General features: G+C 68.8%; 49 protein-coding genes and 2 tRNA genes (2 of these 51 running past the window's edge). 23 read left to right on the top strand and 28 right to left on the bottom strand.

Annotated elements, in window-relative coordinates; genetic code table 11:
• Positions 1–3,120, top strand: partial view of a maltose alpha-D-glucosyltransferase gene (treS, locus tag Q5H91_RS14040; RefSeq protein WP_305174057.1) — the 3' portion only. 99 nt of this gene lie to the left of the window's left edge; only the last 3,120 of its 3,219 coding nucleotides appear in the window; the start codon falls outside the window, past its left edge; its stop codon occupies positions 3,118–3,120.
• A 141-nt stretch (positions 3,121–3,261) separates the two neighbouring features.
• Here treS and ligD read toward each other — a convergent pair whose 3' ends face one another.
• Positions 3,262–5,757 (bottom strand): DNA ligase D, encoded by a 2,496-nt coding sequence (ligD, locus tag Q5H91_RS14035; protein WP_305174056.1) that lies wholly within the window; start codon positions 5,755–5,757, stop codon positions 3,262–3,264.
• Positions 5,758–5,856: 99 nt separating this feature from the next.
• Positions 5,857–6,714, bottom strand: a complete 858-nt coding sequence (gene ku / locus Q5H91_RS14030) for a non-homologous end joining protein Ku (protein ID WP_305174055.1) — start codon at positions 6,712–6,714, stop codon at positions 5,857–5,859.
• Between the two features lie 85 nt (positions 6,715–6,799).
• Here ku and pdxH point away from each other — a divergent pair, with 85 nt between their 5' ends.
• From pdxH to Q5H91_RS14015, 3 genes are read left to right on the top strand one after another with little or no spacing between them, the layout of a single operon-like run.
• Complete coding sequence (gene pdxH / locus Q5H91_RS14025; protein WP_305174054.1) at positions 6,800–7,372, top strand: pyridoxamine 5'-phosphate oxidase; 573 nt, start codon at positions 6,800–6,802, stop codon at positions 7,370–7,372.
• Complete coding sequence (locus tag Q5H91_RS14020) at positions 7,369–8,316, top strand: cation diffusion facilitator family transporter (RefSeq protein WP_305174052.1); 948 nt, start codon at positions 7,369–7,371, stop codon at positions 8,314–8,316. The genes pdxH and Q5H91_RS14020 overlap by 4 nt, the downstream gene beginning before the upstream one ends.
• On the top strand, positions 8,295–9,116 hold the full coding sequence (locus Q5H91_RS14015; protein ID WP_370655269.1) for a PhzF family phenazine biosynthesis protein: 822 nt from the start codon (positions 8,295–8,297) through the stop codon (positions 9,114–9,116). Before Q5H91_RS14020 ends, Q5H91_RS14015 begins: the two co-directional genes overlap by 22 nt.
• Before the next feature lie 302 nt (positions 9,117–9,418).
• Here Q5H91_RS14015 and mnmA read toward each other — a convergent pair whose 3' ends face one another.
• Positions 9,419–10,519 carry a tRNA 2-thiouridine(34) synthase MnmA gene (gene mnmA / locus Q5H91_RS14010; protein WP_305174095.1) on the bottom strand — a complete coding sequence of 367 codons (1,101 nt, stop codon included), beginning with the start codon at positions 10,517–10,519 and terminating at the stop codon, positions 9,419–9,421.
• A 403-nt stretch (positions 10,520–10,922) separates the two neighbouring features.
• On the opposite strand from mnmA, the gene sciP reads away from it, so the two are divergent.
• Positions 10,923–11,222 (top strand): CtrA inhibitor SciP, encoded by a 300-nt coding sequence (gene sciP / locus Q5H91_RS14005; protein ID WP_305174051.1) that lies wholly within the window; start codon positions 10,923–10,925, stop codon positions 11,220–11,222.
• A 97-nt stretch (positions 11,223–11,319) separates the two neighbouring features.
• Complete coding sequence (locus Q5H91_RS14000; protein ID WP_305174050.1) at positions 11,320–11,577, top strand: GlsB/YeaQ/YmgE family stress response membrane protein; 258 nt, start codon at positions 11,320–11,322, stop codon at positions 11,575–11,577.
• Between the two features lie 69 nt (positions 11,578–11,646).
• On the opposite strand, the gene Q5H91_RS13995 is transcribed toward Q5H91_RS14000, so the two are convergent.
• Positions 11,647–12,381 carry an SIMPL domain-containing protein gene (locus Q5H91_RS13995; protein WP_305174049.1) on the bottom strand — a complete coding sequence of 245 codons (735 nt, stop codon included), beginning with the start codon at positions 12,379–12,381 and terminating at the stop codon, positions 11,647–11,649.
• 219 nt (positions 12,382–12,600) lie between these two features.
• Between Q5H91_RS13995 and Q5H91_RS13990 the strand changes: the two genes are divergently transcribed.
• The 8 genes from Q5H91_RS13990 (at position 12,601) to Q5H91_RS13955 (ending at position 22,508) form a co-directional block, all read left to right on the top strand.
• Positions 12,601–13,770, top strand: coding sequence for an efflux RND transporter periplasmic adaptor subunit (locus Q5H91_RS13990; RefSeq protein WP_305174048.1), 1,170 nt, complete (start codon positions 12,601–12,603; stop codon positions 13,768–13,770).
• 5 nt (positions 13,771–13,775) lie between these two features.
• Positions 13,776–16,916 (top strand): efflux RND transporter permease subunit, encoded by a 3,141-nt coding sequence (locus tag Q5H91_RS13985; protein ID WP_305174047.1) that lies wholly within the window; start codon positions 13,776–13,778, stop codon positions 16,914–16,916.
• A gap of 51 nt (positions 16,917–16,967) precedes the next feature.
• Complete coding sequence (locus Q5H91_RS13980; protein WP_305174046.1) at positions 16,968–18,227, top strand: DUF445 domain-containing protein; 1,260 nt, start codon at positions 16,968–16,970, stop codon at positions 18,225–18,227.
• A 93-nt stretch (positions 18,228–18,320) separates the two neighbouring features.
• Entirely contained in the window at positions 18,321–19,418 is a 1,098-nt protein-coding gene (locus tag Q5H91_RS13975; RefSeq protein WP_305174045.1) for an ABC transporter permease, read from the top strand.
• On the top strand, positions 19,418–20,341 hold the full coding sequence (locus tag Q5H91_RS13970; RefSeq protein ID WP_305174044.1) for an ABC transporter ATP-binding protein: 924 nt from the start codon (positions 19,418–19,420) through the stop codon (positions 20,339–20,341). The genes Q5H91_RS13975 and Q5H91_RS13970 overlap by 1 nt, the downstream gene beginning before the upstream one ends.
• Positions 20,341–21,303 (top strand): MlaD family protein, encoded by a 963-nt coding sequence (locus tag Q5H91_RS13965; protein ID WP_305174043.1) that lies wholly within the window; start codon positions 20,341–20,343, stop codon positions 21,301–21,303. Before Q5H91_RS13970 ends, Q5H91_RS13965 begins: the two co-directional genes overlap by 1 nt.
• Before the next feature lie 8 nt (positions 21,304–21,311).
• Positions 21,312–21,908, top strand: coding sequence for an ABC-type transport auxiliary lipoprotein family protein (locus Q5H91_RS13960; RefSeq protein ID WP_305174042.1), 597 nt, complete (start codon positions 21,312–21,314; stop codon positions 21,906–21,908).
• 111 nt (positions 21,909–22,019) lie between these two features.
• The gene (locus Q5H91_RS13955; RefSeq protein WP_305174041.1) at positions 22,020–22,508 is read left to right on the top strand and encodes a DUF4142 domain-containing protein; all 489 of its coding nucleotides are present in this window, start codon (positions 22,020–22,022) and stop codon (positions 22,506–22,508) included.
• Between the two features lie 422 nt (positions 22,509–22,930).
• Here the strand turns inward: Q5H91_RS13955 and Q5H91_RS13950 are convergent, their stop codons facing one another.
• Complete coding sequence (locus Q5H91_RS13950; RefSeq protein ID WP_305174040.1) at positions 22,931–23,803, bottom strand: HpcH/HpaI aldolase/citrate lyase family protein; 873 nt, start codon at positions 23,801–23,803, stop codon at positions 22,931–22,933.
• A 99-nt stretch (positions 23,804–23,902) separates the two neighbouring features.
• Between Q5H91_RS13950 and cyoA the strand changes: the two genes are divergently transcribed.
• The 4 genes from cyoA to cyoD are packed head-to-tail and all read left to right on the top strand — an operon-like array spanning position 23,903 to position 27,823.
• Entirely contained in the window at positions 23,903–24,775 is an 873-nt protein-coding gene (gene cyoA, locus Q5H91_RS13945; protein ID WP_305174039.1) for a ubiquinol oxidase subunit II, read from the top strand.
• A complete protein-coding gene (gene cyoB, locus Q5H91_RS13940) occupies positions 24,775–26,781 on the top strand; it encodes a cytochrome o ubiquinol oxidase subunit I (protein ID WP_305174037.1) in 2,007 nt (668 codons plus the stop codon). Before cyoA ends, cyoB begins: the two co-directional genes overlap by 1 nt.
• Positions 26,778–27,431 carry a cytochrome o ubiquinol oxidase subunit III gene (cyoC, locus tag Q5H91_RS13935; protein WP_305174036.1) on the top strand — a complete coding sequence of 218 codons (654 nt, stop codon included), beginning with the start codon at positions 26,778–26,780 and terminating at the stop codon, positions 27,429–27,431. The genes cyoB and cyoC overlap by 4 nt, the downstream gene beginning before the upstream one ends.
• The gene (cyoD, locus tag Q5H91_RS13930; protein WP_305174035.1) at positions 27,428–27,823 is read left to right on the top strand and encodes a cytochrome o ubiquinol oxidase subunit IV; all 396 of its coding nucleotides are present in this window, start codon (positions 27,428–27,430) and stop codon (positions 27,821–27,823) included. The genes cyoC and cyoD overlap by 4 nt, the downstream gene beginning before the upstream one ends.
• Before the next feature lie 41 nt (positions 27,824–27,864).
• Here cyoD and treF read toward each other — a convergent pair whose 3' ends face one another.
• The 9 genes from treF to Q5H91_RS13885 all read right to left on the bottom strand — a co-directional run bounded on the left by treF (position 27,865) and on the right by Q5H91_RS13885 (position 42,654).
• Complete coding sequence (gene treF / locus Q5H91_RS13925; protein ID WP_305174034.1) at positions 27,865–29,388, bottom strand: alpha,alpha-trehalase TreF; 1,524 nt, start codon at positions 29,386–29,388, stop codon at positions 27,865–27,867.
• Positions 29,385–31,175, bottom strand: a complete 1,791-nt coding sequence (glgX, locus tag Q5H91_RS13920; RefSeq protein ID WP_305174094.1) for a glycogen debranching protein GlgX — start codon at positions 31,173–31,175, stop codon at positions 29,385–29,387. Before glgX ends, treF begins: the two co-directional genes overlap by 4 nt.
• 68 nt (positions 31,176–31,243) lie before the next feature.
• Positions 31,244–32,857 (bottom strand): alpha-D-glucose phosphate-specific phosphoglucomutase, encoded by a 1,614-nt coding sequence (locus tag Q5H91_RS13915; protein ID WP_305174033.1) that lies wholly within the window; start codon positions 32,855–32,857, stop codon positions 31,244–31,246.
• Complete coding sequence (gene glgA / locus Q5H91_RS13910; RefSeq protein ID WP_305174032.1) at positions 32,854–34,293, bottom strand: glycogen synthase GlgA; 1,440 nt, start codon at positions 34,291–34,293, stop codon at positions 32,854–32,856. The genes Q5H91_RS13915 and glgA overlap by 4 nt, the downstream gene beginning before the upstream one ends.
• Positions 34,294–34,438: 145 nt before the next feature.
• Complete coding sequence (glgC, locus tag Q5H91_RS13905) at positions 34,439–35,704, bottom strand: glucose-1-phosphate adenylyltransferase (protein ID WP_305174031.1); 1,266 nt, start codon at positions 35,702–35,704, stop codon at positions 34,439–34,441.
• Positions 35,705–35,821: 117 nt separating this feature from the next.
• Complete coding sequence (glgB, locus tag Q5H91_RS13900; RefSeq protein ID WP_305174030.1) at positions 35,822–37,987, bottom strand: 1,4-alpha-glucan branching protein GlgB; 2,166 nt, start codon at positions 37,985–37,987, stop codon at positions 35,822–35,824.
• Positions 37,984–40,410 carry a glycogen/starch/alpha-glucan phosphorylase gene (locus Q5H91_RS13895; protein WP_305174029.1) on the bottom strand — a complete coding sequence of 809 codons (2,427 nt, stop codon included), beginning with the start codon at positions 40,408–40,410 and terminating at the stop codon, positions 37,984–37,986. Before Q5H91_RS13895 ends, glgB begins: the two co-directional genes overlap by 4 nt.
• Before the next feature lie 81 nt (positions 40,411–40,491).
• Positions 40,492–41,787, bottom strand: coding sequence for an Nramp family divalent metal transporter (locus Q5H91_RS13890; protein ID WP_305174028.1), 1,296 nt, complete (start codon positions 41,785–41,787; stop codon positions 40,492–40,494).
• Positions 41,788–41,868: 81 nt separating this feature from the next.
• Complete coding sequence (locus tag Q5H91_RS13885) at positions 41,869–42,654, bottom strand: hypothetical protein (protein ID WP_305174027.1); 786 nt, start codon at positions 42,652–42,654, stop codon at positions 41,869–41,871.
• A 243-nt stretch (positions 42,655–42,897) separates the two neighbouring features.
• On the opposite strand from Q5H91_RS13885, the gene Q5H91_RS13880 reads away from it, so the two are divergent.
• Complete coding sequence (locus Q5H91_RS13880; RefSeq protein ID WP_305174026.1) at positions 42,898–43,116, top strand: hypothetical protein; 219 nt, start codon at positions 42,898–42,900, stop codon at positions 43,114–43,116.
• Between the two features lie 39 nt (positions 43,117–43,155).
• On the opposite strand, the gene Q5H91_RS13875 is transcribed toward Q5H91_RS13880, so the two are convergent.
• Positions 43,156–43,785 carry a DNA-3-methyladenine glycosylase family protein gene (locus tag Q5H91_RS13875; protein ID WP_305174024.1) on the bottom strand — a complete coding sequence of 210 codons (630 nt, stop codon included), beginning with the start codon at positions 43,783–43,785 and terminating at the stop codon, positions 43,156–43,158.
• Between the two features lie 60 nt (positions 43,786–43,845).
• Here Q5H91_RS13875 and Q5H91_RS13870 point away from each other — a divergent pair, with 60 nt between their 5' ends.
• Positions 43,846–44,163, top strand: coding sequence for a 2Fe-2S iron-sulfur cluster-binding protein (locus tag Q5H91_RS13870; RefSeq protein ID WP_305174023.1), 318 nt, complete (start codon positions 43,846–43,848; stop codon positions 44,161–44,163).
• A gap of 249 nt (positions 44,164–44,412) precedes the next feature.
• Here the strand turns inward: Q5H91_RS13870 and rlmB are convergent, their stop codons facing one another.
• Entirely contained in the window at positions 44,413–45,159 is a 747-nt protein-coding gene (gene rlmB / locus Q5H91_RS13865) for a 23S rRNA (guanosine(2251)-2'-O)-methyltransferase RlmB (RefSeq protein ID WP_305174022.1), read from the bottom strand.
• Positions 45,160–45,311: 152 nt separating this feature from the next.
• Here rlmB and Q5H91_RS13860 point away from each other — a divergent pair.
• A tRNA-Tyr gene (locus Q5H91_RS13860) sits at positions 45,312–45,397 on the top strand.
• A gap of 131 nt (positions 45,398–45,528) precedes the next feature.
• Positions 45,529–46,170, top strand: a complete 642-nt coding sequence (locus tag Q5H91_RS13855) for a PEPxxWA-CTERM sorting domain-containing protein (protein ID WP_305174021.1) — start codon at positions 45,529–45,531, stop codon at positions 46,168–46,170.
• A gap of 40 nt (positions 46,171–46,210) precedes the next feature.
• Here the strand turns inward: Q5H91_RS13855 and Q5H91_RS13850 are convergent, their stop codons facing one another.
• From Q5H91_RS13850 to Q5H91_RS13815, 8 genes are all read right to left on the bottom strand, one after another.
• Entirely contained in the window at positions 46,211–47,062 is an 852-nt protein-coding gene (locus Q5H91_RS13850) for a DUF4394 domain-containing protein (protein ID WP_305174020.1), read from the bottom strand.
• 131 nt (positions 47,063–47,193) lie between these two features.
• Positions 47,194–47,267, bottom strand: a tRNA-Gly gene (locus Q5H91_RS13845).
• A gap of 65 nt (positions 47,268–47,332) precedes the next feature.
• A complete protein-coding gene (locus Q5H91_RS13840; protein WP_305174019.1) occupies positions 47,333–48,277 on the bottom strand; it encodes a PEPxxWA-CTERM sorting domain-containing protein in 945 nt (314 codons plus the stop codon).
• A 124-nt stretch (positions 48,278–48,401) separates the two neighbouring features.
• On the bottom strand, positions 48,402–49,775 hold the full coding sequence (locus Q5H91_RS13835) for a glutamate--cysteine ligase (RefSeq protein ID WP_305174018.1): 1,374 nt from the start codon (positions 49,773–49,775) through the stop codon (positions 48,402–48,404).
• Between the two features lie 67 nt (positions 49,776–49,842).
• The gene (locus tag Q5H91_RS13830) at positions 49,843–50,583 is read right to left on the bottom strand and encodes a 16S rRNA (uracil(1498)-N(3))-methyltransferase (protein ID WP_305174017.1); all 741 of its coding nucleotides are present in this window, start codon (positions 50,581–50,583) and stop codon (positions 49,843–49,845) included.
• Positions 50,580–50,744 carry a hypothetical protein gene (locus Q5H91_RS13825; protein ID WP_305174016.1) on the bottom strand — a complete coding sequence of 55 codons (165 nt, stop codon included), beginning with the start codon at positions 50,742–50,744 and terminating at the stop codon, positions 50,580–50,582. The genes Q5H91_RS13830 and Q5H91_RS13825 overlap by 4 nt, the downstream gene beginning before the upstream one ends.
• Positions 50,745–50,796: 52 nt before the next feature.
• Complete coding sequence (locus tag Q5H91_RS13820) at positions 50,797–51,249, bottom strand: DUF983 domain-containing protein (RefSeq protein WP_305174015.1); 453 nt, start codon at positions 51,247–51,249, stop codon at positions 50,797–50,799.
• 59 nt (positions 51,250–51,308) lie between these two features.
• The gene (locus tag Q5H91_RS13815; RefSeq protein ID WP_305174014.1) at positions 51,309–53,273 is read right to left on the bottom strand and encodes an OPT family oligopeptide transporter; all 1,965 of its coding nucleotides are present in this window, start codon (positions 53,271–53,273) and stop codon (positions 51,309–51,311) included.
• Positions 53,274–53,443: 170 nt separating this feature from the next.
• On the opposite strand from Q5H91_RS13815, the gene Q5H91_RS13810 reads away from it, so the two are divergent.
• Positions 53,444–54,733, top strand: a complete 1,290-nt coding sequence (locus tag Q5H91_RS13810; RefSeq protein WP_305174013.1) for a homoserine dehydrogenase — start codon at positions 53,444–53,446, stop codon at positions 54,731–54,733.
• Here Q5H91_RS13810 and Q5H91_RS13805 read toward each other — a convergent pair.
• The 4 genes in view from Q5H91_RS13805 to Q5H91_RS13790 are tightly spaced (at most 60 nt apart) and all read right to left on the bottom strand, a layout consistent with a single transcriptional unit that may run on beyond the window.
• Positions 54,725–55,216 carry a hypothetical protein gene (locus tag Q5H91_RS13805; protein ID WP_305174012.1) on the bottom strand — a complete coding sequence of 164 codons (492 nt, stop codon included), beginning with the start codon at positions 55,214–55,216 and terminating at the stop codon, positions 54,725–54,727. The genes Q5H91_RS13810 and Q5H91_RS13805 overlap by 9 nt on opposite strands.
• Entirely contained in the window at positions 55,213–55,557 is a 345-nt protein-coding gene (locus Q5H91_RS13800) for a hypothetical protein (protein WP_305174011.1), read from the bottom strand. Before Q5H91_RS13800 ends, Q5H91_RS13805 begins: the two co-directional genes overlap by 4 nt.
• Before the next feature lie 60 nt (positions 55,558–55,617).
• Positions 55,618–56,049: a CoA-binding protein gene (locus tag Q5H91_RS13795; RefSeq protein WP_305174010.1), complete on the bottom strand. Its 432-nt coding sequence runs from the start codon at positions 56,047–56,049 to the stop codon at positions 55,618–55,620.
• A 58-nt stretch (positions 56,050–56,107) separates the two neighbouring features.
• Positions 56,108–56,662: the 3' portion of an Mrp/NBP35 family ATP-binding protein gene (locus Q5H91_RS13790; protein WP_305174009.1), read on the bottom strand. Its footprint extends 381 nt past the window's final position; only the last 555 of its 936 coding nucleotides appear in the window; the start codon falls outside the window, past its right edge; the stop codon is at positions 56,108–56,110.

Genomic DNA, 56,662 nt, shown 5'->3' with positions numbered 1-56,662 from the left:
AAGTCCTTCTACGATTCGAACAATGACGGGATCGGCGACTTCAAGGGGCTGATCCAGAAGCTGGACTACATCGCCGACTTGGGCGTCACCTGTATCTGGCTGCTGCCCTTCTATCCCAGTCCGCGGCGCGACGACGGGTACGACATCGCTGAATATCGCGAGGTGTCGCCCGATTACGGCACGATGGAGGACGCCACCGCCTTCATCGCCGCCGCGCACGCGCGCGGCATCCGCGTGGTGTTCGAGCTGGTTATCAACCACACCTCGGACCAGCATCCCTGGTTCCAGGCCGCGCGCCGCGCGCCGCCGGGTAGTCCGGAGCGGAACTTCTACGTCTGGTCGGACGACGACAAGCTCTACTCGGGCACGCGCATCATCTTCCTCGACACCGAGAAGTCGAACTGGACCTGGGACGAGGAGGCGGGCGCCTATTTCTGGCACCGCTTCTACAGCCACCAGCCCGACCTGAACTTCGACAATCCGGCGGTGCTGGAAGAGGTGCTGCAGGTCATGCGCTTCTGGCTCGACATGGGGGTCGACGGGCTGCGGCTCGACGCGATCCCCTATCTGATCGAGCGGGACGGGACGTCGAACGAGAACCTGTCCGAAACGCACGATGTGCTGAAGAAGATACGCGCCGCGCTCGACGCGGAATATCCCGACCGGATGCTGCTGGCCGAGGCGAATATGTGGCCGGAGGACACGCAGCAATATTTCGGCGATGGCGCCGACGGGCGCGGCGACGAGTGCCACATGGCGTTCCACTTCCCGCTGATGCCGCGCATGTACATGGCGGTGGCTCAGGAGGATCGCTTCCCGATCACCGACATCATGCGCCAGACGCCGGACATTCCGGAGAATTGCCAATGGGCGATCTTCCTGCGCAACCATGACGAGCTGACGCTCGAAATGGTGACCGACGCCGAGCGGGACTATCTGTGGAACACCTATGCCGCCGACCGGCGCGCGCGGATCAATCTGGGCATCCGCCGGCGGCTGGCGCCGCTGATGGAGCGGGACCGGCGGCGGGTCGAGCTGATGAACGCGCTGCTCCTGACGATGCCGGGCACCCCGGTGCTCTATTATGGCGACGAGATCGGGATGGGGGACAATATCCATCTCGGCGACCGCGACGGTGTCCGCACCCCCATGCAATGGTCGCCCGACCGCAACGGCGGGTTCAGCCGCTGCGACCCGCCGAGCCTGACGCTGCCGGTGATCCAGGACCCGCTCTACGGGTACGAGGCGGTGAATGTCGAGGCGCAGGAGCGCGACCGCCATTCGATGCTGAACGCCGTCAAGCGGATGCTGGCGGTTCGGCGCGAGCATCCCGCCTTCGGCCGTGGCACCCAGACCTTCCTGCGGCCCGCCAATCGCAAGATCCTGGCCTATGTCCGCGAGCATGAGGGCGACACGATCCTGTGCGTCTTCAATCTCGGCCGCACCGCGCAGGCGGTCGAGCTGGACCTGCCCGACCATGTCGGCCGCACCCCGATCGAACTGACCGGCGGCACGCCGTTTCCGCCGATCGGGATCAATCCCTATGTGCTGACGCTGCCGCCCTATGGCTTCCTGTGGTTCGCGCTGTCGACCGAAGCCGACGCGCCGAGCTGGGCCTCCGCACCGACACCGCTTGAGGCGGAGCGCTTCACCTTCGTGCTGCGACCCGGCTTCGGCGACATCGCGGTCGGATCGAACCGGTCCGTGCTGGAGCGGGACGTGCTGCCCGCCTATGTCGCGCAGCGCCGCTGGTTCGGTGCGAAGGACGAGAGCATCGCGGCGGTGCGGATCGTACGGCTCGACGCGCTGCCGGACATCGACGACCTGCTGCTCGCCGAGATCGAGGTCGAGACGGACAAGGCCACCCACCGTTACGCCCTGCCACTGGGTATCGTGTGGGAGGGAGAGGCGCAGAGCCGCTTCGCCGGCGCCCTTGCGCTGGCGCGGGTGCGGCGCGGGCGGCAGGTCGGGCTGCTGACCGATGGCTTCACCGTCGCCGAGTTCGCCCGCTCGGTGATCGCGGCAATGCAGGGTGGCGCGACGCTGGGCGAGGGGGAAGAGGCGATCGCCTGTTCCGCCGACGGCCTCGATGTCGAGCCGGATGCCGAGATCGACTGGCTGACCGCCGAACAGTCGAACAGCTCGCTGGTGATCGGCCAGTCGGTGGTGCTGAAGCTGCTCCGCCGCCTGGAGAGTGGCGTCCACCCCGATGCCGAGATGGTGCGTCATCTGGTCGCGGGCGGGTTCGAGGCGGTGCCGCCGGTCCTGGGCGAGGTGCGGCGCACGGCCGACGACACACTGCTGATGCTGGCGCAGCGCTTCGTCCATAATCAGGGCGATGCGTGGAACTGGACGCTGGGCGTGCTGGAGCGGCTGGCGACCGAGGATAACACGACCTTCGCCAACTACCGCAATTTCGCCGAAACGCTGGGCCGGCGGTTGGCCGAGATGCACGGCGTGCTGGCACGGCCTACCGACGATGCGGCCTTCGCGCCGGAGCCGATGGACGCAGCCGGTACGGAGCGGCTTGCCGGGCAGGTGCTGGCGGACGTCGACAATGCGCTGGCGCAGATCGATGCGGCCGGGCTGGCCGGCGAGGCGGCCGAGTGGCTGGCGACGAACGGCGACGCGTTGCGCGCGAAGGTGCGCGACGTGGCGGCGGCGACGGTCGGTCAGCAGCGCACCCGCATTCACGGCGACCTGCATCTGGGGCAGGTGTTGGTGACCGGCGGCGACGTGATGCTGATCGATTTCGAGGGGCAGCCCGCGCAGCCGCTGGCCGAGCGCCGGGCCAAGGACCTGCCGCTGCGCGACGTGGCGGGCATATTGCGCTCGTTCGATTACGCGACGGCGGTCGCCGATCGCTCGCGCCCGCCCGGGCCGGAGACGGAGGCGCTGCGCGCCGAGCATCGCTACGCCCGGTTCTGCCACGGCGCGCGCGAGGCTTTTCTCGACGCGTACACCGCCGCCAGTGATGCCAAGCCGGATGCCGCGCTGCTCGACCTGCTGCTGGTGGCGAAGGCGGCATATGAGGTGGGGTATGAGGCGGCGAACCGGCCCGACTGGCTGGAGGTGCCGGTGGATGGCCTGTTCCGGGCGGGGCGGCGGTTGGTGGGGTGAGGGAGCTCACTTCCATACTCGTCATCCCCGCGCAGGCGGGGATCCAGAACCGCTGACGTCGGTGGCCTACGCGATGGTTGCGCGTCTGGATTCTCGCCTTCGCGAGAATGACGACTGAAGCGGTTGGGGGGCGGACTTCCCCTAGAGGTCCGGCAGTACCTGGTCGGCCACGCCCCAACCGGCAAGCGACCGGCCGTTCGCGCGGTTCAGCAGTTCGCCCACGTCTCGCACGCCCCACCGTGCGGCGGTGTCGAGGTCGCGCAGCTCGGTCCATAATACCGGCGCGGCCACCGGTGCGCCGGCGCGGGCGCGGGCGGAATAGGGCATGATCGCGGTGCTTCCGCGCTGGTTGCGCAGCCAGTCGATGAAGATCCGGCCCTTGCGCTTCGCCTTGGCCATGGTCGCGACGAAGCGGTCGGGCTCTGCTTGGGCCAGCGCCTGGGCGAAGCGGCTGGCGAAGTCCTTGACCGCGGGCCATTCCGCCTGCGGAGTCAGCGGCACGACGACGTGGACGCCCTTGCCGCCCGACAGCAGCGGGAAGCTGGTCAGCCCCAGTTCGGCGAGCTGTTCCTTCAGATGCTCGGCCGCCTTTTTCGTCTCGGCGAAGCCCAGTCCCTCGTCGGGGTCGAGATCGAAGACGAGGCGGTCGGGCCGTTCCAGCGTCTCGACGCGCGAGCCCCAGCCGTGGAACTCGATCGAGCCCATCTGGACGCAGGCGACCAGCCCGTCGGCATCGTCGACCCACAGGTAATTCTCGGTCGATCCGTCCTTCTCGCGCACGGGCACCTGATGCACGGCCGTGCCGAAGCTGCCGGCATCGTGCTTCTGGAAGAAACAGGCGCGGGCGCGACCTTGGGGACAGCGGACCAGGCTGACCGGGCGGTGGCCGGTGACCGGCAGCATGATGCCGGCGACCGCGGCGTAATAGTCGGCCAGTTCTCCCTTGGTGACGTCCGACTCCGGGAAGATCACCCGGTCGCGGCTGCTGACCTTGATCGTGACGGCGGGAGCGGGCGTGTCGGCGGTGCGCTCGTCGACCACCTCGTCTGCCGGCTTGTCGCCACGCAGGCCGATGAAGCTGGCGTGGCGCAGCATCCCGTCGGGCGTGATCTCGGCATAGGCGATCTCGGCGACCAGCTTCGGCGTGACCCAACGGGCGCCGCGAACCGCCGCGCGGGGGGCCTCGACCGGCGCCGTCTTGCGGGCGAGCCGGTCGAGCCGGGGCGTCAGGTCGTCGAAGATCGCCTGGGTGAAGCCGGTGCCGACCTTGCCGCGATAGACATAAGTGCCGCCCTCCCGAACGCCGACCAGCAGCGAGGCGAAGCCGCGGCGCTTGGTTGAGGGTTGCCAGCCGAGGATGACGAACTCCTGCCGGGCGATGCACTTGGCCTTGAGCCACGCCTTGCTGCGCCCGCTGCGATAGGGCGCGTCCGCGCGCTTCGAGACGATGCCCTCCAGCCCCTCGGCGCACATCTGCTCGAAGAGCGCCTCGCCCGAGCCGGTGACGTGCTCGGAGAAGCGAACGGCGTCGCGATCATCGCCGAGCAGCGCGCGCAGCCGCTCCTTGCGGGCGGTGAGCGGCAGGTCGGTCAGATCCTCGCCGTTCTGGTGGAGCAGGTCGAAGGCGAAGAACGTCATCGCGCCGCCGGTGCTGATCGCGTCCTTCAGTGTGGCGAAGTCGGGCTTGTCGTTCTTGAACGCGACGATCTCGCCGTCGATCAGCGCGCTGCCGGGCAGGGTGCCGATAGCGGCAGCGATGTGGGCGAACTTGTCGGTCCAGTCGAGGCCGTTGCGGGTGAAGACCTTCGCCTTGCCATCCGCGAGAGCGATGATGGCGCGGTAGCCGTCGTATTTGATCTCGTGGAGCCAGTTGCTGCCGGTGGGGACCGAGTCGACCAGCGTGCAGAGCTGGGGTGGGATGAAGTCCGCTAAAGATCTTCCCCCGGAGGGGGAGGGGGACCGCCGCGCGTCGCGCGGTGGTGGAGGGGTATCCCGGCTCGCGAGGGGAGACACCCCTCCACCACCAGCCTTCGGCCGGCGGTCCCCCTCCCCTTGCAGGGGAGGATCTTTACCCTCCGCGATCTCGGCCATGGTCCGACCCGTCGCAATGCTGGTCAGGGCCTCCTCGACCAGCGTGTCGGTGCCGCCAGCCTCGGCGTCGTCGATCTTGCGGAGCAGCCAGTTCTCGCGCTTCTCCCTGGGGCGGCCCTTCAGGCGGATCAGCAGCCACTCGCCCCTCATCCGCTCGCCGTTCAGGACGAAGTGGAGATGGCCTTTCTCCAGGTCCTTCGCGCTCTTGCCCGCAATGGGGGCCCAAGTGCCGCGATCCCACAGCATTACCGTGCCGCCGCCATATTCGCCGGCGGGGATCACTCCCTCGAACGTCGCGTAGGACAGCGGGTGGTCCTCGGTCCGCACCGCCAGCCGTTTCTCGGCGGGATCGAGGCTGGGGCCGCGGGTGACCGCCCAGCTCTTCAGCACGCCATCGATCTCGAGGCGGAAGTCCCAGTGGAGGCGGGTGGCGTAGTGCTTCTGGACCATGAAGCTGTTGCCCTTGCCGGGGGCGAGCGTGCCGGCGGGTTCGGCGGTCCTGGTGAAGTCGCGCTTGGCATTATAGCGGGCGAGGGGGTCGGTCATCGCGCTCCGTCACCCCAGCGCAGGCTGGGGCCTCTCCCCGCAAGCACGCGCCTTTCTACCGGGAGGCCCCTGCCCGTGCAGGGGCGAAGAGTGTGGCGGTCAGGCACGTTTCTTCGCCGCCGGCTTGCGCGCTGGCGCCTTCTTCGCGGGCGTTTTCGCCGCGGCCTTGGGCTTGTCGCCCATCGATTTGCGCAGCGCCGCCATCAGGTCGACGACGTTGGAGGATTTCGGCTCGGCGCCGCCCTTGTCCTCGATGACCTTCTTGCCGTTCGCCTTGCGCTTGCGCTCGATCAGACCCTTCAGCGCGTCGACATAGCGGTCGTGGAACTCTTGGGGGTGGAAGGCGGCGGTCTTGCGGTCGATCAGCGCCTCGGCCAGGTCGAGCAGCTCGGCATCGGGCTTGTCGTCGGGGATCTCGCGGAAATAACCCTGCGCCTTGTGCACCTCGTCGGCATAGCGGAGCGTCTCCAGCACCATGCCGCGCCCGCACGGTTTCAGGCTGACGACATATTCGCGGCCGCGCATCGCCAGTTGGCCGAGTCCGACCTTCTTGGTGCGGCGCAGCGCCTCGCGCAGAACGATGAACGCCTCTTCGGCCAGATCATCGGCAGGGACGACGAAATAGGGCTTCTCGTAATAGAGGACGTCGATCTCGGAGGCGTCGACGAACTGCGTCAGCTCCAGCGTCTTCTTCGATTCGAGCTTTACCGCGTCGATCTCGTCCTGGTCGAGCAGGACGTACTCGCCCTTCGACACCTCGTAACCCTTGACGATGTCGTCCAGGTCGACCGGGCCGACGCCGGTCACGACCTTCTCGTAGCTGATCGGCTTGCCGGTCGGCTCGTGGATCTGGCGGAACTGGACCGCGGCGCCGCTGCGGGTCGCCGAGTAGATCTCGACCGGGATCGACACCAGCGCCAGCCTGATCTGCCCCTGCCAATATGCCCGTGCGGCCATCGCAAATCCCTCGTTTCGCGGGCGATTCAATGCAGGCCGCGCGGACTCGTTCCGTTCGCCGACCGAATGCTCTATGGGGCAGGTCATGGACGATCCCCTGGCCCTGTTCGACGCCTGGTTCGCCGAGGCCAAGGCGTCGGAGCCCAACGACCCCAATGCGATGGCGCTGGCCACCGCCGATGCACATGGCCGCCCGTCGGTGCGCATGGTGCTGCTGAAGGGACACGGGGCCGACGGGTTCGTGTTCTACACCAATCGCGAGGGGCGCAAGGCGGGCGATCTGGCTGCCAATCCCAACGCCGCGCTGCTGTTCCACTGGAAATCGCTGCGCCGGCAGGTGCGGATCGAGGGCAAGGTTCAATGGACAACCGAGCCGGAGTCCGACGCTTATTTCGCTACCCGCAGCCGCGACTCACAGCTCGGTGCATGGGCGTCGGACCAGTCGCGCCCGCTGGACAAGCGCGAAACGTTCGAGGCGCGCTTCAGAGCGATGGAGGAGCGGTTCAAAGACGGCGATGTACCTCGACCACCACAGTGGGGCGGGTATCGCGTCATTCCCGATCGCATCGAGTTTTGGCAGGATCGCGCCCACCGGCTTCACGAACGACGTTTGTTCGTCTGGGCTGACGGCTGGCACGAAGGGCTTCTCTATCCATGACGCAGGACGAACGCCGTCGCCTTATCCCCGTAGCGATCCGTGCCGCGCTGGCGAGCGTCGCGACCGCGCTGTTCCTGCTGGCGCTGAAGGGGTTCGCCGCCTGGCACACAGGGTCGGTGGCGATGCTGGGCTCGCTGGCGGATACCGCGCTCGACCTGCTCGCCTCGCTGGTGACGCTGTACGGCGTGAAGCTGGCGGGGGAGCCGGCCGACCATGACCACCGTTTCGGGCACGGGAAGGCGGAGGCGCTGGCGGCGCTGTTCCAGGTCGCGCTCATCACCGCGTCGGCCGCGGGGATCGGCTGGCGCGCGGTGCAGGCGCTCGGCGACCCGGCGGCAACGCAGGACGCGGAATTCGGCATCGGCGTGTCGGTCGTCGCAATGGTCGCGACGGTGGCGCTGCTCTGGTACCAGCGCCGTGCGATCCGCCAGACCGGGTCGGTCGCGATCATGGCCGACAACGTCCATTACCAGTCGGACGTGCTGCTGAACGGATCGGTGATCGCGGCGCTGGTGCTCGACCAATATGTCGGCTGGCACGGTGCCGACGCGCTGTTCGGCATCGCCATCGCGCTGTGGCTGGCCTGGGGCGCGTTCCAGGCGTCGTCGAACGCGATCGACCAGCTGATGGACAAGGAGTGGCCCGAGGATCAGCGCGCCGCGTTCCTCGACGTCGCGGCGCGCCAGCCCGGCCTGCGCGGCATCCATGATTTCCGCACCCGCCGGTCGGGCAGCCACGACTTCGCGCAGTTCCATATGGAGGTCGACCCGGCGATTACCGTGGCGCGCGCACACGATCTGGTCGAGGCGGTCGAGCGCAACCTGAAGCAGCGTTTCCCCAAGGTCGAGGTGCTGATCCACCTCGATCCCGAGGGGCATGTCGACACCGACAATCCGCTGGTCGAGGCGGACGTGACGCCGCACTGGTTCGCCAAGCGGATCTAGCCGCGCTGGACCTGCCATTCGCCCGGGTCGACGCCTTCGTCGACGGGCCGTTTTCCGGCAATCCGGCGGCGGTGCTGCGGTTGGACGCCTGGCCAGACGATGCGACGCTGCTGGCGATCGCCACCCAGATCGGTTTACCTGCCACGGCGTTCGTCACGCCTGCCGCGAAGGACGGAGCCGAGCTGGACCTGCGCTGGTTCTCGGGCCGTGGCGAGATCGCGCTCTGCGGCCATGCGACGCTGGCGAGCGGGCATGTCATGCTCGACGCGGAGCCGGCCCGCAATCGGGTACGCTTCGCCACGCGGCGCGCCGGCGTGTTGGCGGTTGAGCGCGCAGAGCATGGCTACAGGCTCGACGTGCCGGCGCTGGTGCCGGTTTCCAGGCCGCTGCCCGCGATTGTTGCGGCACTGGGTGCAGGCGCGCCGGTCGCGACGTTGTGGCACGATCGGGGTTATGCGGTGGTCGTACTGCCTGATGAAGCGGCGGTGGCGGCGGTCCAGCCCGACTTCGCTGCGCTGACAAAGGCCGGTAACATCTCGGTGATCGTTACCGCACCCGGGCGCGACACCGACATCGTCAGCCGCGTCTTCGTGCCGGAGCATGGCGGCGAGGACGCGGTTACCGGGTCGGCGCATGCTGTGATCGCAACCTATTGGACGCACCGTCTCGGCTCGCCGGCCTTCACTGCCCGACAGGCGAGTCCGCGCGGGGGCAGGCTGCACTGCCGGCTGGACGGTGAGCGGGTAGAACTGACCGGATCATGCGTGACCGTTATGGAGGGGCATTTTCACCTGTCCTGATGTCGGACAATTGCGTTTGATGCATCTGTGCGGACTTACGTTGCACTTGCGAACAGATGCGCTGCGGTGCACAACGACTGTGCCTTTCAGGCATCCTCTCCTAAAAACTTCACAGGCCGGCTCGTCCGGCCTTTTTTTTCGTCCGGCGCTCGTCTACCGACCTGCCACTGTCGCAGCGCCGTCAATCATAAAAGACGAATTGCGGAGCGGAGCCGCCGGTCAAACCGGCAGCGGCGACGCGATGGTGCGGGAGATCGAGTGCGCGGCCGCGCTCTCTCCCGCCATTTCTTGCGTTATATGGCTCAGGCGGCGACCAGCGCTGCTTCGGTCTCGGCGATCCAGCCGCCGCCCAGCACGCGCTCGCCGGCATAGAGCACCGCGGCCTGCCCCGGAGCGACGCCGTACTCCGGCACCTCGAACACCAGCCGGTCGCCGTCGAGCCGCGCCGGCACCGGCCGCGCCATTGAGCGGACCTTGACCGTGACCGCCCCGACATGGGTGCCGCCGATCCAGTTGGCGTCGGTCAGCCGGATCGCCGCCACGGCCAGTGCGCGGCGCGGCCCGACGACGACGCGGCGGCTGTCGGGCTCGATCCGGACGACGTAGAGCGGCTCGGCCTGGCCGCCGACCTCCAGTCCCTTGCGCTGGCCGACGGTGAAATGGACCAGTCCGCGATGCTCGCCCAGCTTGGCGCCGGACAGGTCGACGATGTCGCCCCCGGTCGCCGCTTCCGGCCGCAGCTTCTTGACCAGCCCGGCATAATCGCCGTCCGGCACGAAGCAGATGTCCTGGCTGTCGGGCTTGGCGGCGACGCCCAGCCCCAGTTCGGCAGCGATGGCACGGACCCGGTCCTTGGGCAGGCCACCCAGGGGGAAGCGCAGGAAATCGAGCTGCGCGGTGGTTGTGGCGAACAGGAAATAGCTCTGGTCGCGCGCCGGATCGCTGCCCCGGTGCAGCTGCACGCCGTCCGCCGCCGGCACCCGGCGGACATAGTGGCCGGTGGCGAGGCAGTCGGCGCCCAGGTCGCGCGCGAGCGCGAACAGGTCGGTGAACTTCGGCCCCATATTGCACTGGACGCACGGGATCGGGGTGCGTCCGGCGAGATATTCGTCGGCGAAGCGATCGACCACGGCGCTGCGAAAGGCGCTCTCGTGATCGAAGACGTAATGCGCGATGCCCAGCCGGTCGCACACCGCGCGCGCATCGCGAATGTCGCGGCCGGCGCAGCAGGCGCCCGGCCGCGCCGTCGCCTCGCCATGATCGTAGAGCTGCAGCGTCGCGCCGATCACCTCGGCACCGGTCCGCGCGGCGAGCGCCGCCACCACCGAGCTGTCGACGCCGCCCGACATGGCGACGACGATGCGCTTGCCGGCGGCGCCACCCTTCAGCTGGAAATCGATCATCTGGTCCACGACCGCGCACATAGGCGCGGCGGCGGCCGGGCAAAAGCGCTTTACCTCGCCTTCACCTAAACTGGTTACGTCGACGGCTCGCATGGGTTTCGACGGGGGTCGCGTTGCATCAGAGCCGGATAGAGCGCGGGCAAGACGCCATCGAGACGACATCGGAACCCGATGTGGCGGTGGTGGTCGCGGCGCTGGCCGACACCCTTTCCGTCGCATCCGGCAGCGTCGCGTCGCACGCGGGTAGCGGCTGTTTCAACGCCGGCGTGGCCCGAATGCTAACGCATTGGAAGGAGAGTTGAAGTCCCCGTTTACCGCGGCGTTTCAGGCGATCTTCAAGCCCAGCCTGTACGCAGCTTGTACGCGTTTCGAGGGGACCTCGCGTCCCGACAGAGGTTGAAGAATGATCCAGAACGAAAAAATTCGTCCCGCCAAGGTCATCGGTCCGCTCGGTGAGCCGCTGACCATCGACACGCTGCCGCCGCCCTCGACCACGCGCTGGGTCGTACGCCGCAAGGCAGAGGTGGTCGCCGCGGTCAATGGCGGGCTGCTGTCGGTCGACGAAGTGTGCGACCGCTACAGCCTGACGGTGGAGGAGTTCGCCGGCTGGCAGCGCGCGATCGACCGGTCAGGAATGCCGGGACTGCGCGTCACCCGTATCCAGCACTATCGCTCGCTGTACGAGCGGCAGCAGAAATACTGATCGAAGGGATTAGGATCGGCCCCGGAACAAGTCGGCCGCATTTCGGTTCTTCCGGCAACGCCCGCGCCGTTCGCGGGCTGCAACGGAGGGAACGGAAATGGGCATCATTCTGTGGCTTATCATCGGCGGCGTTATCGGCTGGCTGGCGAGCATCATCATGCGCACCGACGCGCAGCAGGGCATCTTCCTGAACATCGTCGTCGGCATCGTGGGCGCCTTCATCGGCGGGCTCATCATCTCGGGCGGCTCGATCAACAACGCGCCGCTGACGGTCACCTCGTTCCTGGTGTCGCTGCTCGGCGCGATCGTCCTGCTGGCGATCGTGAACTTGGTGCGTCGCGGCAGCGTTCGCTGATCGCACACCCGGTCGTCTGACCGGGTAGAGGAAGGGGCCGTCCGGCGATGCCGGGCGGCCCCTTCGTCGTTACTGGTCCAGCAGGAAGCGAACCTGCAGCGTCGCGGTGATGTCCTTCTCGCCCGGCGCGACGACCGTCTTGGCGTCTGCCGCCATCGCGCGGGCGTAGAACACGGGCGGGCGATCCGGGCCGCCGGCGTCCTGCCCCGCCTCTCCGATCGAGACGATTCGCACCACCCGCAGTCCCGCCGCCTTCGCATAGAGATCGGCACGCGCGCGGGCGCGGCGCAGGGCATCGGTGCGTGCCTCGTCCAGCGCCGCCTCTGGTTCGGCGACCGACAGGTTGGGACCATCGATCTGGTTCGCCCCCTGCGCGACCAGCGCGTCCAGGATCGCGCCAGAGGTCGCAACGTCGCGGAAGCGGATCGAGACGGTGTTGGTTGCCTGATAACCGGTGACGACCGGCGGCTGGTTATCGGCATAGCGATACTGCGGCGACAGCTGCACCGTGGCGGTCGTCAGATCGCGCGCCGCGACCCCGGCACGGCGCAGCGCGGCCATCACCTTCGTCATCGATGCGGCATTGTCGCCCAGTGCCTGCGCGGCGGTCGGCGCCGTCGAGACGACACCGGCGCGGATCGTCGCCAGATCGGGCACGCGCGTCGTCTTTCCCTCTGCCACGACATCGAGCACGGTTCCGGCCGCCGCCACCATCGGCACGACCGAGGCGGGGCCGGTCTGGGCGGCGGCGACTGCGGGCAGCACGGCGGTGGCGGTCAGGATGGCAAGAACGGCATGACGCATGATAGTCTCCTGTTATCGTCGCCTGTGCCTTTGCCGGCCGACGGATCAACGCCGCCTGAACGGTCCCGATCAGGACTTACCGTCGCCGCAATAGCGCGATACGCACGGCCTGTGATGAATCGGTCTGCGGGTCTTGAGCCTGGTGACCTATTTGTATAACACAGCAAGAATGGGGTGCGCGCCGAAGGGTTGCGCGAGTGGGACGGGATCGGGCACGGCATGAACTACGAACCGGGAGTGATGGCGCCAGAGCGGCTGACGGGTCCAGAGGCACCGGGTTCGCGCCGACGCTGGATCGTCGCGGCGGCGGTCGTCGCCGTGCTGGCGGTCGCGATCGCGCTGTGGGCCTTTGCCGGCAAGAAGCCGGACGCACCCGCTGCGGGCGGCGGCGAGCAATTGTCTCCTGTGACTGTCGTCGTGCCCGGCCGCAAGGCGGCGGAGCGCACGCTGTCGGCGACCGGATCGATCGCCGCACGCCGCGAGATGCCGGTCGGCGTCGCGGGCGAGGGCGGGATCGTCACGCGCGTGCTGGTCGAGCCGGGCCAGTGGGTGAAGGCGGGTCAGGTGCTCGCGACCGTCGACCGCTCCGTCCAGACACAGACCGCCGCCTCGCTGGGCGCGCAGGTCAATGTCGCACGTGCGGACCTGACCTTGGCGCAGGCGGAACTCGACCGGGCGAACGCGCTGGTCGATCGCGGCTTCATCTCCAAGGCGGACCTGCAGCGCCGCACCGCCACGCGCGATGCCGCGGCGGCGCGGGTCAAGGTCGCCGGTGCCAGCTTCAAGGAAGCGCAGGCGCGCAACGGCCGGCTGGACATTCGTGCGCCGGCCGAGGGGCTGGTGCTGACCCGCGGGGTCGAGGCGGGGCAGATCGTCAGCTCGGGCAGCGGCATGCTGTTCCGCATCGCGCAGGGCGGGCAGATGGAGCTGAGGGCGCAGCTGAGCGAGGGTGATCTTGCCGGGTTGCATGTTGGCGCTCCGGCCAAGGTGACGCCGATCGGTGCCGACCGCAGCTATTCGGGAGAGGTCTGGCAGATCTCGCCGGTCGTCGATCCCTCGACGCGCCAGGGCATCGCGCGCATCGCGCTGCGCTATGATCCGGCGCTACGGCCGGGCGGCTTCGGCACGGCGGCGATCGTCTCGGGATCGAGCGCGCTGCCGCTGCTGCCCGAATCGGCGGTGATGACCGACGGCAAGGGCAGCTTCGTCTACGTCGTCGGCAAGGACGACAAGGTGGAGCGCCGGGCGATCAAGATCGGCGAGGTGTCCGATTCGGGCATCGCCGTCGCCGAAGGGCTGAACGGGACGGAGCGGGTCGTGCTGTCGGCCGGCGCCTTCCTGAATCCGGGGCAGAAGGTGAAGCCGATCCGCCAGGCGCAGAAGGGCTGACGACCATGGGTTTCCGCAACATGTCGGCCTGGGCGATCCGGAACCCGGTACCGCCCATCGTCCTGTTCATCGCGCTGACGATCGCCGGCATCATCTCGTTCAACCGCATGTCGGTGAACGACAGCCCGGAGATCACCTTCCCGGCGGTCTATGTCCGCATCGCCCAGCCGGGCGCGGCACCGACGGAGATCGAGACGCAGATCACCCAGCGGGTCGAGGCGGCGATCCGGTCGCTGGAGGGCGTCGACGAGATCAACTCGACGATCAGCGAGGGGTCGAGCGGCACCTTCGTCCAGTTCGATTTCAACACCCCTGTCGACCGCGCCGTCACCGACGTCCGCGACGCGATCAGCACGATTCGCGGCGAACTGCCCGACGGCGTGATCGAGCCGGTGGTCGAGCGCGTCATCATCAACAACGGCTCCGTCGCGACCTGGTCGGTCGAGGGCGACGACATGACGCTGGAACAGCTGTCGCAATATGTCGACCGGGTCGTGCGCAAGCGGCTGCTCGCCATTCCGGGGATGCAGAATATCGAGCTGACCGGCGGCGTCGACCGCGCGATCCGCGTAATCCTCGACCCCGCCAAGATGCAGTCGCTGGGGATCACCGCCAGCCAGGTGAACCAGTCGCTGCGCGCCGCCAACATCAATGCCGCGGGTGGCCGGGCCGAGGTGGGCGGGGGCGAGCAGTCGCTGCGCATCGTCGGCAACGCGCAGGACGCCTATACGCTGGGCCAGACCCAGATACCCATTTCCGGCAACATCGCGGCGGCCGGCGGCATCGGCATGACGACCAGCCGCACCGTGCGCCTGTCCGACATCGCCGAGGTGCGCGACGGATCGCTGGAGCAGCGCGCCTTTGCCAAGGTGAACGGCCGCCAGGTCGTTGGCTTCGGCATCCAGCGCGCGCGCGGCGCATCCGAGGTCAGCCTCTACGACGCGACGGTGAAGGAGCTGGCGGCGCTCCAGAAGGACAATCCGAACATCCGCTTCGTCGAGCAGTTCTCGAGCGTCGGCTATACCAAGAACCAGTACAAGTCCGCGATCCATGCCCTGATCGAGGGCGCGGTGCTGGCGGTCATCGTCGTCTATCTGTTCCTGCGCGACAAGCGGGCGACGATCATCTCCGCGCTCGCCATCCCGTTGTCGGCGATCCCGACCTTCTGGATCATGTCGCTGATGGGGTTCAGCCTGAACTTCATGACGCTGCTGGGCCTCAGCCTGGTGGCGGGCGTGCTGGTCGACGATGCGATCGTCGAGATCGAGAATATCGTGCGCCACATGCGGATGGGCAAATCCGCGTACCAGGCGTCGATCGACGCCGCCGACGAGATCGGGCTGGCGGTGGTCGCCACCACCTTCTCGATCGTCGCGGTGTTCCTGCCGGTCGGGCTGATGCCGGGCATCGCCGGCCAATTCTTCAAGAATTTCGGCATCACTGTGGTCGTCGCGGTGCTGATGTCGCTGCTGGTCGCGCGGCTCATCACGCCGATGGTCGCCGCCTATTTTCTGAAGGCGCAGGGGCATCAGGAGCATGGCGGCGGCTGGGCGATGGACCGCTACATGGACGTGCTCGGCTGGACGCTGCGGAACCGGTGGAAGACGGTCGGGCTGGGGGCGATATCGTTCCTGGCGACGATCGCCGCCTTCGCCACGCTGCCCTTCACCTTCCAGCCGCCGCAGGACGTCGACTTCAGCACCCTGTCGATCGCGATGACGCCGGGTACCACGCTGGAGCAGACCGAGGCGGTCGCCGACCGCGCCAACGCGATCCTGCGTGCCCAGCCCGAGGTGAAGGCCGCGGTCGAGAAGGTGAAGGTCGGCAGCGCGACGATCGACATCACCCTGCGCAAGGACCGCGCCCGTTCCTCGATCGATTTCGAGCGGCAGACATCGGTCCTGCTGAACGCGATCCCCGATGCGCGGATCAGCTTCGCGTCCAACGACGGCGGTGGTGGCAGCAGCCGGCCGGTGTCGGTGATGCTGGCGGGCGACGATCCGCAGGCGCTGCTGACCGCGGCCAACCGCGTCGCCGAGGAGATGAAGACGCTGCCCAACCTGCGCAGCCCGCGGGTCGAGGGTGACCTGCCGCGGCCCGAGCTCATCATCACGCCGCGGCTCGACCTGGCCGCCGACATGGGGATCAGCACCGCGGCGCTCAGCCAGACGATCCGCATCGCCACCCAGGGCGAGATCGACCAGAACGCGGCGAAATTCTCACTGCCCGACCGGCAGATCCCGATCGGCGTCGCGCTCGACCCGTACAGCCGGCGCAACCTGTCGACGATCCAGAACCTGCCGGTCCAGCTGCAGCGCGGCGGCACCGTGCCGCTGCGCGTCGTCGCGAACATCAGCTATGGTGCCGGGCCGTCCGAGATCCGCCGCTTCAACCAGGAGCGCCGCATCATCGTCGACGCCGACCTCGCCCCCGGCGCGGTCAGCGGCGAGGAGCGGGCCAAGGTGATGAAGCTGCCGGTGATGAACGACCTGCCGCAGGGCGTTCACTATGCGGCTTCCGGATCGGCCAAGTGGCAGGCGGAGATGATCCAGAACTTCGTCATCGCGGTGATGGCCGGCGTCATGCTGGTGCTGGCGGTGCTGATCCTGCTGTACCGCCGCGCGATGCCGCCGTTCGTCAATCTCGGCTCGCTGCTGCTGGCGCCGCTGGGCGGGGCGCTGGCGCTCCACATCTGCGGGATGCCGGTGTCGCTGCCGGTGCTGATCGGGCTGCTGATGCTGCTGGGCATCGTTGCCAAGAACTCGATCCTGCTGATCGACTTCGCGCTGGAGGAGATGCGCGTCGGCGTGCCGGCGATGGCGGCGATCCTGGATGCGGGGCACAAGCGCGCGCAGCCGATCGTGATGACCACGGTGGCGATGGTCGCGGGCATGATCCCGACCGCGCTGTCGCTGGGCGGCGACGGCTCGTTCAACCAGCCGATGGCAGTGACCGTGATCGGCGGCCTGATCCTGTCGACGATGCTGACGCTGGTGATCGTGCCCGCGACCTTCAGCCTGTCGATCGGGATCGAGGAATGGGTCGGGCCGCGTCTCGGCAAGCGGCTGCTGACCTATCGCCCCGGCGACGAGGGCGGGCCGCTGATCGAGCAGGGTGCACCGCCGCGGCTGGGTCCGGCGGAGTGACGATCTCCACGCGCTCTTGAACAAAGCGGGCCGTCGGTCATTGATCGTGCGATGACCGGCTTCACCGCGCGCCCCGAGACTGCTCCGCCCGGGCTGGTGCGCATGCGGCAGGTCGCGTTCGCGCTGCTGGTAATGATGGCGGCGCTGTTTCTCGTCAGCCGCGCGCTGGCCGAGCGGCATCCGGCATGGGGCTTCGTGCGCAGCTTCGCCGAGGCGGCGATGATCGGCGGGCTGGCCGACTGGTTCGCGGTGACCGCGCTGTTCCGCCACCCGCTCGGCCTGCCGATCCCGCACACCGCGATCGTGCCGCGCAACAAGGACCGGATCGGCGACCAGCTTGCCCTGTTCCTGCGCGCCAATTTCCTGATCCCGCGCGTGGTCGCGCGCCGGATGCGGCGTGTCGACGTCGCGAGTGCGGTCGCGCGCTGGCTGACCGATCCGCCGGAAGGGGCGGGGGGGCAGTTCCGCCAGGGCGCATCGAAGCTGGTGGCGCAGGTGCTGGAGGGGCTCGACCCTGCGCGACTCGGCGGCATGGTGAAGGCCGCGGTCGCCGGCCGGCTGCGCGAGACTCAGGTCGCGCCGATCGCCGGACAGCTGCTGAAGGCGACGATGGCCGAGGGGCGGCACAAGCCGCTGCTCGATGCGGCGATCCGCTGGGCCGCCGACGCGCTCGCCTCCAACGACGCGCTGGTCCGCCAGATGGTGCAGCAGCGTGCCGGCGCGATCCTGCGCTGGACCGGACTGGACGAGACGCTCGCCGACAAGCTGATCGGCGGCCTCGACAAGCTGCTCGCCGACATGGCCGACGATCCCGAGCATCCGCTGCGGCTGAAGGCGGAGGAGGGGCTCGACCGGCTCGCCTGGGATCTGCAGTTCGATCCTGCCACCCGTGACCGCGTCGAGTCGGCCAAGGACGAGCTGATCGCCAACCCGGCGATGGCGCGCTGGATGGACGGGCTGTGGGAGCAGGCGCGCGCCGCGCTGCTGCGGATCGCCAATGATCCGGAGGCGGCGATGCAGGGGCAGTTGGGCGACGTGCTGCGCCAGCTGGGCGGCACGCTGCGCGACGATCCGCGGTTGGCGCGGACCGTCAACCGCTTCGTGCGGCGGACGGCGGTGGCGATCGCGGCGGATTATGGCGACGGCATCGTCCGGCTGGTGTCGGAAACGGTGCGCAGCTGGGACAGCGGCACGATCACCGCGCGGCTGGAGAATGCGGTGGGACGCGACCTGCAATATATCCGCATCAACGGCACGCTGGTCGGCGGGCTCGTCGGGCTGGCGATCCACGCGGTCGACGTGCTGCTGTGAACGGGTCATGAGCACATCCGCGTCATCACTGCATTTCGCCGCGCGCGCGTATCGGCTTGCCGTGGTCGCCGGTTTCGCCCAAGGAAGAGGCCGATGAGCGCTACCGCCGACTTCCAGGAGGAACAGGGCACCGTCCGCTTCACCGGCGACCTGTCGCTGGCGCGGCTCGGCACCCTGCCCGATCGCCTCGACCGGGTCGACGGGCAGGTGTCGCGAGTCGACCTGAGCGGGGTCGACCGGATCGACACGGTCGGCGCCTGGGTCGTCCACCGCTTCGCCGCACGTCACGACGCCGCGGTCGAGGGGCTGGACGACGATAGCCGCCAGCTGTTCGAGCAGGTCGTGAAGGCCGACGAGCCCGTCGTCGCGCGCGACCGCTCGACCAGCCCGTTGATGCGGGTGCTGGGCGAGATCGGCGATGCCGTCGTGCTGACCGGGCGGACCCTGCTGGGACTGCTCGGTTTCCTGGGCGCGACGACCCTGGCGTTCCTCCACGTCATCCGCCACCCCCGCCGCTTCCGCTTCAACGCGGTGGTGCATGAGTTCGAGACGGTCGGCGTGTCGGCGCTGGCGATCGTCGGGCTGATGAGCTTCCTGATCGGGATCGTGATCGCGCAACAGGGCGCGGTGCAGCTGCGCCAGTTCGGCGCCGAGGTGTTCACGATCAACCTGGTCGGACGGCTGACCCTGCGCGAGCTGGGCGTGCTGATGACCGCGATCATGGTCGCGGGCCGCTCGGGCTCGGCCTTCGCCGCGCAGCTCGGCACGATGAAGCTGACCGAGGAGATCGACGCGATGCGGACCATCGGCGTGTCGCCGATGGAGGCGCTGGTGCTGCCGCGCACGCTGGCGGCGGTGATCCTGATGCCGCTGCTGGGCTTCTACGCTAGTCTGATCGCGATGATCGGCGGCTGCCTGCTCGCCTGGGCGTCGCTGGAGATCCCGCCGGTGACGTTCATCGCCCGCATTCGCGAGGTGGTGCCGATCACCGACCTGTATGTCGGCCTCATCAAGGCGCCGGTGTTCGGGGCGATCATCGCCATCGCCGGCTGTTTCCAGGGCATGCAGGTCGAGGCGGATGCCGAGCAGGTCGGCCTGCGCACCACATCGGCCGTGGTGCAGGGCATCTTCCTGGTCATCGTGCTCGATGCGTTCTTCGCGGTGTTCTTCACCTGGGTGGGGTGGAACTGATGGCGCGCGATCGCAACGAGGTCGTCGTCGAGGTCAAGGGGCTGCGCAACAGCTTCGGCGAGCAGGTGATCCATGACGGGCTGGACCTGCAGGTTCGCCGCGGTGAGATCCTGGGCGTGGTCGGCGGCTCGGGCACCGGCAAGTCGGTGCTGATGCGCTCGATCATCGGGCTCCAGACGCCCGATGCCGGCGAGATCACCGTGTTCGGCCAGCCGACCATCGGCCGTGACGAGACCGAGGCGACCGATATCCGCAAGCGCTGGGGCGTGCTGTTCCAGGGCGGGGCGCTGTTCTCGACCCTGACGGTGGCCGAGAACGTGCAGGTGCCGATCAAGGAATTCTACCGCCACCTGCCGGCCGCGCTGATCGACGAGATCGCGGCGTACAAGGTGGTGATGACCGGCCTGCCCGCCGATGCCGGGCCGAAATACCCGGCCGAGCTGTCGGGCGGCATGAAGAAGCGGGCCGGGCTGGCGCGGGCGCTGGCGCTCGACCCCGAACTGCTGTTCCTGGACGAGCCGACCGCGGGGCTGGACCCGATCGGCGCCGCCGCGTTCGACGAGCTGATCCGCCAGCTGAGCCGCACGCTGGGGCTGACCGTGTTCCTCATCACCCACGATCTGGATACGCTGTACGCGATCTGCGACCGGGTGGCGGTGCTGGCCGAGAAGAAGGTGATCGCGGTCGGCACGATCGACGAGCTGATCGCCACCGACCATCCCTGGATCCAGGAATATTTCGAGGGGCCGCGTGGACGCGCCGCCGCCTCTACCAGGGAGTTCGGCGATCCCGCCTCTGCCGACGCGCAGGCCGATCGTCATCCCACCGAGGTTCGAACCAACGCGGCCGACGCGCCGTCGCAGGGCGGCTCTGCCGACAACCACGCCCGCGATGCCGCCGAGACGCAGACAGGAACACGCTGATGGAAACCCGCTCCAACCACGTCCTGGTCGGCGCCGTCGTGCTGATCCTGCTGGCCGTGCTCGCGCTCTTCACCGTCTGGATCGCCCGGCTGGGTGGCACGTCGGAGAAGGAATATGACATCTTCTTCCGCCAGTCGGTCGACGGGCTCGCGCGCGGGTCGGCGGTCACCTATTCGGGTGTGCCGTCGGGGCAGGTGAAGCAGATCGCGCTGTGGCCGGTCGACCCGCAGTTCGTGCGGGTGCGGATCAGCGTCAACGACGATACCCCGGTGCTGGCGGGCACGACCGCGACCGTGGTCGGCAGCTTCACCGGCACCAGCACCGTTTCGCTCGACGGCGCGCGAAAGGGCGCCGCGCCGATCGTCTGCCCGGACGGTAACGCCACAAGCGTCTGTCCGTACGGCGTGCCGGTGATCCCAACCAAGCAGGGCGGCCTGGGCGCGATCCTGAACTCCGCGCCGCAGCTGCTGGAGCGACTGTCGACGCTGACCGAGCGGCTGACCGGCCTGCTGACCGATCGCAACCAGGCATCGATCGCCGGCATCCTGGAGAATACCAACCGACTGACCGACGCGCTGGCCGATCGCGGGCCCGAGATCGCGGCGACGCTGGCGCAGACCCGCATCGCCATCCAGCAGGCGGGCGAGGCGTCGCAACAGATCGGCCAGCTGGCCGCGACCACCAACGGCGTGCTGGCCAACGACATCCAGCCGACGATCCAGAACCTGAACAAGGCGATCACCTCTGCCCAGAAATCGGCAGAGACGCTGAACGCGGCGATCGGCGACGCGCGGCCGGGCCTCCAGACCTTCTCGCGCCAGACGATTCCGGAGGCGAACCGGCTGGTGCGCGACCTGCGCACCACCGCCGCCGCGCTGTCGTCGGTCGCGGAGAAGGTCGATCAGGGCGGCGCCGGGTCGCTGATCGGGTCGCAGAAGCTGCCGGATTACAAGGGTAAGTGAGGACCGCCATGAAGAAGCCTGCCCTCCGTCGTTCGGCCGTCCTGCTGGCGGTGCTGCCGCTGGCCGGCTGCATCAGCTTCGGCGCCAAGCCGCCCAGCACGCTGCTGACGCTCAGCCCGACCGCGACGGTGCCGGTCGGACAGGACCAGAGCAGCGCGACCGCCAAGGCGATCGTGGTGACGGTGCCCGTCGTCCCGGCGGCACTGGCGGTGGCGCGGGTGCCGGTGCGGACCAGCGCGACGAGCCTGGCCTATGTCAAGGACGCGCAGTGGTCGGAGCCGCCGGCGCGGCTGTTCGCGCGACTGATGTCCGACACGCTGGCTGCCAAGACCGGCCGCGTCGTCGTCAGTCAGGTTCAGGCGGTCGGCGAGAGCAACGACCAGCTCGACGGCGAGCTGCGCAACTTCGGGCTCGACGCGACGGCGCGCGAGGCGGTGGTGACGTTCGACGCATCGCTGTCGCGCACGGGCACGCCGACGACCGAGAAGCGCCGGTTCGAGGCCCGCGTGCCCGTGCCTGCGATCGACGCCGCCAGCGTCGGCCCGGCGATCAACCAAGCGGCCAATCAGGTCGCCGGCGAGGTCGCCGACTGGGTTGGCCGCTGATCCAGATTAAGTCACTCTGAAATAGAGAGGTTTCTCCGCCTTTGCCGGGAACGGTCGTCACCGTCGCGCGCTTGTCGCGCGTGGCCGGGGGGCGAACAGGAGAGACCGACTATGAACCGATTCCTTGCGCCGATCGCCATCGTCGCCGCCGTCGTGGTGGCCGGTCCGGCCGCCGCCCAGCCGATGGCTGCCAAGACCTATGTCGCCAAGGCGGGCGCCAGCGACCTGTACGAGCGGCAGTCGAGCCAGCTGGTGCTGGCGACCACGCAGAATGCAGGACTGCGCGACTTCGCCAACCAGATGATCGCCGATCACACCAAGAGCACGGCCGACGTGAAGGCCGCCGCCAAGCAGGCCGGCATCATGGTGCCGCCGCCCAAGCTGGAGCCGATGCAGGCCCGCAACATCGCCGCGCTGCGCGCCGCCAAGGGAGAGGCACGCGACCGGCTGTACGTCCAGCAGCAGAAGACCGCCCACCAGATGGCGTTGCAGCTGCACCAGAGCTACTCGGCCAACGGCACCTCGGCGCCGCTGAAGGCGGTCGCGACGAGCATCGTGCCGGTGGTGCAGGGGCATCTGCAGCACGTCGAAGGTATGTAATCGCGTAGGGGGCGGCCAGCGGTCGTCGTGCCGCTCCCTCGCATGCCTTCATGGTGTCCGCTCCCGCGTGTTCCCGCGAAAGCGGGAACCCATGATTTCCCCGTCGTGCGCTGACGCCGCGTCGAAGCACCGCAAGGACGCTCTCGAACCCTGGCTGCACAACTACAGCTGGCATCGCCCGCATGGCAGCCGACACTCCAAAACACCCATCAGTCGGCTCAGTCAGCCGGACTAAAAACGTGTTGAGGCTCCACAGCTAGGACGTGATTCACCGAAACTGGAGCCCTCCCCGGCGGAGGCCGGGGCCCAGTTGGGAGGATGGTGATGAAGCGCGTTGCACGTCGTCACGACGGCTTTCCCAACTGGGCCCCGGCCTGCGCCGGGGAGCCAAAGTGGCTGGTTCAATCCGAGTGGATCAGACGCTAGCCGTCCGCCATCGCCACGATCCGCTCGGCCTGCTCCAGGTGAAGCCGCTCGACCATCGCCCCGTCCATCGCGACCGCGCCGCGATCAGCAGTGGCAGGGTCGGCAAAGAGGGCGATGACGCGGCGCGCCCATTCCAGCGTTTCGGGGTCTGGCCCGAACGCCGTGTTGGCGGTGGCGATCTGGGCGGGGTGGATCAGGGTCTTGCCATCGAAGCCCCACATCGCCCCTTGTGCACACTCAGCGGCGAGCCGCTCGGCGTCGTCGGTGACGTTGAGCACGCCGTCCAGCGCCGCCATGCCGCCCGCCCGCGCGCCGGCGACGATCTGCGCCAGCGCAGGCAGCAGTGGCGTCCGCGCCGTATCCGGCCGGCAGCTGAGATCGATCGCGAGGTCGTTAGTGCCGGCGACCAGTGCGGTCAGCCCAAGCCCTTCGGCGGCATCCGCCAGCGCCGGTAGCGCGAGCAGCCCGCGGGCGCTCTCGATCATTGCCCAGAGCGCTGGACCATCCGCGCCGATCCGCGCGCGCGCGGTCGCCACGTCGGCGACGCTGCCGACCTTGGGCAGCAGGACCGCATCGACCGGCGCGGCGGCGAGCGCGGCGAGATCGGCCGCCGCCCATACCGTGTCGCCGGCATTGACCCGCACGACCAGCTCGCGCCCGCCAAAGCCGCCCGCAGCCAGTGCGGCGACCGCCGTATCGCGCGCCGCCACCTTGCGATCGGGCGCGACCGCATCTTCCAGGTCGAGGATCACGACGTCGCAGGGCAGCTGCCGCGCCTTCTCGACCGCACGCGGGTTCGAGGCAGGCATGAACAGCGCGCTTCGGCGTCTGCGCGGGAGGGGGCGGAGCAGAGTGGCGTCGGCGGTCATCGCGGCATGTGGCGGGGGTCGCGGCCCGGCTGCAACCCAAATCGCTATCGCGCCAATTCGCGATGGCCTGTCCCTGCGAGAGCGCGTAGCGTCCGCGCTGTGACCAGGCTTCGCTTCCGCCTCATTCTCCTTGCCGCGCTGGCGCTTGCCGGCTGTTCGGCGGGCGTACTCGATCCGGCCGGGCCGGTGGCGGCGGGTGAGCGGACCATCCTGCTCAACGCGCTGGTCATCATGCTGGGCATCGTCGTGCCGACGATCGTCGTCGCGCTTGCCACCGCCTGGTGGTTCCGGGCTGGGAACAAACGCGCGACCTATCTGCCCGAATGGTCCTATTCGGGGCGGCTGGAATTGCTGGTGTGGTCGATCCCGGCGCTGGTCGTGATTTTCATCGGCGGCATCACCTGGATCGGCAGCCACCAGCTGGCGCCCGAGCGGCCGCTCGATTCGCGGGTGAAGCCAGTGACGGTGCAGGTGGTCGCGCTCGACTGGAAATGGCTGTTCATCTATCCCGAACAGGGCGTGGCGACGGTCAACCGGCTGGTCATCCCCGCGGGCACGCCGATCGCCTTTCGCATCACCAGCGGCACGGTGATGAACAGCTTCTTCGTGCCGCAGCTCGGCAGCCAGATCTACGCGATGGCGGGAATGGATTCGAAGCTGCACCTGCAGGCGGACCGGCCCGGCCAGTTCAGGGGCCTGTCCGCGCATTATAGCGGCGAGGGGTTCGCCGACATGGGATTCGCGGTCGACGCGGTGCCGCCGGCGCAGTTCGCCGCCTGGGTGGGCGCCACGCGTGGCGGCGGCGGGCTAGTGCTCGACGGACCCGGCTTCATGCAATTGGCCCGGGCGAAGGGCAACGTGACGCCCATCGCCTACCGCGCCGTGTTGCCGGGATTGTACGACCGCGTCGTCGCCCAATCGGGCGTGCCGGCGCACAAAGAGACTCAGGCCGCTGGCCGGGAGAACAAGTGATGCTCGGCAAGCTCGGCTGGGACTCGATTCCTTTGGCCAACCCGCTGCCGATCATCGCGTCGGGCGTGGTCGCGCTGGTGATCTGCGGCGTGCTCGGCTGGACCTGGCGACGGGGTTATTTCCCCTATCTGTGGCGCGAGTGGATCACGTCCGTCGACCACAAGCGGATCGGCGTGATGTACTGCGTGCTGGCGGCGGTGATGCTGCTGCGCGGCTTTTCCGATGCGATCCTGATGCGGACGCAGCAGGCGATCGCGTATAATTCGCCCGGATACCTGCCGCCCGAGCATTACGACCAGATCTTCACCGCGCACGGCGTCATCATGATCTTCTTCGTGGCGATGCCTTTCATGATCGGGCTGATGAACTTCGCGCTGCCGCTGCAGCTGGGCGTGCGCGACGTGGCGTTTCCGACGCTCAATTCGGTCAGCTTCTGGCTGACCGCGGTCGGCGCGCTGCTGGTCAATATGAGCCTGGTGATCGGCGAATTCGCCAAGACGGGATGGGTCGTCTACCCGCCGCTGTCCGAGTTGCGCTTCTCGCCCGGTGTCGGCGTCGATTACTATCTGTGGGCGCTACAGATTTCGGGTGTGGGAACGCTCTTGTCGGGCGTCAATCTCGTCACGACCATCCTGAAGATGCGGGCGCCTGGCATGGGCTATACCCGGATGCCGATGTTCTGCTGGACGTCGCTGGCGACCAACCTGCTGATCGTCGCCGCCTTTCCGATCCTGACTGCGACCCTGGCGATGCTGACGCTGGACCGCTACCTCGGCTTCCACTTCTTCACGAACGAGGCTGGCGGCAACCAGATGATGTTCGTGAACCTGATCTGGGCCTGGGGCCATCCGGAAGTCTATATCCTGGTGCTGCCGGTGTTCGGCGTGTTCAGCGAGGTGATCTCGACCTTTTCGGGCAAGCCGCTGTTCGGATACCGGTCGATGATCGTCGCGACGATGGCGATCTGCCTGTTGTCTTTCATGGTGTGGCTCCACCATTTCTTCACCATGGGGGCGGGCGCCGACGTCAACGGCTTCTTCGGCATAACGACGATGATTATCGCGGTGCCGACGGGGGTGAAGGTCTTCAACTGGATCTTCACCATGTATGGCGGGCGCATCCGCTACACCTCGATGATGCTGTGGTCGCTGGGGTTCGTCGTCACCTTCGTGATTGGCGGAATGACCGGCGTGCTGCTGGCGGTGCCGCCGGCCGACTTCGTGCTGCACAACTCGTTGTTCCTGGTCGCGCATTTCCACAACATCGTCATCCCGGCCGTGCTGTTCGGCGCGTTCGCGGGGGTGACCTATTGGTGGCCCAAGGCGTTCGGCTTCACGCTGGACGAGACGTGGGGCAAGCGGAGCTTCTGGTTCTGGATCACCGGCTTCTATCTCGCCTTCATGCCGCTCTACGTGCTCGGGCTGATGGGAATGACGCGGCGGCTGGGTCATTACGACGTGCCCGAATGGCAGCCTTGGCTGATCGCCGCGGCCGGGGGGGCCGCGCTGATCGCCTGCGGCATCCTATGCCAGATCATCATGTTCACCGTGTCGATCCGCAACCGGCATGCGCTGGCCGATACCACCGGCGACCCGTGGGACGGACGCACGCTGGAATGGGCGACGACCTCGCCGCCGCCGGTATTCAACTTCGCGGTACTGCCCGACGTGCGCGGCGAGGAAGCCTATTGGGGGCTGAAATCGACCGCGCGCGAGAACCGGCGGCTGTCCGACCTGCCCGACTATGTCGATATCGAGATGCCGAAGAATTCGCCCACCGGGATCGTCTCCGCCTTCTTCGCGACCGTCATGGGCTTCGCGCTGATCTGGCACATCTGGTGGATGGTGATCCTGGGATTCCTGGGCGCCTGGGCGACCTTCGTCGTCTTCGCCTGGCGTGACGAGGCGGAATACCACATCCACGCGAGCGAGCTGGAAGAGGGCGACCGCCGTCGCCGCGAGGCAAAGGCCAAGCTGCTCGACCTGCCGCCCGAGGCGCTGGCATGAGCGGCGGCCACAAGGCGGGGGGCAGCAAGCACGGCGACCCCAACAAGCTGGGGCACGGCGAGGTGCCGGCCGACGAGCAGGGGCCGGCGCCCAAGCGGATCGTCGTCGCCTACGGCTTCTGGATCTTCCTGCTGTCGGACTTCATCATGTTCGCCGGCTTCTTCGCGGCGTACGCGGTGCTGGTCGGCGAGACGGCGGGCGGCCCCGCCGGGCGCGACGTGTTCGAGCTGCCGCTGGTCGCGTGGGAAACCGCGTTCCTGCTGCTGTCGTCCTTCGCATGCGGCATGGCGGGGATCGCAGCGTTCGCGCGCAATGTCCGCTGGTTCCAGGTGGCGATGGCCGCCACCGCGCTGCTCGGCGCGGCGTTCCTGAGCCTCGAGCTCTACGAGTTCACCCACCTGATCGGTGAGGGCGCGGGGCCGAGCCGCTCGGCGTTCCTGTCCGCCTTCTTCGCGCTCGTCGGCTGCCACGGCCTTCACGTCACGCTGGGGCTGATCTGGCTGACGACCATGATGGCGCAGGTCTGGGCCAAGGGGTTTCGCGAGGATATCCTTCGCCGCATCGCCTGTTTCAGCCTGTTCTGGCACGCGCTCGACATCATCTGGGTGGCGCTGTTCACCGTCGTCTATCTGCTGGGAGCCGGCGCATGACCGAAAGCCGCGATCTCGACAATGTCTCCGACGACACGGCACCCGGTGAGGAGTCCGAACGCGAGTCGATCGCCGGCGGCATCCGCGGTTACGCGATCGGGCTGGGATTGGCGGCATTATTGACGGTGGCGTCGTTCTGGGCGGTGCAGACCAACCTGATCTATGGCCCTGGCATCCCGGTCGCGCTGATCGCGCTGGCGGTGGCGCAGATGGGCGTGCACTTGGTCTTCTTCCTGCACATCACCACCGGGCCAGACAATACCAACAACACGCTGGCGCTGGCGTTCGGCGTGCTGATCGTGGCGCTGGTGCTGATCGGGTCGATCTGGATCATGGCGCACCTGCACCATAACCTGATGCCGATGGGCGAGATGCTGATGCGGCAGCGATAGGGCTCGAAAGCCCCTCCCTGAGGAGGAGGGGAGAAAAGGGGTCACTTCTCCGCCAGCAGCATCCGTGTCACGCCGTTGGTCCAGCCGAACCCGTCCTGGTTCGGATATTCGCCACCACCGCCGGGCCGACGCTCGATCACGTCGTATTTCTCGAGCAGCTTGCCCGACGCGTTATACTCACGCGTGACGCTGCCCAGCCAGCCGGTGCGGATGCGACTCGCCAGCGCCATTTCGCCATAGCCACGTAAGCCCTGGATCGCGACCCACTGGAGCGGCGCCCAGCCATTGGGCTCGTCCCATTGCTGGCCACTATGCACCCGCGTTGCCGACAGCCCGCCCTCGCCGATCAGGGGCTCTAGCGCCGCGGCGGTGGCGCGCGCCTGATCGGGGGTGGCGACGCGGGAAAACAGCGCGAACGCCATCGCCGCGGTCGGACGGTCGTTGGCCTTGCCGGTGTCGAGGTCAAAGTCGGCGAAGAAGCGCCCGTTCCACAGGTGCCGCCGCATCGCCGTGATCCGCGCCTCGGCGCGCGCGGTATAGTCGGCGGCGCAGGCGCGGTCGCCCAGCGTCCGGCAATTGCCCGCGATCGCCCGTTCCATCCCGACCATCAGGCTGTTGAGGTCGACCGGCACCAGCCGTGTCGTGCGGATCGTCGCCAGCGTGCGCCCGTCGGCGAACCAGCGCGACGAGAAGTCCCAGCCGCTCTCCGCCGCCGCGCGCAGGTCGCGGAACAGCTGGTGCCGGTCGCGATCCGGCGTCGCGTCGGCGAGCATCACGTCCTCGCGATAGCTCTCGTCGCGCGGGTCGTCGCGATCGTCCCAATAACGGTTGAGGAGCGACCCGTCGGCCAGCCGCACGACGCGACGGTGCTGCGCGCCGGGCTTCAGCGCGTCGGCGCCCGCCATCCAGAAGTCGTGCTCCGCGCGCATCTGCCGCGTCCGCGTCGCCAGCGTCTTCGCGTCGCGCGACATGCCGGCCATCAGGTAGAAGAAAGGCGGCTGCGAGCGGCTGAGATAATAGGTGCGCGTGCCGTTGGGGATATGGCCGTAGCGGTCGATCAGGCTGCCGAAATCGACGACCATGTTCTCGACCAGATCCTGCCGCCCGGCGATCGGCAGGCCGAGCATCGAGAACCAGCTGTCCCAGTAATACATCTCGCGGAACCGCCCGCCGGGCACGACATAGGGGCGCGGCAGGGTCAGCGCCGACGATCCCGCCGGCACCCTGGTGGTGGTGCGGGTCAGGTGCGGCCAGAGCTGGTCGATATGCTCGACCAGCGCACGGCGCGGCTGCTGCCGGGGCGAGGCGCTCTCAGGCACGGTGAAGTGGGCCAGCACGAAGCGGCGCAGTGCGGCAGTGTCCTCGCCGCAGCCGCATCGCTTCCACGCGGCCATGATCTCGGCATCGGGCGCCTTGGGCACGGCATCGACGAAGGTCTTTCCGTCCGGAAAGACGCTGCGCATCTGCACCGCGTGGAACAGGTCGCCGAAGCGCTGTTGCGGAGAGGGCGGATAAGGGGTGGCGGCGATCAGCATAAGGGCGGCGAGCAGCAGGCGGACGGTCATGGGCGGCTCTCCAACATATCGGCCAGCGCGAGGGTGACGCGCCGCTCGCCGCGGTCGATGCGGATATACACCATCCGCTCGCCATCGGGCAGGCGCAGCAGGAAACCGCCCATCCCGGCCCAGCGCTCCGCGGTCATCGGGCGGTCGGTCATGTCGCGCCAGTCCGCGGCCTCCAGCCAGTGCTGGTCGGCAAGCGCGCCGGCGCGGCGGAAGCGCGACAGCCGGGCGACGAAATCCTCCAGCGCGGTGTCGCGGCCCTGCCAGTCGAGCCAGCTGGTCTCGTTGTCCTGGGCATAGGCATTGTTGTTGCCGCCCTGACTACGGCCGAATTCGTCGCCGGCGGTCAGCATCGGCGTGCCGCGCGCGGCGAACAGAATGGCGAGCAGCGCGCGGACGTCGCCGTCGCGGCGGCGACGGACCTCGGCGTCGTCGCTGGGGCCTTCGACGCCGTTGTTCCAGCAGACCTCGTCGGCATGGCCATCGCGGTTGTTCTCGCCATTGGCCAGGTTGTGGCGGCCGGCATAGGCGACGACATCGGCGAGCGCGAAGCCGTCATGCGCGGCGATGAAATTGACGCTGCGCGTCACGGAGATCGAGGCGGCGAAAACGTCGGACGATCCGGCCAGCCGCGTCGCCAGCGTCCCCGCCGCACCATCGCCGCGCCAGAAGCGGCGGACATCGTCGCGGAACCTGTCGTTCCATTCCAGCCAGTCGGGCGGAAAATGACCGAGCTGATAGCCGCCGGGGCCGATGTCCCATGGCTCGGCGATCATCTGGCGGGTCGACAGGATCGGGTCGGCGGCGATCGCGGCGAAGATCGGCGCGGCAGCGTCGAACCCCGGACCGCGTGCCATGACCGGCGCCAGGTCGAAGCGGAAGCCCTCCACCCCCAGTCGCGCGAAATGACGCAGGGTATCGAGCGCGAGGTCGCGGACATGGGCCTGCGCGAAATCGAGCATGTTGCCGGTGCCGGCATCGTTGATGAGCCGACCGTCGCCGCCCCGCGCGTAGCTGGCGGGGTCGAGGCCGCGGAAGCACAGGGTCGGACCACCCTCGTCGCTCTCGCCGGTGTGGTTGAACACCACGTCCAGGATCACGCCGATGCCGGCCGAGCGAAGGGTGGCGAGCGTCGCGCGCAGCTCCTCGGTGCCGCCGGGGGCGAGGCGGGGGTCGAGCGCCATCATCGTGACGGGATTATAACCCCAGGCGTTGCGAAGGCCGGCGGCGTGGAGGTGGCGCTCGTCGATCCAGGCGGCGATCGGCATCAGCTCGACCGCGGCGACGCCGAGCTTCTGCAGGTGCGCGATCACCGCCGGGTGGGCGAGCGCGGCGATCGTGCCGCGCTGCTCGGCGGGCACGTCCGGATGGCGCATGGTGAAGCCGCGGACGTTCAGCTCGTAGATCAGCTGCCCCGGCTGGAACAGGCGTGGGGGGACGGGATCGTCGGTCCAGGGTACCGGCACCACTGCCTTGGGCATCAGCGCGGCGGTGTCCTCGCCCCGCACGCCGAGCCGCGGGTCATAGGCGAACGGGCCATCGAGTTCGACCGCATAAGGATCGACCAGCAGCTTGGCCGGATCGAAGCCGCGCGCGACCGGTCCCTCCGCGCGGTAACCGTAGCGTTGGCCGGGACCGACGCCGGCAACCTGGGTGATCCAGAGGTCGCCGCTGCGGGCCATCGCTACCCGTCGCTCGGCGATTCCATCGAACAGGCAGAGCCACACCGCGCTCGCCTCCGGTGCGCGGACGGCGAAGCTGGTGGCACCCTCGCTCGGATGCGCGCCCAGCGTGCCGGGCGGGACGGGAGCAGGCCACAGGAACGCGCCGACCCGCTGGCCGACCCGGCCGAACAGGCTCACGTCACGACGTCGGGCTGGTCGCGACCGGTGTGGCGGACGATGCCGGCGATCGCGTCGGCCGCGGCGGCGATGTCGGCGAGCATTTCGGTCGTGTCCTCGTCGATCCGCTCCGCGTCGAAGCGCTCCAGATAGACGCGCAGCGTCGCGCCGCTGGTGCCGGTACCCGACAGGCGGAACACGACGCGGCTGCCGCCGGCGAACAGCACGCGCACGCCCTGGTTGCGGCTGACCGAGCCGTCGGTCGGGTCTTCATAGGCGAAATCGTCCGCCGCCTCGACGGTCAGGTCGCCGAAGCGCTCGCCGGGCAGGGTCGCCAATCGCCCGCGCAGCTCGGCCATCAGCGCGTCGGCGCGGTCGCTCTCGACGCCCTCGTAATCGTGGCGCGCATAATAGTTGCGGCCATAGGTCGCCCAGTGATCGCGGGCGATCTGGTCGACCGACTTGCCCGTCGCCGCGAGGATGTTGAGCCAGAGGAGCACCGCCCACAGCCCGTCCTTCTCGCGGACATGGTCGCTGCCGGTGCCGGCGCTCTCCTCGCCGCAGATCGTCGCCATGCCGGCGTCGAGCAGATTGCCGAAGAACTTCCAGCCCGTCGGCGTTTCATAGGCGGGGATGCCGAGCTTCGCCGCGACCCGATCGGCGGCGGCGCTTGTCGGCATCGAGCGGGCGATGCCCTTCAGTCCTTGCGCATACCCCGGCGCGAGGTGCGCGTTGGCGGCGAGCATCGCCAGGCTGTCCGACGGGGTGACGAAGCGCCCGCGCCCGATGATGAGGTTGCGGTCGCCGTCGCCGTCCGACGCCGCGCCGAAATCGGGCGCATCGGGCGCCATCATCGTCTCGTACAGTTCGTGCGCGTGGACGAGGTTGGGGTCGGGATGATGGCCGCCGAAGTCGGGCAGCGGCGTGCCGTTGCGGACCGTGCCCCGGGCGAAGCCGAGGCGGTTCTCGAGGATCTCGGTTGCGTAGGGGCCGGTGACCGCGCTCATCGCGTCGAACGCCATGGTCAGCTTCGCCGCGCGGATCGCGTCGAAGTCGAACAGCTTTTCCATCAGCACCGCATAGTCGGCGACCGGGTCGACGATCTCGACGACCATGTCGCCGACCTGCACCTCGCCCAGCCGGTCGAGGTCGATGTCGTCCGCTTCTACGTCGCGCCAGACGGTGATCGTGGTGGTGCGCGCGTGGATCGCCTCGGTCACCTTCTCGGGTGCCGGGCCGCCATTGGCGATGTTGTACTTGATCCCGAAATCCTCGTCCGGGCCGCCGGGATTGTGGCTGGCCGACAGGACGAGGCCGCCGAGCGCGCCGCGGATGCGGATCAGGTTGCTGGCGGCGGGGGTCGACAGGATGCCGCCCTGCCCGACGATGACCCGACCGAAACCGGCTGCGGCGGCCATGCGGATCGCGACCTGGATGACCTCGCGGTTGAGGAATCGGCCATCGCCGCCGATGACCAGCGTCGCGCCGTCTTTTCCGTCGATCGCGTCGAACACCGACTGCACGAAGTTCTCGGCATAGTTAGGCTGCTGGAACACGCGCACCTTCTTGCGCAGGCCCGAGGTGCCTGGCTTCTGGTCGGTGAACGGCGTGGTCGGATGCTCGCGGATCATGGTCGTTCCAGCAGGTTATGGTAGAGATCGGCATAGCGACGGCCGCTCTCGTTCCAGGAGAAGTCGGCGGCCATGCCGCTCAACTGCATCCGCCGCCAGCGCGGCTGGTCGGCATGCAGCGCGACGGCGCGGGCGATGGCGTGGGTCAGCGCATCGGGGGTGACGCCGTCATGGACGATGCCGGTCGCGACCCCGGCGGCAAGCGCGGCCTGATTGGCGTCGATGACCGTATCGGCGAGCCCGCCGGTGCGGGCGACCACGGGGACGCAGCCATAGGCGAGGCCGTAGAGCTGGGTCAGGCCGCACGGCTCGAACCGGCTGGGGATCAGGATCGCGTCGGCCCCACCCTGGAGCAGGTGGGACAGCGCCTCGTCGTAGCCGATCCGCACGCCGATCCGGCCGGGATGGCGCGCAGCGGCGGCGATGAAGGCGGCCTCCAGCGGCTTGTCGCCCGAGCCGAGCAGCGCGAGCCGCCCGCCCATGGCGACCAGAGCGTCGAGGCAGTCGGCGAGGACGTCCATGCCCTTCTGCCAGGTCAGCCGGCTGACCACGGTAAAGATCGGACCGCTACCGGGCGCCAGCCCGAACGCCGCCTCGACCGCGGCACGGTTGGCGGCGCGGGCGTCGAGCGTGTCGGCGTCGTAGCGGGCGGGCAGGGCGGCGTCGTTCGCCGGGCTCCACACCGCCGGGTCGATGCCATTGACGATGCCGGACACCATATCGGCGCGGTCGACGATCAGCCCCTCCAGTCCCATGCCGAACTCGGGAACGCGGATCTCGCGCGCGTAGGTCGGCGAGACGGTGGTGATCGCGTCGGCGGCCTCCAGCCCCGCCTTCAGATAGCCGAGCGCGCCGTAATATTCGACGCCGTGGATCGAGTTCATCCAGTCGGGCAGGCCGAGCGCGGCGAAGTGCGCGCGGTCGAACCGGCCCTGGAACGCGATGTTGTGGACGGTCATAACCGTCTTTGCCCGCCCGCCGAGCGCACGAACATAGGCGGGGGCGAGCCCGGCCTGCCAGTCATGCGCGTGGAGCAGGGCAAAGCGCTGGCCGGCGACGTGCCCGCTTGTCAGTTCTCCGCCGGCACGGGCAAGCGCGGCGAAGCGCCGCCAATTGTCGTCCCAGTCACGGCCGGTCGTGTCGCCGTACGGGCCGCCGGCGCGGGCGAACAGGGCGGGAGCATCGAGGACCAGCAGCGGGTGCTCGCCGAGCTGTGCGGCGACCAGCCGCGCCTCGACGCCGAGCAGGTCAGGCCAGCGATGCACTGTCTCGCCCTGCGCGATCAGGTCGGCAAGGGCCGGATAGCCGGGCAGCAGCGTGGTCGTCGCGAAGCCATGCGGGGTGAGCGCGTCGGGCAGGGCGCCGACGACGTCGGCGAGGCCGCCGGTCTTGACGAGGGGGTACGCCTCCGACGCAACCGAGAGGATGGGGGTCACTGCAAATCCTCCCCCGGAGGGGGAGGGGGACCGCCGGCGCAGCCGGTGGTGGAGGGGTGTCCCCCTTCAACGGACCGCGACACCCCTCCGTCACGCCTTCGGCGTGCCACCTCCCCTTTCAGGGGAGGAGCGACGTGCGGCATCCTCACACCGTCAGCCGGTCGATCATCGGCTGGGTAATCAGGCAGATGCCGCGGTCGGTCCGGCGGAAGCGGTGGGCGTCCAGTTCCGGGTCGTCGCCGACCACCAGCCCGTTGGGGATATGGACGCCGGCATCGATCACCACCCGGCGCAGCCGCGCGCCGCGGCCGATATGGCAGTTGGGCAGGACCACCGCCTCGTCGAGCATCGCGAAGCTGTGCGCGCGGGTGCCGGTCGACAGCAGCGAGCGGTTGATCGACGCGCCGGAGACGATGCAGTTGCCCGACACCAGGCTGGCGACCGCCGACCCGCGCCGCCCGTCGATGTCGTGGACGAACTTGGCCGGGGGCGTGATCTCCGAATAGGTCCAGAGCGGCCAGCTATGCTCGTAGAGATCCAGCTCCGGCACCACGTCGGTCAGGTCGATATTGGCTTCCCAATAGGCATCGATCGTGCCGACGTCGCGCCAATAGGCCTTGGGTTCCTCGGCCGAGCGGACGCAGCTGTCGCCGAAGCGGTGCGCCTGCGCCTTCCCGTGCTTGACGAGATAGGGGATGATGTCCTTGCCGAAGTCGCGGCTCGACCCCTCGGTCGCGGCGTCGCGGCGCAGCTCCTCGATCAGAAAGCGGGTGGCGAAGACGTAGATGCCCAGGCTGGCGAGCGCGATGTCGGGATTGCCGGGGATGGCGGGCGGGTCCTTAGGCTTCTCTACGAAATCGACGATCCGGTCCTGCTCGTCGACATGCATCACGCCGAAGCCGGTGGCCTCCATCCGCGGCACTTCCATGCACGCGACGGTCACGTCCGCACCGCTGTCGCAGTGCTGCTGGAGCATGATCTCGTAGTCCATCTTGTAGATATGGTCACCGGCCAGGATGACCATGAACTCGGGACCATAGCTCTCGATGATGTCGATGTTCTGGAAGACGGCGTCGGCCGTACCCTCGTACCACTGGAACTCGCTGACCCGCTGTGAGGCGGGAAGGATGTCGAAGCTCTCGTTGCGTTCGGGGCGCAGGAAGTTCCAGCCGCGCTGCAGGTGGCGGATCAGGCTGTGCGCCTTGTACTGGGTCGCGACGCCGATGCGGCGGATGCCCGAGTTGAGCGCGTTGGACAGGGCGAAGTCGATGATCCGGCTCTTGCCGCCGAAGTACACCGCCGGCTTGGCGCGAGTGTCGGTCATCTCGAACAACCGGCTGCCGCGCCCGCCCGCCAGCACATAGGCCATCGCGTCACGGGCCAGCGGCTGCCCCCTGCGGTGTTCAATCATCGCCACTCCTTCCCCCCTATATCCGCCGCGTCCGCAGATGCGGCGGGCGTGTTGCAATCGAGTGTGGGCCAGCACGAAAACGGGGGCAAGTGCGTGCACGCACCGCCGCGCATTAAATCAGCCCTCATATTCCAGCATGATGGTGGCCAGCGGCGGCAGGGTGACCCAGGCCGCGCCGTCCTTTGCCTCGACCCCGCCGAGATTGCCCAGGCCCGAGCCCCAGTAATCCTGCGCGTCCGAATTCACGATCTCGCGCCAGCGGCCGTCGTGCGGCAGCGGGACGCGGTACGGTGCGCGGGCGATCGGCGTCATGTTGACGATCACCGCCACCGGCTTCTCGCCCGGCGCCTTGCGCAGCCAGGCGAAGACCGAGTTGTGCGCGTCGTCGCCGATCAGCCACTCGAACCCCTCGGGCTCGCAGTCGCGGGCGTGGAGGGCAGGCGTGTCGCGATAGACGCGGTTCAGGTCGCGGACGAGGTTGCGCACGCCCTCATGCGCGTGACTGCACCGCAGGCCCCAGTCGAGCGCGCGTTCCTCGGACCATTCGGCACGCTGTCCGAATTCCTGGCCCATGAACAGCAGCTTCTTGCCCGGATAGCCCCACATGAACGCGTAGTAGAGCCGCAGATTGGCGAATTTCTGCCAGTCGTCGCCGGGCATCTTTTCGAGCAGCGACCCCTTGCCGTGGACCACCTCGTCATGGCTGAGCGGCAGCACGAAATTCTCGGAATAGGCATAGACGAGGCCGAAGGTGATCTCGCCATGATGGTGCTGCCGGTGGATCGGCTCGCGCGCCATGTACTGGAGCGTGTCGTGCATCCAGCCCATGTTCCACTTGAAGCCGAAGCCGAGCCCTCCGTTGCGCTCGCCGGGGGGCGGGGCGGGGTGGCTGACGCCCGGCCAGCTGGTCGACTCCTCGGCGACGGTGAAGACGCCGGGGTTCTCGCGATAGACCGCGCGGTTGGTGGCGCGCAGGAACTCCACCGCCTCCCAATTCTCGCGCCCGCCATCCTCGTTGGGGATCCACTCGCCGGCGTTGCGGCTATAGTCGCGGTAGAGCATCGAGGCGACCGCATCGACGCGCAGCCCGTCGACATGATAGCGCTCGGCCCAGAACAGCGCGTTGTTGACGAGATAGCTCGACACCTCGCGCCGCCCGAAATTGTAGATCGCGGTGTTCCAGTCGGGGTGATAGCCGAGCCGCGGATCCTCATGCTCGTAGAGCGCGGTGCCGTCGAACCGGACGAGGCCGTGCTTGTCCATCGGGAAATGCGCGGGCACCCAGTCGAGCAGGACGCCGATCCCGGCCTGGTGCGCGCCGTCGACGAAACGGGCGAACCCCTCGTGATCGCCGAAACGCGACGAGGGGGCGTAGAGCCCGGTCGTCTGATAGCCCCATGACGGATCATAGGGATGCTCGGTGATCGGCATGAACTCGATATGGGTGAATCCCATCTCGACGACATAGGGGATCAGCCGGTCGGCGAGCTGGTCCCAGCTGAGGAACCAGCCATTGTCGTCACGGTCCCACGATCCGGCATGAACCTCGTAGATCGACATCGGCACGCGGCGCGGATCGACCGATGCCCAATGCTCCCGGTGGCCGTCGTCCTGCCACTGGTGGCGGAACGGGCCGGTAGTCAGCGAGGCGGTGCGCGGGCGCAACTCGGCCGCGAAGGCGAAGGGGTCTGCTTTCTGCGGCTGAAGGTTGCCGTCATGGCCGAGCAGCTCGAACTTGTACGCCTCTCCGGCGGGCAGGTCGGGCAGGAAGATCTCCCACACGCCGACGTCGTTGCGGCGGCGCATGACGTGGCGGCGCCCGTCCCAGCCGTTGAAATTGCCGACCACCGAGACGCGCCGGGCATTGGGCGCCCACACCGCGAAGTGGATGCCGGATACGCCCTGATGCTCGATCAGGTGTGCACCCATCTTGTCCCACAGGCGCAGGTGCGTGCCTTCGCCCATCAGATAATCGTCGATCGACCCCAGCACGGGTCCGAAGCTGTAGGGATCGACCACCGTCCAGCTGCTGTCACCCGCCTTTGCGCGGTAGCGCACCGGCTGGGGATCGCCCGACACCGCCCCCTCGAACACGCCGTCGCGGTCGTGGGTCAGCGTGCCGAGCGGCGTGCCCGTCAGGCTCTCCGCCTCGACGGTGTCGGCGCCCGGTATCCAGGTGCGTGCAAAGCTGCCCCCCGGTCCCGGAAAGATGCCGAGGAGCGAGAAGGGATCGTCGTGACGCCCTTCCAGCAGGGCGGAGATGGCGTCACTTGGTGGCTTCACAGGACTCCCCAGATGTCCTTTGCGTATTCGCGGATGGTGCGATCAGAGGAGAACCAACCGACACGCGCGACGTTCCGGATCGTCGCCGCATTCCAGCGGGTTCGATCTTCCCACCACCGATCGACCCGGCGCTGCGCGGCGGCGTAGCTGTCGAAATCGGCGGCGAGCATGAACCAGTCGCCGTCGTATAGGCCGCCGACCAGACCCTTGTACCGGTCGGGATCGTCCGGCGAGAAGACGCCGGACGCGATTGCCGACAGCGCCTGCGCCAGTTCCGGCGAGCCCTCGATAATGGCGCGCGGGTTGTAGCCGTCGGCGCGGCGGGCCGCGACCTCGTCGGCGGTCAGGCCGAAGATCACGATATTGTCCTCACCGACATGGTCGCGGATCTCGACATTCGCGCCGTCGAGCGTGCCGATGGTCAGCGCGCCGTTCAGCGCGAACTTCATGTTGCCGGTGCCCGACGCCTCCATGCCGGCGGTACTGATCTGCTCGGACAGGTCGGCGGCGGGGATGATCTTCTCGGCGAGCGAGACATTGTAGTTGGGGACGAACGCGACCTTCAGCAGCCCGCCGATCGCCGGGTCGGCATTGACCCGGCGCGCGACGTCGCCCGCCAGTTTGATGATGAGCTTGGCATTGTGATAGCTCGACGCCGCCTTGCCCGCGAACAGCTTGACCCGCGGCACCCAGTCGCGCTCCGGATGGCTGCGGATCTGGTCGTAGAGTGCCACCGTCTCGACGATGTTGAGCAGCTGGCGCTTATATTCGTGGATGCGCTTGATCTGCACGTCGAACAGCGCGTCGGGGTCGACCCGCAGGCCCATCAGCTCCTTCAGGTGCTGGGACAGGGCGACCTTGTTGTCGCGCTTCACCGCGGCGAAGCGGGCCTGGAACGCCGCGTCGTCGGCATGGGCGGCCAGCGCGTCCAGCTTCTGCGTGTCGTCGAGGAACGCGTCGCCGATTGCCTCGCGGATCAGGTCGGTCAGCGCCGGGTTGCACTGCTGCAGCCAGCGGCGGGGGGTAATGCCATTGGTCTTGTTGTTGATCCGGTCCGGGTAGAGGCGGTGGAGGTCGGCGAACACCGTCTGCTTCATCAGATCGGTGTGGAGCGCCGCGACGCCGTTGATGCTGTGCGAGCCCGCGAACGCCAGGTTGGCCATGCGAACGCGGCGCGATCCGCCCTCGTCGATCAGGCTGATCGCCTTGATCGCGTCGTCGCCAGACCCCGCCGCCCGCGCCTCGCGCAGCAGCCGGGCGTTGATCGCGTAGACCAGCTGCATGTGGCGCGGCAGCAGCCGCTCGAACAGCGGCAGCGGCCAGCTTTCGAGCGCTTCGGGCAGCAGCGTGTGGTTGGTGTAGCCGAAGGTGCGCTTGGTGATCTCCCACGCCTCGTCGAAGCCGAGGTCGTGGAAGTCGACCAGCAGCCGCATCAGCTCCGCGACCGAGACCGCGGGGTGGGTGTCGTTCAGCTGGATCGCCGCCTTGTCGGGCAGGGTGCGGATGTCGCCGAAATACTGGATGTGGCGGCGGACGATGTCCTGGATCGAGGCGGACGAGAAGAAATATTCCTGCCGCAGCCGCAGCTCCTGCCCCGCCGCAGTGGAATCATTGGGATAGAGGACGCGGGTCAGCGTCTCGGCGCGCAGCTGGCCGGCGAGCGCGCCGGTGAAGTCGCCCTCGTTGAACCGGTCGAGCCGGAGCGGATCGATCGCGCGCGCGGTCCAGAGGCGCAGCGTGTTGACCCGCTTGCCGCGCCAGCCGACCATCGGCGTGTCGACCGCCATCGCCTCGACCGCCTCGCCGACCTTCCAGTGGACCTGGCCGGTCTCGGTCCCGATCACCTCGCCGCCGAAGCCGACGAAATAGGCGCTCTCGCGTCGCTCGAACTCCCAGGGGTTGCCGTATTGCAGCCAGTTCTCGGGCAGCTCGACCTGGAAGCCGTCGTCGATCCGCTGGCGGAACATGCCGTTCACATAACGGATGCCATAGCCATAGGCGGGCAGGTCGAGGCTGGCCATGCTCTCCATGAAGCAGGCCGCCAGCCGCCCGAGGCCGCCATTGCCGAGCGCGGCGTCGGGCTCGATCTCCTCGATCGTCGCCAGGTCGACGCCCAGCGACGACAGGGCACCGGCGATGTCGTGGGTCATCGACAGGTTCGACAGCGCGTCGCGCAGCAGCCGGCCGATCAGGAATTCCAGGCTGAGATAATAGACCCGCTTGGCGCCCTTGGCATGGGCGTCGCGGGTCGATTCCATCCAGCGTTCGATGATGTGGTTGCGGACGGTCAGGATGGTCGCGGCAAGCCAGTCGTGCGGGCGCGCGGCCTTCTGATCCTTGCCGATGCGGTGGACCAGCGTATCGAGGATGGCTTCGGCGAGCGGGTTCGCGGGCGCGGTCTGCGCCGGAAGGGAAGTGGCCAAGGAACGCCCCGAAAAAATTGATCCAAGTGTAGGTGTAACCGCGGCGATGCCGATGTCACGCGCCATACGTATTCGGGGGCGTCACAACATTCCGTAAAGCAGCGTGGCGTTCAGCGCGATGATGACGCCGGTGACGATCCACGCCAGCGCGCGCAGCCAGACGGGGCTGGCGAAATCGCCCATGATCCTGCGCGATCCGGTGAACATCACCAGCGGCACCACCGCGAAGGGCAGCTGCAGGCTGAGGATCACCTGGCTGAGCACCAGCAGCTGGGTGGCGCCGGCATCGCCGCTCGCCCCCACCACCAGCACCGCCGGAATGATGGCGAGGCCGCGGGTGATGACGCGCCGCGCCCACACCGGCAGGCGCAGGTTCAGGAACCCCTCCATCACGATCTGTCCGGCGAGCGTGCCGGTGACCGTCGAGTTCTGCCCCGATGCGAGCAGCGCGACCGCGAAGACCACGCTCGCCGCGCCCATGCCGAGCGAGGGGGCGAGCAGCCGGTACGCCTCGTCGATCTCGGCCACGTCGGTGCGGCCGGCGGTGTGGAAGGTCGAAGCCGCCAGGATCAGGATCGCGGCGTTGATGAAGAAGGCCAGGCCGAGCGCGACGGTGCCGTCGATCGTCGCCAGCTTCGCCGCCTCGCGCCGGCCGACGCCGTCCTGCGCGAAGGCGCGGGTCTGGACGATCGAGGAATGGAGGTACAGGTTATGCGGCATCACCGTCGCGCCGAGGATGCCGATCGCCAGATAGAGCATGGTCGGGTCAGTCAGGATGCGCGTCGTCGGCACCAGCCCGCGCGCGACCGCGCCCGGATCGGGCCGGGCGAGCATCAGCTCGAACGCGAAGCAGCCGGCGATCACCAGCAGGAGCGCGATGATGAACGCCTCCAGCCGGCGAAAGCCATAGCGTTGCAGGGCCAGGATCAGGAACACGTCGACCGCGGTGACGACCACGCCCCAGGTCAGCGGAATGCCGAACAGCAGCTTCAGCGCGATGGCGGTGCCCAGCACCTCTGCCAGGTCGCAGGCGACGATCGCGATCTCGCACAGCACCCACAGGGCAAGAGTGACGGGGCGCGAGTAATGCGCGCGGCACGCCTGCGCCAGGTCGAGCCCAGACGCGACGCCCAGCCGCACCGCCAGCGCCTGAAGCACGATCGCCATCAGGTTGGACAGCAGGATGACCGAGAGGAGCGCATAGCCGAACGCCGAGCCACCGGCGATGTCGGTCGCCCAATTGCCCGGATCCATATAGCCGACCGCGACCAGATAGCCCGGCCCCGCGAACGCCATGAACCGCCGCCAGCGGCTGCCCCCGACCGGCAACGTCACGCTGCGATGGCTGTCGGCGAGCGAGCGTGAAGTATCGGTCATCGCGCTCGGTCCTGCCGGATGGCGGGCGCGGGGGCAAGCGGGGTCGACGCCGCTAAATGCGAACCGCCAAAGGAAAACCGGTCAGTCCGCGCCCGTGTCGGCGAGCGTCGTTGCCGCGGATCGTCCGGCGTTCGCCGGTTTGCCGTCATCGGGCGCGAGGCCGATCAGCTTCAGCCGGCGCGCGACCTCTTCGCCGATCTTCTTCTCGGCGACCTCTCGCTCGGCCTCGGGCATCGCCTTCAGATCGTCCTCGGTCAGCTTCATGTCCTTCAGCACGTCGCGGCGGATGCGCTGCGCCGGGGTGAGGGCGGCTTCCTTCCTGAACGCGGTGATGGCGGCCTTCAGCTTGGTGTTCGCCTCTTCCGCGGTCATGGCGCGCGGGGCGGTGGGGTAATTGTCGTCATAGGCAATCGGCACGCCGCTGCCCGATTGCACCCGTGTCAGCACCGCGAGCGAGGCGCGCTGGCCGAACGCGGTGCTCATGCCGCCGGGGGCCTTCTCGTTGGCGCCGGCCTGCTGGTTCAGATAGGCGAAGAAGTTGACCGGCGTGTCCGCCGCCTGGGTCTGCTCGGCGAGGGTCATCGCCCCGGCGATCCCGGGCGCGGACACCGCGTCGCCCGACACCAGCGCCCGCCCGACGACCAGCATCTGCCGCGGCGAGATGCGGGTGAAGTCGTAGCTGCCGTTCGGCAGACCCTGCGCCGCGCTGACCAGCCCGGCGGCGGCGACATCCTCGGCGCGCGGGTCGGTGTCGGTCGCGGTCGCGGCGTCCATCGTATCGGCGAAGTCGGTGGAGGTGGCGTCAGTCTTTTTCGCCGCCGTGTTCGGCCATGTGCCGCCGATGCTGCCGATTGCCCCGATGGTCACGCGTGTTCCTCTCTGAAGGATGCGAGCGGGTTAGAATCATATGGTTAACAATTACTTGTTTCGATGCGAAGCCTGCATGTCCGCAAGTCTGCCGGAAAACGGATATCGAACATGACGACAGTGAAATAGAGTAGCTGATGGAAAGGTCGGGACTCGCCAATGCCATACTATGTGCTGATACCTTTCGCAGTCTTTTTCATATGTTGCCTGTCTCAGTTTTGGTTCATCGGAAAAGTGCGGAACGTGCTGATCGAACGGCATCCTGAAACGTACTTGAACATAGAGAAATTGTGCATATTCCCCCAGCAAAGTCTGTGGCGGTTCACCCGTGGCGGCAGGTATAAGGCGTTGCAGGACAATGAGTTGAACCGGCACGTCCGGAACCTCAAGCGACTGAACGCCGTCGCCATCGTTGCTTGGCTGGTTTTCGGCATCGGCGTCTTCACCGCGCCAATGAGCTGATATTCTGCCTGCCGTCCGGTGAATAGCCAAGGGCCTGCTTCAAACCGGCGCGGCATCCGGCCCGGCACCGTAATGATGCCATGTGAAGATCGCCGCCGCGCCGCGATGCGGGCGCCATGCCTCCGCCAGCTGCCGCGTCAGCTTTTCCGACGGTCGCGCGTCGTGGCCGAGGATGCGGCCGACCTCGATCTGCACGGCCAGGTCGCCGGCCGGCCAGATATCGGGGCGGCCCTCGGCGAAGAGCAGGTAGACCTCTGCCGACCAGCGGCCGATCCCCTTGACGCGGACGAGCTGGGCGATCGCCTCCTCGTCGTCTTCGGCGAGAGCGTCGAGGGGGAGGCGGCCGGTGGTCACCTCCTCGGCCAGGCTGCGGGCATAGCCGGTCTTCTGGCGCGAGAAGCCGGCGGCGCGCAGCGTCTCGTCGCTGGCGGCGGCGATGACGTGCGGGTCGCTGGGGTCGCCGACCATCGCCTCCAGCTTGCGCCACACGGCGTTGGCGGCGTGGACGCTGACCTGCTGGCCGACGATCGTGCGCAGCAGCGTGGCATAGCCCCGCTCGCGGATGCGTGGCTCGGGATAGCCGACGCGGGCGATGGCGGCGGCGAAGGCAGGCTCGATCCCGCCCAGCGCGTCGAGCCCGGCACGCAGGTGTTCGGCGTTCAGCCCCATGGCGCTTGATCCGGGCGGCGGTGCCCGCCATGGCGCGGGGCAAAGAGCGGAGATTGCATTGTGCCCAAGCTTATCGTCATGACGCGCGAAGGGGAAGAACGCACGCTGGAGGGGGAAACCGGCCTGTCGGTGATGGAGGTGATCCGCGACGGCGGCATCGACGAGCTGCTGGCGCTGTGCGGCGGCTGCTGCAGCTGCGCGACCTGCCACGTCCATGTCGACCCCGATTTCGCCGACCGCCTGCCGCCGATGGGCCCGGACGAGGACGACCTGCTCGATTCGACCAGCGACCGCGACGCGACCAGCCGCCTGTCGTGCCAGATCGCATTCGGGCCGGCGCTGGACGGGATGCGGGTCAGGATCGCGGCGGAGGACTGACGGGCGAAGGCGCGGGTAACGCGCCCGTGCCGCGCGGCGGCATCGCCCGGCACGGCCGGCGGGTCGTCCCAGGCCGAACCCGTCCGACGCGGGCTATGCCCGCGGCCCTCCTAAAACCCTCTCTTTGCAGGGGAGGTGGCATGGCGTAGCCATGACGAAGAGGTGTCGCCGTCGATGATGGTCGGACCGATCGCCAGCGGGGACACCCCTCCACCATCCTGCGGATGCTCCTTGCAAGGGCGGATCGGGTTACCCCCGCGCCGCTGCCGCGTAGAGCGCGATGGCGGCGGCGTTGGAGACGTTCAGGCTTTCCACCTTGCCGCTGATCGGCAGGCGGGCCAGCTCGTCGCAATGGACCTCGGTGTTCTGGCGCATGCCTTCGCCCTCGGCGCCCAGCACGATGGCGACGCGTTGCGCGCCCATCGTCTCGGCCAGGGTACGTGGTGCATGGCCGGTCAGGCCGATCCGCCAGAAGCCCGCCTCCGCGATCTCGTCGAGCGCGCGGGCGAGGTTGACGACACGCACCCACGGCACCGTCTCCAGCGCGCCCGAGGCGGCGCGGGCGATCGTGCCCGATTCGGGCGGCGAGTGCCGATCCTGCGTGACGATGCCGAGCGCGTCGAACGCGGCGGCCGAGCGCAGGATCGCACCGACATTGTGCGGGTCCGTGACCTGGTCGAGCACCACCAGCGGCCGGCGATCGTCGCGGCCCAGCTCCAGCAGGTCGGCCAGCCACATGTCCTCGAGCGGATCGACCTCCGCCACCACGCCCTGATGCGGCGCGTCGGCGGGGACGAGGCGGCCGAGATCGGCGACATCGGCATAGGTCACCGGGATCACCGGCGGTACGGCGAGCGCGGCGGCGGCCTCTCGCGTCATCCACAGCTTGCGGACGGTGCGATCGGGATTGGCGAGCGCCGCGGTCACCGCGTGGCGGCCCCAGAGCCGCGGCCGGTTGCCGGTGCCCGTCGACGGACGATGTCCGCGCCGGGCCATCAGCGCACGCTCCGGCAGGGCAGGGTGGTGAGGAAGTTCGTCATGCCCGGCGGGCTATGCGCGCGAAAGGATCGGCGCAAGCATTGATCGGCAGGCGTTGACAGGCCGTCCCCGCTTCGCCATTGAGCCGCCTCGCCGTTGGCGGCCCATCTGGACAGGTGGCCGAGTGGTTAAAGGCAGCAGACTGTAAATCTGCCCGTGCAAGCGTACGCTGGTTCGAATCCAGCCCTGTCCACCACCCCCTCATCTCCGTTCACCTCGACGGGCTTTCGGCTTGACTCTCCGTCGCCGCCGCGTCGTTGACTTTGTCCCGTTGCTGGACAGGATCTGGTGGGCATGGCTCATCGGGTCGCCAAAAGGGAGATTGGCATGGCTTTCGGTTTCAGGCGGGCGCTCTGCGCCGCAGCGCTCGCGTGCGGCGGACTTGCCGGTCCCGCGCAGGCGGCGCGCGTGCTGATCGTGAACATGGAGGCGGTCGGCACCGGATCGGGTGTGGACGGCAGCCGGACGAGCAGCACGATACGATATTACAACTTCACCAACCTGTACCTGACCGCCATCTTCCCGCTGGAGGGCATTTTCGCGCCCACGCCGAACGGCAGCGGCTACAACATCGGCGGGGTCGACGGCCCACTGGCCCTGAGCGGGAAGATCGGGTCGGGGTTCGACTTCGCCGCCCGCTATCCGCTCCAGACCTTCGTCACCTATGCCGCGAGCGGCAGTGCCTGCTTCAGCAGCGCCGATCCGTCGGTCATTCCGAGCGGCGGCGACCAGCCGGTCGATCCGAACTGCGGCAGCCTGCATGCGGAATTCAGCGATGGGTTCGCGGTGCGCGGCTATACCTTCGACGGTGCGATCACCTCGCTCCAGTTCTTCGTGGGCGAGGGCGGCAACACGCCGTCGATCGTTTTCGCGATCCCGGAGCCGTCAACCTGGGCGCTGATGCTCGCCGGGTTCGGCCTTGTCGGCTACGCGCTGCGTCGTCGCCGGATGGACGTCGCCGTCGCCTGACACGAGAGGCCGCCGGCCGGACGCCGGCGGCCTCCGATGGTCAGGCGATCGCGGCGGTCACGCGGCGGCTGCGATAGCGGGCGGCGCCGGCAACCATGCCGAAGCCGACCAGCATCATCGCCCAGGTCGATGCCTCCGGCACCGGGCTGATCGCGATGCCGAACAAGGCCCGCCCGGTCGTGCCGACCTGCGAGAAGGCGCCGCTGTTCAGGTCGACCCGGTAGAGCGTCGACCCGTTGAACGCGAACGCGTCCGACCCTGCGATGTCGAAGCTGGTGCGCGAGCCGAGATCGACGCCGGTGGCGCCCACCGTCGTCAGCGTGCCGGCGCTGTTCGCCTGCCGCACCAGCACGTCGAGCGCGGTGTCGATGCCGTAGAGTTGGGTCGTGCCGGCCGCCGCCCCGAGGGTGGAACTGGTATAGGCGCCGCCGGTCACGTCGGCGTCTCGGCCAGCATTGACGTCCCCCTCGGCATAGAAGACCGAAGTGGCCGTGGTCAGCCCGCCCGTGTTGGGGTCGAAGACGTAGTTCTGGTTGGTATTGCTGACGATGCGCAGCCGGTCGATCGTGGGGTTGAAGTCGAACGCGAACTCCGTGCCGGTGATCGCCAGCGCGCCGCCGACGGCGGTCGCGGCACCCGTGCCCGTGTCGATCATGTAAACGGTCTTATCCGACCCCAGTCCGTACAGTGCGCCGTTCACCGGGCGAAAGTCGAGCGCCTGGATGCTGTTGGTCAGGCCGGTGATCTTGACGCTGGACGAGAAGGTCGACGGGTTCGCCGAATCGAAACTCACCAGATTGTTGGTTTCGTCGACCCCGTAGATCGTCGCGGCCTGTGCTCCGCTTGCGCTCAGTGCGACGCCGATGGCGAGCGCCCATAATGCCGGCTTCATCCCATTTCTCCCTGTCATGTTGGTTAACCAACATGACAGAAACGTCAGAAAAGCCGGAGCGGACGCGCAATGGTTAAAAAAATGTTAATATGCGCGGCTAGGCCGCGCACGGGAGCGTCGATGGCAGGGGATGGAGCGGGTAACGGGAATCGAACCCGTGTATTCAGCTTGGAAGGCTGCTGCACTACCATTGTGCTATACCCGCCCGCTCGACATTGCCGGTAACCGCCCGCGACGCGACGCGCAAGCGTCGGCGCGTATTCGGGGCCGTCAGACGAGGGCGGCAGCGCCGATCCGTCGGCGCGCGCGCGCGACGAAGCCGATCGTGCCAAAGCCCAGCACCATCATCATCCAGCTCGCCGGTTCCGGCACGGCTGCCAGCACTGCGCCGCGATCGGTCGCCGACTCCAGGTTTCGCGTCAGGTCGGCGCGCGTTTCTGCCGACAGGTCGTCGCCCAGCCGGGTGGTGAACGTCCCGCTGCTGTCCGCGAAACCCCCGCGATTGACCGGCAGCTGGAGTCCGGCGACGACCAGTACCTCCTGCCCGGGTTGCAGGAACAGCGATCCGGAGGGCGAGCATCCGGTGGTCGTGGTGGTCGCCGCGATGCCGTTCCCGCCGGTCAGGGTGCCGCCCGAGAAGCCGCTCGCCAGCACACCCTCCGTACCGCAGTCGGCGTAGAACAGGTTGGCGTTAAGCTCCTGCGCCGTGGTGAGGCCGTTCAGGATCGAGGGATCCCAGATGCCGACATATTGCGAGAAGATCGCCCCGTCCGGCAGCGCCCCGCCCAGCGCGCTCGCCGAGGAGCCGACCATGTGCAGTGCGCCGGTGATCGAGAATTCGATCGGCGCGGTGCCGTTGTAGACGAAGGACTGGAAGGCGAAGGTGTTGATGTTGACGCGCGACTGGTCGTTTGCACGGGTATAGGCGCGGATCGTCGGCAGGTCGCTGCCCGGATCGAAGGAGACGGTCGACCAGGACTGGTTGCCGTTGCCGGGATCATAGGAGTTGGTGCCGGCGACCCCGACGCCGCCGCCATATTGGCGGAAGGTGATGCCCTGCCGAGGCCCCAGTCCGTCGCACGCGGCATCGGTCGCCGTCGCCCCGCAGCCGCGCACCGTCACCAGCGACGCCGAGCCGACCGTCTGTGCAGCCGCCGGTACGGCCACGCCGCACGCCACCGCCGCGATCACGCCGAGCAGAACTGCATTCTTCATCGCCAATCTCCCCACCGGTCGGCAGCGGCCAGGAATGGACGCTTTCGACTTCACGATCGTCGCGGGGGTAGGGTCATCCGATCGGTGGCACATACTGCGTTTGGGGGAGAATCCCGATCCGGGATCAGAAACTCTCCTCGGCATAGACTTGGGTGATGTCGCCACCCCATGCGCCGTCATAGCGGTCGAGCAGCTGTTGCGCGGGGACCTTGCCGGTCCGTACGATCTCGCGCAGCGGATCGAGGAAACCCGTCTCGTCGTCGCCGGCGCCGTTGTGGCGCGCGCGTGCGGCGAGGCCGGCATGGGCGATGTCGAGCACCTGGCCGGCGATGTCGGCCAGAGTGCCGCCGCCGGGCAGCGGCGCCCCGAGCGCCAGCCGCGGTACCGCGTCGCGCAGCGCCTGCCGCTCGTCGAGCGTCCAGCCCTTCACCAGATCCCAGGCCGCATCAAGTGCGCCCTGGTCGTAGAGCAGGCCGACCCACAGCGCCGGCAGCGCGCAGATGCGGTTCCACGGCCCGCCATCGGCACCGCGCATTTCGAGGAAGGTCTTCAGCCGCACCTCTGGGAAGGCGGTCGACAGATGGTCGTTCCAGTCGTCGAGCGTCGGCTTCTCGCCCGGCAGCACCGACAGCTCGCCGCGCAGGAAGTCGCGGAAGCTGAGGCCGGCGGCGTCGATGTAGCGGCCGTCGCGATAGACGAAGTACATCGGCACATCGAGCATATAGTCGGCGTAGCGCTCGTAGCCGAAGCCGTCCTCGAAGACGAAGGGCAGCATGCCGGTGCGCGCGGGATCGGTGTCGGACCAGATATGGCTGCGGTACGACAACATGCCGTTGGGCTTGCCCTCCGTGAAGGGCGAGTTGGCGAACAGCGCGGTGGCGAGCGGTTGCAGCGCCAGGCCGACGCGGAACTTCTGCACCATGTCCGCCTCGCTGGCATAGTCCAGGTTCACCTGGATCGTGCAGGTGCGCAGCATCATGTCGAGGCCGAGACTGCCGACGCGCGGCATGTGGCGGCGCATGATGTCGTAGCGGCCCTTGGGCATCACCGACAGCTGGTCGCGGCGCTTGTCCGGCCACATGCCGAGGCCGAGGAAACCGAGGCCAAGCCGCTCGCCCGCCTCCTTCACCTGGGCCAGGTGGCGGCCGGTTTCGGCGCAGGTCTGGTGGAGGTTTTCCAGCGGCGCGCCCGACAGCTCGAACTGGCCGGCGGGCTCCAGGCTGACGCTGCCGTCGGCGCCGGTCAGCGCGATGACGTTGCCGCCCTCCTCGACCGGGCGCCAGCCATGGCGGGTCAGGTCGGCGAGCAGGTCGCGGATGCCGCCCGGCTCGTCATAGGAAGGGGCGCCATGGTCGGTCAGGCGATAGACGAACTTCTCGTGCTCGGTACCGATCCGCCACCGCTCCGCCGGCTTCTCGCCGCGCGCGAAGCTGGCGATCAGCTGATCGCGCGACTCGATGGGAGCGGAGGCGGCCGGGGCGGCGGTCTTGGTGGTCATCGCGGCCCCTTACGCGGGCGTGAACGGGCGCGCCAGCATAGCATGGCTAACCCGTGCTAAAGCGGGATCACCAGTCCCCGGCCGCCGCCATCCACAGGGTGACCGCTGCCGCCGCCGCCGTTTCGGCACGCAGGATGCGCGGCCCCAGTCCGATCGCCACGGCTTGGGCGTGGGCGCGGACAGCCGCGCGCTCCTCGTCGTCGAAGCCGCCCTCGGGGCCGATCAGGATCGCCGCCGGCCCCCGGTGATCGCGCATCGCCGCCAGGGCGGCCGTGCCGCCCGTCTCGTCGGCGAAGAACAGCGCGCGGTCGGCCGGCCAGTCGCGCAGCAGCGCGGGGAGCTTCACCGGGTCGGCGAGTTCGGGCAGGGCGGTGCGGTCGCACTGCTCGGCCGCCTCGATCAGGTGGGCGCGCAGCCGCTCGGGATTGGGCTTGTCGACGATGGTGCGGCGGGTGACGACCGGCACCAGCCGCGCGACGCCCAGCTCGCACGCCTTTTCCGCCAGCCAGTCGACCCGGCCCTTCTTCAGGGGCGCGGCGCAGAGCCACAGGTCGGGCGCCGGCTCGCGCGGGCGGAGCAGTTCGGCGACGTCCAGGATCAGGTCGCGCTTGCCGGCGGCGGAGACGGTCGCCAGCCACTCGCCGGTGCGGTCGTCGAACAGCTTGACCGGATCGCCCGGCTTGGCGCGCATGACCGTCGCCAGGTAATGGGCGGGCGGGCCGTCCAGCCGCAGCGGGCCGGGCGCGAGCGGCTGGTCGACGAACAGGCGCGGGGTGGAGCGGGGCGGCCAGGCGGGGGTGGCGATCATCGCCGCCGCCTGTGCCTGACCCAGCGGCGCGCGAAAACCCCCACCAGCGCCAGCACCGCCAAGCCCAGCACGACCGCCATCGCCACCGTCCCGGCAACGCGGAAGATCGCCCAGAACAGCGCCTCGACGAACCGCGCGACGGCGACGGACAGGCCGATCATCGCTGAAGCTCCGGCAGCATCGTCCGGCGATAGCCGCCGGAAGGGCCGGGGTCTATTGATCGAAGTCGTTGACGTCCTTGCCGGTGCCGTGGAGCTGCGACCAGAGCGCGCGCGTGCCCGCCTCCTGCGCGCGGTTCACATATTGCGACGCGACCAGCCAGCCCTTGATTGGCCGCAGCGGCAGCAGCGTGCCCGCCGCCATCACCGGCAGCGAGGTGACGAGATGGACCCAGGCGGGCGGGTCGAACGCGACCTGCAGCCACACCACGAACGCGGTCAGCGGCAGCGCGATGATGCACAGCGAGAAGAAGGCCGGGCCGTCGTCGGGCGCGGCGAAGCGGTAGTCGAGCCCGCACGCCTCGCACCGGTCGACGATCTTGAGGGCGGAGCGGAACATCCGCCCCTCGCCGCAGCGCGGGCAGCGCCCCTTCCACCCGCAACGCAGGATCCAGCGCAGCTTCTCGCCGTCGGGCGCATCGGGGGCGGGCGTGCGATCGGTGACCATGATCCGCCATGTGGGACGCCGGGTCAGGCGGCGCGATTGGACAGATTGTCCAAGCGTCGTCAGGCCGCGACCTGCCGCCGCGCATAGCGATAGAGGAGCGCCACAAGCACCAGGAACAGCAGCGTGCCGCCGATCAGCGCCGCCGTCTCGAATTCCGGCCCGACGATCGCCAGCGGCGCGTCGGAACCGGTGGCGTAGACGATGCCGGCGAAGCCGACGCCCCACAGGCTCTCGCCGACGATCATGCCGGTCGCCGCGAGCACGCCCATCCGCTCCGCCGCCTCTGGATCGGACTGGCGGCGCGCCCAGCGGTCGTAGAAGGCGCCGATCACCGCGCCGAGCACCACCGGCAGCGTCACCGCCATCGGTAGATACACGCCCAAGCCCACGCCGAGCGGCGGCAGGCGCAGCTTGCCGGCCCGGCCGAGCAGTTCGTCGACCAGGATGATCGCTGCGCCGGCCAGCGCGCCATAGCCGATCATCGCCCAGTTCAGGTCGCCGCCCAGCACGCCCTTGGCCAGGGCCGAGATCAGCGCCGCCTGCGGCGCGGCCAGCGCGTTGGGGCCGGCGCCCGGCATGCCGACGAAGCCCAGCGTCGAGCCGAGCAGGTTCAGCACCGGCGGCACCACGATCGACCCGAAGATGACGCCGAACACCAGCGCCACCTGCTGCTTCCACGGCGTCGCACCGACCAGCTGGCCGGTCTTCAGGTCCTGGAGATTGTCGTTGGAGATGGTGGCGACGCCGAACACGATGCCGGTGACGATCAGCGCATAGGCGACCAGCGCCTGCGTCGTTTCCGGCGGGGTGCCGCGCCCGAACAGGCCGACGAGCATCAGGCTGGCGGCGAGCACCGACAGGATGCCGATGCCCGATACGGGCGAGTTGGACGCGCCGATCAGCCCGGCCATGTAGCCGCACACCGCCGCGATCACGAGGCCGATGACGAGGATGAAGGCGAGCGCCCCGCCGATCAGCGCGACCTCCGACCCGGCCAGCGGCCCGCCGCGGATCACCGTCCAGAGGAGGATGCCGATCGGCAGCAGCATGCCGACCGCCACCAGCCCGACCAGACCGATCGGCAGGTCGCGCTCGCCGACCGCGATCGCGGCGCCGCCACGCTTGGCGGCAGACGCGTCGATGGCGGAACGGATACCGCGCACCACGGGGCCGATGATGCGGAACAGCGTCCAGATCGCCGCCACGCCGATCACGCCCGCGCCGAAGAAGCGCACGTCGCTGCGAAATACGGTGCCGGCCCAGGTGGCGACGTCGGCCCCCGCCATGGGTGCGGCGGCGGTCAGGATCGGCAGCAGGATCCACCAGCCGATCACGATGCCCGCCAGCATCGCCATGCCGACCGACAGGCCGACCAGATGCCCCGCGCCGATCAGTGCGAACGACAGGCCGCCGGCGATGCCGGTCGCGCCGCCACCGGCGCGGAACCACAGCGCCGCCTCTGCGGTGGCGAGCCGGGTCTGGGTCAGGATGGCGAAGGCGGCGGAGGTCACTGCGCTCCACACGATCATCCACAGTCCGCGTGCGCTCTCCGCCGCGCCCTCGCGACTGCCGGCGCCGATCTTCAGCACCTCGGCGGCGGCGCGCCCCTCGGGATAGGGCAGGGGGGTGTCGACGACCAGCGCGCGGCGCAGCGGCACCGAGAACATCACCCCCAATATGCCGCCGAACGCGGTGATCGCCGCGGTCGTCAGATAGGGAAAGCCCTGCCACCAGCCGATCATGACCAGCCCGGGCAGGACGAAGATGATCGCCGCCAGCGTCCCCGCCGCCGAGGCGACGGTCTGGACGATGTTGTTTTCCAGGATCGTCGCGCCGGGCAGATAGCGCAGGATCGCCATCGAGATCACCGCCGCGGGGATCGAGGTGGCAAAGGTCAGCCCGACCTTCAGTCCCAGATAGACGTTGGCGGCGGTGAACAGCAGCGTGATGAGCCCGCCGAGCAGCACGCCGCGGACGGTGAGTTCGGCGATGGGGCGGTCGGACGGAAGCGGGGATGTGGCCATGCGGGGGAGCATGGCGGATAGGGATCGCTTTGCAAAGCGGCAGCCGATCGTCACCCCGGACTTGTTCCGGGGTCCACTGTTCCGCATACGCACCTGCGACCGTTTGTGCGGCACGGGGATGCCGGGACGAGCCCGGCATGGCGGTCGAGACGGGGCGAAGGAACGACACGATGGCGGACGCATTGCGGGTGGCACTGGCGGGTCTGGGTACGGTCGGCGGCGGCGTCGTCCGGCTGCTCGATGCGAACCGCGAGCTGATCGCCCGTCGCGCCGGCCGGCCGATCGAAGTGGTCGCCGTCTCTGCCCGCGACCGCACGCGCGACCGGGGCATCGACCTGGGTCGGTTCGACTGGGTTGACGATACCTCCGCGCTCGCCACGCATGAGCGCGTCGACGTGGTCGCCGAGGTCATCGGCGGCTCCGACGGGCCGGCGCTGACGCTGGCGCGCTCGACGCTGGGCGGCGGGCGCGGCTTCGTCACCGCGAACAAGGCGATGCTGGCCCATCATGGCCAGGAGCTGGCCGAGCTGGCCGAGGCGAATGGCGCCGCGCTGAAGTTCGAGGCGGCGGTCGCGGGCGGCATCCCGGTCATCAAGGGCCTGCGCGAGGGGACGGCGGCGAACGCGATCGCGCGCGTCTATGGCATCCTGAACGGCACCTGCAATTTCATCCTGTCGAAGATGGAGGCGGAAGGCCGCGACTTCGCCGAGGTGCTCGCCGAGGCGCAGGCGCTGGGCTACGCGGAGGCAGACCCGACCTTCGACATCGACGGCATCGACGCCGCGCACAAGCTGGCGATCCTGGCCACTATCGCCTTCGGCACGCGGCCCGCGTTCGGCGAGGTCGCGGTGCAGGGCATCCGCCATGTGCTGGGCGCCGACATCGCCGAGGCGGCGGCACTGGGCCACCGCGTCCGGCTGGTCGGGCTGGCCGAGGCGGGTGCGAACGGACTGTTCCAGCGCGTCCACCCGCATCTGGTGCCGTTCGATCATCCGCTGGCGCACGTCACCGGATCGACCAACGCGGTGGTGGCGGAGGGCGACCATGTCGGCCGGCTGCTGTTCCAGGGGCCAGGGGCGGGCGAGGGGCCGACCGCAAGCGCCGTCGTCGCCGACCTGATCGACATCGCGCGCGGCGTCGCCGGACCACCGTTCGCCATGCCCGCCGCGCTGCTGGCGACGCCGACCGCGGCGGACAGCGGTGAGCGGCGCGGCCGTGCCTATGTCCGCTTCATGGTCGAGGACCGGGTCGGCGTACTGGCCGAGATCGCCGCGGCGATGCGCGACGCGGGCGTGTCGATCGAGAGCCTGATCCAGCGCGGCGTGTCGGCCGATGGCCACGCGCTGGTCGCGATCGTGACCCATGAGGGGCCGGAGCGGTGCGTCGCGCAGGCGCTGGAGCGGCTGCGCGGCTCGCAGAGCCTCGCCGGCCAGCCGCTATGGATGCCGATCCTAGGGTGACAGCCGCCCGGCGGTAGAGGGCGGCGGCGCGTCGAGCGCGATGGCGATGCGGCCGGTCTTGTCCGGCTTCTTGCGAAAGGCCTTTGCCACGTCGCCGATCAGCGCGCCGACATTGGTCGCCTCACCCGGCGTGTCGCAGCAGCTGTCCGGATCGATCAGCTTGCCGACCAGCCGGACTGCGGCGGTGCCCATGCCGAACAGGTCGACGCCGACCTGACATCCGCCCTGGCGTGCGGCGCAGACCGGATCGGCGGCGGCCAGCGCGCCGATGCCGGTCACCTCCGGGTTGGACGGCATCGGCCGGTCGGGCGGGCCGCTATCGTCGGGTAGCGGCAGGCGCTGCGTCTCCGGCGCGCCGCAGACGACGATCTCGTCGCCGACCGGTTGCGGGCAGTTGGTCAGATAGATGCGCTGCGGCGGCTGTCCGGCGCTCGGCAGCGGCGTGGCCGCCGCCTGTACGGCGAGGAGCAGGGCGGCGATCATGGCGCCAGCTTCCGGTTGCCCATCACATTGGTGCCGCTGCCGTTGGTGGTCATGTGGAGCCCGAACGATCCGCAGCCGACCATGATCGCCCGCTTCTCCTGACACGCGTCGGTGCGGCCGAGCAGCCGCAGCCGTTCCGCCGCCACGCCTTCGCCACGGGGATCACCGGGCTCGTAACCGACGAAAGGGACGCGGAAGCGGTCGGCGTTGCGCAGCCCGCAGACAGTGATGTCGGTCGCATCGGCATCATAGACGCAGGCGCGCTCCGCCGCGGTCTTCTCGCGCGCCGTCGCAAGCAGCGCGGCCGGATCGACGGCCGTCAGGATCAGCAACGCCAGCATCCACCGTCTCCCGAAACCGCACCGAGACTGGCAGATCGCCGACCCGCCGTAAACTCGGGATCACTGCGTAATCGGCGCGACGCCCAGCCGGGGAATGTCGATCGCGGGACAGCGGTCCATCACCACCTGCAAGCCCGCCGCCTCGGCGCGCGCGGCGGCCTCGTGGTTCACCACGCCCAGCTGCATCCACACCGCCTTCGCACCGACCGCGATCGCCTGGTCCACCGCCTCGCCGGCGGCGGCGGGCTGGCGGAAGATGTCGACGATGTCGATCGGGTCGCCCAGCTGCGCCAGCTCGCGGAAGACGAACTCGCCATGGACATGCTCGCCGGTGATCTGCGGATTGACCGGGATCACGCGGTAGCCGTGGCGCTGGAGCATCGCCATCACCCCGTAGGAGGGGCGGTTCGGTCGGTCGGACGCGCCGACCATGGCGATGGTCCGCGCCGATTCGAGCAGCGCCTTGATCTCGGCATCGGACGTCAGCGGCATGAGGTGTCTCCTTCTGACGTGCCGAACGCGCCGCCCCGAGCGGCGGTTTCCCGGAACCCTAGCGCGTCTCCAGCCAGTCCGCGACCTTCGCTGCCAGCGGCGCGAATACCGTGTCGTCCGGCGATGCGGCAGGCGGGTCGCCCGCATCCGACGCGGTGCGGATCGCCAGGGTCAGCGGCACGCGGCCGAGGAAGGGGATGTCGAGCTTCGCCGCCGCCGCCTCCGCGCCGCCATGGCCGAACGGGTCGGATGCCTGGCCGCAATGGGGGCAGACATAGCCGGCCATGTTCTCGACCAGCCCGATGATCGGCACGCCCGCCTTCTGGAACAGGTCGATCGCGCGGGTCGCGTCGATCAGGGCGAGATCCTGCGGCGTCGAGACGATCACCGCGCCCGCCGGCCGGTATTTCTGCACCATCGTCAGCTGCACGTCGCCGGTGCCGGGCGGCAGGTCGAGCACCAGCGTGTCGGCGGCGCCCCATGCCCCCTCGACCAGCTGGCCCAGCGCCCCCGCCGTCATGGGGCCGCGCCAGGCGATGGCGCGGCCGGGCTCGACCAGCTGGCCCATCGACAGGAGCGGCACGCCCCAGGGGGTGGCGACCGGGATCAGCTG

The sequence above is a fragment of the Sphingomonas aurea genome (assembly GCF_030678875.1).
Taxonomy (GTDB): domain Bacteria; phylum Pseudomonadota; class Alphaproteobacteria; order Sphingomonadales; family Sphingomonadaceae; genus Sphingomonas; species Sphingomonas aurea.
This window is presented reverse-complemented; position numbering and strand designations above follow the sequence as displayed.

Excerpts from the sequence above, each read along its gene's own strand:
- Q5H91_RS13820 (WP_305174015.1), bottom strand. The coding sequence starts at position 51,249 with ATGGTCACCGATCGCACGCCCGCCCCCGATGCGCCCGACGGCGAGAAG.
- Q5H91_RS13875 (WP_305174024.1), bottom strand. The coding sequence starts at position 43,785 with ATGGGGCTGAACGCCGAACACCTGCGTGCCGGGCTCGACGCGCTGGGC.
- ku (WP_305174055.1), bottom strand. The coding sequence starts at position 6,714 with ATGGCCGCACGGGCATATTGGCAGGGGCAGATCAGGCTGGCGCTGGTG.
- Q5H91_RS13815 (WP_305174014.1), bottom strand. The coding sequence starts at position 53,273 with ATGGCCACATCCCCGCTTCCGTCCGACCGCCCCATCGCCGAACTCACC.
- Q5H91_RS13915 (WP_305174033.1), bottom strand. The coding sequence starts at position 32,857 with ATGATCCGCGAGCATCCGACCACGCCGTTCACCGACCAGAAGCCAGGC.
- Q5H91_RS14000 (WP_305174050.1), top strand. The coding sequence starts at position 11,320 with ATGGGCATCATTCTGTGGCTTATCATCGGCGGCGTTATCGGCTGGCTG.
- Q5H91_RS13985 (WP_305174047.1), top strand. The coding sequence starts at position 13,776 with ATGGGTTTCCGCAACATGTCGGCCTGGGCGATCCGGAACCCGGTACCG.
- Q5H91_RS13805 (WP_305174012.1), bottom strand. The coding sequence starts at position 55,216 with ATGATCGCCGCCCTGCTCCTCGCCGTACAGGCGGCGGCCACGCCGCTG.
- Q5H91_RS13830 (WP_305174017.1), bottom strand. The coding sequence starts at position 50,583 with ATGATCGCCACCCCCGCCTGGCCGCCCCGCTCCACCCCGCGCCTGTTC.
- Q5H91_RS13975 (WP_305174045.1), top strand. The coding sequence starts at position 18,321 with ATGAGCGCTACCGCCGACTTCCAGGAGGAACAGGGCACCGTCCGCTTC.
- Q5H91_RS13965 (WP_305174043.1), top strand. The coding sequence starts at position 20,341 with ATGGAAACCCGCTCCAACCACGTCCTGGTCGGCGCCGTCGTGCTGATC.
- glgC (WP_305174031.1), bottom strand. The coding sequence starts at position 35,704 with ATGATTGAACACCGCAGGGGGCAGCCGCTGGCCCGTGACGCGATGGCC.
- cyoB (WP_305174037.1), top strand. The coding sequence starts at position 24,775 with ATGCTCGGCAAGCTCGGCTGGGACTCGATTCCTTTGGCCAACCCGCTG.
- Q5H91_RS13810 (WP_305174013.1), top strand. The coding sequence starts at position 53,444 with ATGGCGGACGCATTGCGGGTGGCACTGGCGGGTCTGGGTACGGTCGGC.
- Q5H91_RS13890 (WP_305174028.1), bottom strand. The coding sequence starts at position 41,787 with ATGACCGATACTTCACGCTCGCTCGCCGACAGCCATCGCAGCGTGACG.
- Q5H91_RS13855 (WP_305174021.1), top strand. The coding sequence starts at position 45,529 with ATGGCTTTCGGTTTCAGGCGGGCGCTCTGCGCCGCAGCGCTCGCGTGC.
- Q5H91_RS13850 (WP_305174020.1), bottom strand. The coding sequence starts at position 47,062 with ATGAAGCCGGCATTATGGGCGCTCGCCATCGGCGTCGCACTGAGCGCA.
- Q5H91_RS13960 (WP_305174042.1), top strand. The coding sequence starts at position 21,312 with ATGAAGAAGCCTGCCCTCCGTCGTTCGGCCGTCCTGCTGGCGGTGCTG.
- Q5H91_RS13840 (WP_305174019.1), bottom strand. The coding sequence starts at position 48,277 with ATGAAGAATGCAGTTCTGCTCGGCGTGATCGCGGCGGTGGCGTGCGGC.
- Q5H91_RS13990 (WP_305174048.1), top strand. The coding sequence starts at position 12,601 with ATGAACTACGAACCGGGAGTGATGGCGCCAGAGCGGCTGACGGGTCCA.
- Q5H91_RS13795 (WP_305174010.1), bottom strand. The coding sequence starts at position 56,049 with ATGCCGCTGACGTCCGATGCCGAGATCAAGGCGCTGCTCGAATCGGCG.
- treF (WP_305174034.1), bottom strand. The coding sequence starts at position 29,388 with ATGACCGTCCGCCTGCTGCTCGCCGCCCTTATGCTGATCGCCGCCACC.
- Q5H91_RS13950 (WP_305174040.1), bottom strand. The coding sequence starts at position 23,803 with ATGACCGCCGACGCCACTCTGCTCCGCCCCCTCCCGCGCAGACGCCGA.
- Q5H91_RS13800 (WP_305174011.1), bottom strand. The coding sequence starts at position 55,557 with ATGCTGGCGTTGCTGATCCTGACGGCCGTCGATCCGGCCGCGCTGCTT.
- Q5H91_RS13970 (WP_305174044.1), top strand. The coding sequence starts at position 19,418 with ATGGCGCGCGATCGCAACGAGGTCGTCGTCGAGGTCAAGGGGCTGCGC.
- Q5H91_RS13980 (WP_305174046.1), top strand. The coding sequence starts at position 16,968 with ATGACCGGCTTCACCGCGCGCCCCGAGACTGCTCCGCCCGGGCTGGTG.
- Q5H91_RS13835 (WP_305174018.1), bottom strand. The coding sequence starts at position 49,775 with ATGACCACCAAGACCGCCGCCCCGGCCGCCTCCGCTCCCATCGAGTCG.
- Q5H91_RS13995 (WP_305174049.1), bottom strand. The coding sequence starts at position 12,381 with ATGCGTCATGCCGTTCTTGCCATCCTGACCGCCACCGCCGTGCTGCCC.
- mnmA (WP_305174095.1), bottom strand. The coding sequence starts at position 10,519 with ATGATCGATTTCCAGCTGAAGGGTGGCGCCGCCGGCAAGCGCATCGTC.
- sciP (WP_305174051.1), top strand. The coding sequence starts at position 10,923 with ATGATCCAGAACGAAAAAATTCGTCCCGCCAAGGTCATCGGTCCGCTC.
- Q5H91_RS13955 (WP_305174041.1), top strand. The coding sequence starts at position 22,020 with ATGAACCGATTCCTTGCGCCGATCGCCATCGTCGCCGCCGTCGTGGTG.
- cyoD (WP_305174035.1), top strand. The coding sequence starts at position 27,428 with ATGACCGAAAGCCGCGATCTCGACAATGTCTCCGACGACACGGCACCC.
- Q5H91_RS14020 (WP_305174052.1), top strand. The coding sequence starts at position 7,369 with ATGACGCAGGACGAACGCCGTCGCCTTATCCCCGTAGCGATCCGTGCC.
- rlmB (WP_305174022.1), bottom strand. The coding sequence starts at position 45,159 with ATGGCCCGGCGCGGACATCGTCCGTCGACGGGCACCGGCAACCGGCCG.
- Q5H91_RS13825 (WP_305174016.1), bottom strand. The coding sequence starts at position 50,744 with ATGATCGGCCTGTCCGTCGCCGTCGCGCGGTTCGTCGAGGCGCTGTTC.
- ligD (WP_305174056.1), bottom strand. The coding sequence starts at position 5,757 with ATGACCGACCCCCTCGCCCGCTATAATGCCAAGCGCGACTTCACCAGG.
- cyoC (WP_305174036.1), top strand. The coding sequence starts at position 26,778 with ATGAGCGGCGGCCACAAGGCGGGGGGCAGCAAGCACGGCGACCCCAAC.
- pdxH (WP_305174054.1), top strand. The coding sequence starts at position 6,800 with ATGGACGATCCCCTGGCCCTGTTCGACGCCTGGTTCGCCGAGGCCAAG.